59 protein-coding genes and 1 tRNA gene (2 of these 60 cut by a window edge) are annotated in these 57,671 nt (G+C 38.5%); 29 read left to right on the top strand and 31 right to left on the bottom strand.

What is annotated here, in order from left to right; translation table 11 throughout:
• The 22 genes from CDL10_RS07110 to CDL10_RS07005 all read left to right on the top strand — a co-directional run.
• Window positions 1-736, top strand: the final stretch of a protein-coding gene (locus tag CDL10_RS07110) for a T9SS type A sorting domain-containing protein (RefSeq protein ID WP_100677889.1). 770 nt of this gene lie to the left of the window's left edge; 736 of the gene's 1,506 nt are visible here — the last part of the coding sequence; its start codon lies beyond the left edge, outside the window; its stop codon occupies window positions 734-736.
• Window positions 737-743: 7 nt separating this feature from the next.
• Window positions 744-3,419: a hypothetical protein gene (locus CDL10_RS07105; RefSeq protein ID WP_100677888.1), complete on the top strand. Its 2,676-nt coding sequence runs from the start codon at window positions 744-746 to the stop codon at window positions 3,417-3,419.
• Window positions 3,420-7,082, top strand: coding sequence for a DUF6443 domain-containing protein (locus CDL10_RS07100; protein WP_100677887.1), 3,663 nt, complete (start codon window positions 3,420-3,422; stop codon window positions 7,080-7,082). It begins immediately after the preceding gene.
• Between the two features lie 18 nt (window positions 7,083-7,100).
• Window positions 7,101-7,490 carry a hypothetical protein gene (locus tag CDL10_RS07095; RefSeq protein ID WP_100677886.1) on the top strand — a complete coding sequence of 130 codons (390 nt, stop codon included), beginning with the start codon at window positions 7,101-7,103 and terminating at the stop codon, window positions 7,488-7,490.
• A 466-nt stretch (window positions 7,491-7,956) separates the two neighbouring features.
• Window positions 7,957-8,421 (top strand): hypothetical protein, encoded by a 465-nt coding sequence (locus tag CDL10_RS07085; protein ID WP_100677884.1) that lies wholly within the window; start codon window positions 7,957-7,959, stop codon window positions 8,419-8,421.
• 2 nt (window positions 8,422-8,423) lie between these two features.
• Window positions 8,424-9,020 carry a hypothetical protein gene (locus CDL10_RS07080; RefSeq protein WP_100677883.1) on the top strand — a complete coding sequence of 199 codons (597 nt, stop codon included), beginning with the start codon at window positions 8,424-8,426 and terminating at the stop codon, window positions 9,018-9,020.
• 18 nt (window positions 9,021-9,038) lie between these two features.
• Window positions 9,039-9,224 (top strand): hypothetical protein, encoded by a 186-nt coding sequence (locus CDL10_RS11375; protein ID WP_133119471.1) that lies wholly within the window; start codon window positions 9,039-9,041, stop codon window positions 9,222-9,224.
• A gap of 41 nt (window positions 9,225-9,265) precedes the next feature.
• Complete coding sequence (locus CDL10_RS07070) at window positions 9,266-9,529, top strand: hypothetical protein (protein ID WP_100677881.1); 264 nt, start codon at window positions 9,266-9,268, stop codon at window positions 9,527-9,529.
• An 11-nt stretch (window positions 9,530-9,540) separates the two neighbouring features.
• Window positions 9,541-9,921: a hypothetical protein gene (locus CDL10_RS07065; RefSeq protein WP_100677880.1), complete on the top strand. Its 381-nt coding sequence runs from the start codon at window positions 9,541-9,543 to the stop codon at window positions 9,919-9,921.
• A 25-nt stretch (window positions 9,922-9,946) separates the two neighbouring features.
• On the top strand, window positions 9,947-10,303 hold the full coding sequence (locus tag CDL10_RS07060; RefSeq protein WP_133119470.1) for a hypothetical protein: 357 nt from the start codon (window positions 9,947-9,949) through the stop codon (window positions 10,301-10,303).
• Entirely contained in the window at window positions 10,296-10,667 is a 372-nt protein-coding gene (locus tag CDL10_RS11600) for a hypothetical protein (protein ID WP_100677878.1), read from the top strand. The genes CDL10_RS07060 and CDL10_RS11600 overlap by 8 nt, the downstream gene beginning before the upstream one ends.
• A 126-nt stretch (window positions 10,668-10,793) precedes the next feature.
• On the top strand, window positions 10,794-11,249 hold the full coding sequence (locus tag CDL10_RS07050) for a hypothetical protein (RefSeq protein ID WP_133119469.1): 456 nt from the start codon (window positions 10,794-10,796) through the stop codon (window positions 11,247-11,249).
• A gap of 11 nt (window positions 11,250-11,260) precedes the next feature.
• On the top strand, window positions 11,261-11,638 hold the full coding sequence (locus CDL10_RS07045) for a hypothetical protein (RefSeq protein ID WP_133119468.1): 378 nt from the start codon (window positions 11,261-11,263) through the stop codon (window positions 11,636-11,638).
• Between the two features lie 120 nt (window positions 11,639-11,758).
• Window positions 11,759-12,190 (top strand): hypothetical protein, encoded by a 432-nt coding sequence (locus tag CDL10_RS07040; RefSeq protein ID WP_133119467.1) that lies wholly within the window; start codon window positions 11,759-11,761, stop codon window positions 12,188-12,190.
• A 99-nt stretch (window positions 12,191-12,289) separates the two neighbouring features.
• Entirely contained in the window at window positions 12,290-12,604 is a 315-nt protein-coding gene (locus CDL10_RS07035; protein ID WP_133119466.1) for a glycine zipper domain-containing protein, read from the top strand.
• 10 nt (window positions 12,605-12,614) lie between these two features.
• Window positions 12,615-13,154 carry an STM3941 family protein gene (locus CDL10_RS07030; RefSeq protein WP_100677873.1) on the top strand — a complete coding sequence of 180 codons (540 nt, stop codon included), beginning with the start codon at window positions 12,615-12,617 and terminating at the stop codon, window positions 13,152-13,154.
• A gap of 102 nt (window positions 13,155-13,256) precedes the next feature.
• The gene (locus CDL10_RS07025; protein ID WP_100677872.1) at window positions 13,257-13,853 is read left to right on the top strand and encodes a hypothetical protein; all 597 of its coding nucleotides are present in this window, start codon (window positions 13,257-13,259) and stop codon (window positions 13,851-13,853) included.
• 417 nt (window positions 13,854-14,270) lie between these two features.
• Window positions 14,271-14,657, top strand: coding sequence for a hypothetical protein (locus CDL10_RS07015; RefSeq protein ID WP_100677870.1), 387 nt, complete (start codon window positions 14,271-14,273; stop codon window positions 14,655-14,657).
• Window positions 14,658-14,835: 178 nt separating this feature from the next.
• Window positions 14,836-14,922 carry a transposase-like zinc-binding domain-containing protein gene (locus CDL10_RS11635; protein WP_455423240.1) on the top strand — a complete coding sequence of 29 codons (87 nt, stop codon included), beginning with the start codon at window positions 14,836-14,838 and terminating at the stop codon, window positions 14,920-14,922.
• A gap of 88 nt (window positions 14,923-15,010) precedes the next feature.
• Window positions 15,011-16,534 carry a bifunctional GNAT family N-acetyltransferase/carbon-nitrogen hydrolase family protein gene (locus CDL10_RS07010; protein WP_100677869.1) on the top strand — a complete coding sequence of 508 codons (1,524 nt, stop codon included), beginning with the start codon at window positions 15,011-15,013 and terminating at the stop codon, window positions 16,532-16,534.
• A gap of 213 nt (window positions 16,535-16,747) precedes the next feature.
• Window positions 16,748-16,900, top strand: a complete 153-nt coding sequence (locus CDL10_RS11410; RefSeq protein ID WP_165772993.1) for a hypothetical protein — start codon at window positions 16,748-16,750, stop codon at window positions 16,898-16,900.
• 45 nt (window positions 16,901-16,945) lie between these two features.
• Window positions 16,946-17,197, top strand: coding sequence for a DUF5053 domain-containing protein (locus tag CDL10_RS07005; protein ID WP_100677868.1), 252 nt, complete (start codon window positions 16,946-16,948; stop codon window positions 17,195-17,197).
• 302 nt (window positions 17,198-17,499) lie between these two features.
• Here CDL10_RS07005 and CDL10_RS07000 read toward each other — a convergent pair.
• From CDL10_RS07000 to CDL10_RS06915, 18 genes are all read right to left on the bottom strand, one after another.
• Window positions 17,500-17,573: transfer RNA gene (locus CDL10_RS07000), tRNA-Arg, on the bottom strand.
• Between the two features lie 11 nt (window positions 17,574-17,584).
• Entirely contained in the window at window positions 17,585-18,034 is a 450-nt protein-coding gene (locus CDL10_RS06995) for a GatB/YqeY domain-containing protein (RefSeq protein ID WP_100677867.1), read from the bottom strand.
• Window positions 18,035-18,112: 78 nt separating this feature from the next.
• Entirely contained in the window at window positions 18,113-20,005 is a 1,893-nt protein-coding gene (ftsZ, locus tag CDL10_RS06990) for a cell division protein FtsZ (protein ID WP_100678676.1), read from the bottom strand.
• A 15-nt stretch (window positions 20,006-20,020) separates the two neighbouring features.
• On the bottom strand, window positions 20,021-21,418 hold the full coding sequence (ftsA, locus tag CDL10_RS06985) for a cell division protein FtsA (protein WP_100677866.1): 1,398 nt from the start codon (window positions 21,416-21,418) through the stop codon (window positions 20,021-20,023).
• Between the two features lie 3 nt (window positions 21,419-21,421).
• Entirely contained in the window at window positions 21,422-22,147 is a 726-nt protein-coding gene (locus tag CDL10_RS06980; protein WP_100677865.1) for a cell division protein FtsQ/DivIB, read from the bottom strand.
• 47 nt (window positions 22,148-22,194) lie between these two features.
• Entirely contained in the window at window positions 22,195-23,613 is a 1,419-nt protein-coding gene (gene murC, locus CDL10_RS06975) for a UDP-N-acetylmuramate--L-alanine ligase (protein ID WP_100677864.1), read from the bottom strand.
• An 8-nt stretch (window positions 23,614-23,621) separates the two neighbouring features.
• Window positions 23,622-24,104, bottom strand: a complete 483-nt coding sequence (locus tag CDL10_RS06970; RefSeq protein WP_100677863.1) for a hypothetical protein — start codon at window positions 24,102-24,104, stop codon at window positions 23,622-23,624.
• A 106-nt stretch (window positions 24,105-24,210) separates the two neighbouring features.
• Window positions 24,211-25,200: a virulence RhuM family protein gene (locus CDL10_RS06965; RefSeq protein WP_100677862.1), complete on the bottom strand. Its 990-nt coding sequence runs from the start codon at window positions 25,198-25,200 to the stop codon at window positions 24,211-24,213.
• Window positions 25,197-26,357, bottom strand: coding sequence for an undecaprenyldiphospho-muramoylpentapeptide beta-N-acetylglucosaminyltransferase (gene murG / locus CDL10_RS06960; protein ID WP_100677861.1), 1,161 nt, complete (start codon window positions 26,355-26,357; stop codon window positions 25,197-25,199). The genes CDL10_RS06965 and murG overlap by 4 nt, the downstream gene beginning before the upstream one ends.
• 52 nt (window positions 26,358-26,409) lie before the next feature.
• On the bottom strand, window positions 26,410-27,666 hold the full coding sequence (locus tag CDL10_RS06955; RefSeq protein ID WP_100677860.1) for an FtsW/RodA/SpoVE family cell cycle protein: 1,257 nt from the start codon (window positions 27,664-27,666) through the stop codon (window positions 26,410-26,412).
• 67 nt (window positions 27,667-27,733) lie between these two features.
• Window positions 27,734-29,071, bottom strand: coding sequence for a UDP-N-acetylmuramoyl-L-alanine--D-glutamate ligase (gene murD / locus CDL10_RS06950; protein ID WP_100677859.1), 1,338 nt, complete (start codon window positions 29,069-29,071; stop codon window positions 27,734-27,736).
• The gene (gene mraY / locus CDL10_RS06945) at window positions 29,072-30,280 is read right to left on the bottom strand and encodes a phospho-N-acetylmuramoyl-pentapeptide-transferase (protein WP_100677858.1); all 1,209 of its coding nucleotides are present in this window, start codon (window positions 30,278-30,280) and stop codon (window positions 29,072-29,074) included.
• A 59-nt stretch (window positions 30,281-30,339) separates the two neighbouring features.
• A complete protein-coding gene (locus tag CDL10_RS06940) occupies window positions 30,340-31,803 on the bottom strand; it encodes a UDP-N-acetylmuramoyl-L-alanyl-D-glutamate--2,6-diaminopimelate ligase (protein WP_100677857.1) in 1,464 nt (487 codons plus the stop codon).
• Window positions 31,800-33,797: a penicillin-binding protein gene (locus CDL10_RS06935; protein WP_100677856.1), complete on the bottom strand. Its 1,998-nt coding sequence runs from the start codon at window positions 33,795-33,797 to the stop codon at window positions 31,800-31,802. The genes CDL10_RS06940 and CDL10_RS06935 overlap by 4 nt, the downstream gene beginning before the upstream one ends.
• Window positions 33,788-34,129, bottom strand: coding sequence for an FtsL-like putative cell division protein (locus tag CDL10_RS06930; protein WP_243389305.1), 342 nt, complete (start codon window positions 34,127-34,129; stop codon window positions 33,788-33,790). The genes CDL10_RS06935 and CDL10_RS06930 overlap by 10 nt, the downstream gene beginning before the upstream one ends.
• 1 nt (window position 34,130) lies before the next feature.
• The gene (rsmH, locus tag CDL10_RS06925) at window positions 34,131-35,036 is read right to left on the bottom strand and encodes a 16S rRNA (cytosine(1402)-N(4))-methyltransferase RsmH (RefSeq protein WP_100677854.1); all 906 of its coding nucleotides are present in this window, start codon (window positions 35,034-35,036) and stop codon (window positions 34,131-34,133) included.
• Window positions 35,023-35,487 (bottom strand): division/cell wall cluster transcriptional repressor MraZ, encoded by a 465-nt coding sequence (mraZ, locus tag CDL10_RS06920; RefSeq protein WP_100677853.1) that lies wholly within the window; start codon window positions 35,485-35,487, stop codon window positions 35,023-35,025. The genes rsmH and mraZ overlap by 14 nt, the downstream gene beginning before the upstream one ends.
• Window positions 35,488-35,759: 272 nt before the next feature.
• Window positions 35,760-36,470 carry an HAD family hydrolase gene (locus CDL10_RS06915; RefSeq protein ID WP_100677852.1) on the bottom strand — a complete coding sequence of 237 codons (711 nt, stop codon included), beginning with the start codon at window positions 36,468-36,470 and terminating at the stop codon, window positions 35,760-35,762.
• A 206-nt stretch (window positions 36,471-36,676) separates the two neighbouring features.
• Here CDL10_RS06915 and CDL10_RS06910 point away from each other — a divergent pair, with 206 nt between their 5' ends.
• Window positions 36,677-37,054, top strand: a complete 378-nt coding sequence (locus CDL10_RS06910) for a hypothetical protein (RefSeq protein ID WP_100677851.1) — start codon at window positions 36,677-36,679, stop codon at window positions 37,052-37,054.
• Between the two features lie 54 nt (window positions 37,055-37,108).
• Here the strand turns inward: CDL10_RS06910 and CDL10_RS06905 are convergent, their stop codons facing one another.
• The 5 genes from CDL10_RS06905 to CDL10_RS06885 form a co-directional block, all read right to left on the bottom strand.
• Window positions 37,109-37,909: a DUF4292 domain-containing protein gene (locus CDL10_RS06905; RefSeq protein WP_100677850.1), complete on the bottom strand. Its 801-nt coding sequence runs from the start codon at window positions 37,907-37,909 to the stop codon at window positions 37,109-37,111.
• Window positions 37,910-37,919: 10 nt separating this feature from the next.
• Entirely contained in the window at window positions 37,920-38,930 is a 1,011-nt protein-coding gene (locus tag CDL10_RS06900) for a sugar phosphate nucleotidyltransferase (protein WP_100678675.1), read from the bottom strand.
• A 107-nt stretch (window positions 38,931-39,037) separates the two neighbouring features.
• Window positions 39,038-39,472 carry a dUTP diphosphatase gene (gene dut, locus CDL10_RS06895; protein WP_100677849.1) on the bottom strand — a complete coding sequence of 145 codons (435 nt, stop codon included), beginning with the start codon at window positions 39,470-39,472 and terminating at the stop codon, window positions 39,038-39,040.
• A complete protein-coding gene (locus CDL10_RS06890) occupies window positions 39,469-40,938 on the bottom strand; it encodes an oligosaccharide flippase family protein (protein ID WP_100677848.1) in 1,470 nt (489 codons plus the stop codon). Before CDL10_RS06890 ends, dut begins: the two co-directional genes overlap by 4 nt.
• A 6-nt stretch (window positions 40,939-40,944) precedes the next feature.
• Window positions 40,945-41,706 (bottom strand): DUF3298 and DUF4163 domain-containing protein, encoded by a 762-nt coding sequence (locus tag CDL10_RS06885; protein WP_100677847.1) that lies wholly within the window; start codon window positions 41,704-41,706, stop codon window positions 40,945-40,947.
• 147 nt (window positions 41,707-41,853) lie between these two features.
• On the opposite strand from CDL10_RS06885, the gene CDL10_RS06880 reads away from it, so the two are divergent.
• Window positions 41,854-43,479 carry a DUF4139 domain-containing protein gene (locus tag CDL10_RS06880; protein WP_100677846.1) on the top strand — a complete coding sequence of 542 codons (1,626 nt, stop codon included), beginning with the start codon at window positions 41,854-41,856 and terminating at the stop codon, window positions 43,477-43,479.
• A gap of 58 nt (window positions 43,480-43,537) precedes the next feature.
• Window positions 43,538-44,650 (top strand): serine hydrolase domain-containing protein, encoded by a 1,113-nt coding sequence (locus tag CDL10_RS06875; RefSeq protein WP_100677845.1) that lies wholly within the window; start codon window positions 43,538-43,540, stop codon window positions 44,648-44,650.
• A gap of 85 nt (window positions 44,651-44,735) precedes the next feature.
• Here CDL10_RS06875 and radA read toward each other — a convergent pair whose 3' ends face one another.
• From radA to miaB, 8 genes are all read right to left on the bottom strand, one after another.
• Complete coding sequence (gene radA, locus CDL10_RS06870; protein WP_100677844.1) at window positions 44,736-46,100, bottom strand: DNA repair protein RadA; 1,365 nt, start codon at window positions 46,098-46,100, stop codon at window positions 44,736-44,738.
• 114 nt (window positions 46,101-46,214) lie between these two features.
• Window positions 46,215-46,580, bottom strand: a complete 366-nt coding sequence (gene secG / locus CDL10_RS06865) for a preprotein translocase subunit SecG (RefSeq protein ID WP_100677843.1) — start codon at window positions 46,578-46,580, stop codon at window positions 46,215-46,217.
• Window positions 46,581-46,583: 3 nt separating this feature from the next.
• The gene (locus CDL10_RS06860) at window positions 46,584-47,393 is read right to left on the bottom strand and encodes a tetratricopeptide repeat protein (protein WP_100678674.1); all 810 of its coding nucleotides are present in this window, start codon (window positions 47,391-47,393) and stop codon (window positions 46,584-46,586) included.
• Between the two features lie 7 nt (window positions 47,394-47,400).
• Window positions 47,401-47,919, bottom strand: coding sequence for an LPS assembly lipoprotein LptE (gene lptE, locus CDL10_RS06855; protein ID WP_100677842.1), 519 nt, complete (start codon window positions 47,917-47,919; stop codon window positions 47,401-47,403).
• 8 nt (window positions 47,920-47,927) lie between these two features.
• Window positions 47,928-48,308 (bottom strand): GNAT family N-acetyltransferase, encoded by a 381-nt coding sequence (locus CDL10_RS06850; RefSeq protein ID WP_243389304.1) that lies wholly within the window; start codon window positions 48,306-48,308, stop codon window positions 47,928-47,930.
• 113 nt (window positions 48,309-48,421) lie between these two features.
• Window positions 48,422-49,696, bottom strand: coding sequence for a sigma-54 interaction domain-containing protein (locus tag CDL10_RS06845; protein WP_100677840.1), 1,275 nt, complete (start codon window positions 49,694-49,696; stop codon window positions 48,422-48,424).
• A 288-nt stretch (window positions 49,697-49,984) separates the two neighbouring features.
• Complete coding sequence (locus CDL10_RS06840; RefSeq protein ID WP_100677839.1) at window positions 49,985-50,467, bottom strand: hypothetical protein; 483 nt, start codon at window positions 50,465-50,467, stop codon at window positions 49,985-49,987.
• A 43-nt stretch (window positions 50,468-50,510) separates the two neighbouring features.
• Entirely contained in the window at window positions 50,511-51,959 is a 1,449-nt protein-coding gene (gene miaB, locus CDL10_RS06835; RefSeq protein ID WP_100677838.1) for a tRNA (N6-isopentenyl adenosine(37)-C2)-methylthiotransferase MiaB, read from the bottom strand.
• Window positions 51,960-52,126: 167 nt separating this feature from the next.
• Between miaB and topA the strand changes: the two genes are divergently transcribed.
• The 4 genes from topA to porL all read left to right on the top strand — a co-directional run.
• Window positions 52,127-54,607, top strand: a complete 2,481-nt coding sequence (gene topA, locus CDL10_RS06830; RefSeq protein WP_100677837.1) for a type I DNA topoisomerase — start codon at window positions 52,127-52,129, stop codon at window positions 54,605-54,607.
• 2 nt (window positions 54,608-54,609) lie between these two features.
• Window positions 54,610-55,728, top strand: a complete 1,119-nt coding sequence (locus CDL10_RS06825; protein WP_317045739.1) for a formimidoylglutamase — start codon at window positions 54,610-54,612, stop codon at window positions 55,726-55,728.
• 125 nt (window positions 55,729-55,853) lie between these two features.
• Window positions 55,854-57,275, top strand: a complete 1,422-nt coding sequence (porK, locus tag CDL10_RS06820; RefSeq protein ID WP_100677836.1) for a T9SS ring complex lipoprotein PorK/GldK — start codon at window positions 55,854-55,856, stop codon at window positions 57,273-57,275.
• 49 nt (window positions 57,276-57,324) lie between these two features.
• Window positions 57,325-57,671: the 5' portion of a type IX secretion system motor protein PorL/GldL gene (porL, locus tag CDL10_RS06815; RefSeq protein ID WP_100677835.1), read on the top strand. The gene runs 409 nt beyond the window's last position; only the first 347 of its 756 coding nucleotides appear in the window; the start codon lies at window positions 57,325-57,327; the stop codon falls past the right edge of the window.

Genomic DNA, 57,671 nt, shown 5'->3' with positions numbered 1-57,671 from the left:
CGGTAACCTCCGCAGTCAGTATGTCTTTGGCGGGGAGGGTGACGACCGGGCAACGGATATTTTATCCACCGAAAACGGTTATATCATTACAGGCAGCAAGCAGGAAGACGGCAACCGTCAGTTTTGGGTGATGCAGACCGATAAACAACTGATGGAAACCGACAGCTTTACCCATGAGTTTTCGGGTGATGCTTTTATGACCGACACTTTCCTTGATGAAAATGGCAACCTGCTTTTATCGGGATATAATATGGATTTGAAAACCCGAAAAAAAAGCTACCTGTCTGTCAAAACCAATTTGAGTGGCGACAAACTTTGGGATAAGGAATTATCTACCTCGGGCGATGATTTACTGCGTAAAGTGGTCAAAACCCGCGATGGTGGTTATGTGTTTGCCGGAAATTCCAACGGCACCAAAGCCAAAATCAAAAGCAGCAACCAGGGCGGGTATGATTACTGGGTGTTGAAACTGCACAACGAAGAAGAAATCAAAACCCCGGAAATCAAACTGGAAGCCATTCCGAACCCGACCGAAAACTTTACACAGATTGTACTGAACCACGACTACGAATACGGCGAACTGATGATTGTGGATATGACCGGAAAAATCCTGCATCGCGAAGCCCTGCAATATGATATGGCAACCTTGGATTTCTCTACCTACCCAAGAGGAGTCTATGTAGTCACAGTCAAAACCGACGTGATGGAAAGTTCAGTTAAAGTAATCAAAAAATAAACGAATTATGAGAAAGATATTCGGGCTGTTAAGCCTTTTTATAACCTATAGTGCCACGGCACAGGAGATTGTGCTGCCGGGATCTACAACTAATATAGAGCATGCAGAAAGCATAGCAACGGGGAATGTGAACCCGTCCATTGAGCTGTTTAATATAGAAACGTCCAATCCGAACCTGAATTTACAGGCAAGATTAACTTTTAATCCTTTTGCGTTTTTCTATGAAGATATATTGGGATATGAAGTAAAATCCTTTTTTGACAAAGGATGGGATATTAATATCATTCCAAATATTACCAAATACGTCGATCGTGGAAGCATGGATGATGAGCTGTATTACAGTGAAATTGTAAAATGTAGTCCAGACATCAATCATTCAACAACCTACAATTTTAGTGTTTTTGATGTACAGGGTGTGTTTACTTTTGAAGAACAGAACGGACAACTTGCTGTAAAAACTTTATATAGCTCTGACTATATCGACATTGATGTTGATTATGATTTTTCAACAGTTTCGGGTCAGGAGATATTTCAGATAAATACCATTGCCCTAATAGATAAAAACGGTACCCGTTACGAGTTTAATGAAAAGCAAAAATCCGCTTTTTACGTATCTGGCATGAGCTGCGATAACGAATTTCACGAAATAAACCGCTCATTTTTACTATCGGAGGTTAAGGATAAGTTTGGCACAACCTTACTGACTTATGAATATTACAGCTACCCTGATTCAATAAATCAAGGATCTCAAACCTTCCAATACGACCAAAAATACCTGATGTCTATTTATGTGCCTGAGATGTCGAGAGTTGATTTTATACTGAATCAAACCCAAAAAAGATATACATCTGTCCGGGTATCGCGGTCATCAGGACCCGCCTACATGCTGGAAAGGGTAATCGAACTGCCATCAGGTGGTTCGAACAAGAAGATCATTTTCAATAATGGTGACTATCAGAACGGCAATCAGGAAACGGAATATGAGTATAAGATTTCATCCCAGTTCTATCCCAATTATACCAACAGTTACGTAGAGATTACGTCGCCTTTTAAGGGAATAACCAGATATGAATTTGAACCTCACGATTACGGCTATCATCATACGCCGGACAATCCGGCAGAATTTCCGGAATACACCACGGTGGAAGAACAGTTGCCGGTCACTAATTTATCTACCAGTAACTTTAGTAAATATAGTTTTCATGTTCCGGATGAATACCTGAATGATGACAAAATTTATCTCTCCTATGCAACCCGTGTTCCGCCAGGGTCTATTGATCCAGGTGGTGGTCAAAATGCAGGGAATGTACCAATAGACCTTATGAAGTCCAACAACACCATAGTACATACATTTGGTCTTCCCAACCAGCAGATTCAGGTAAATAATATACTGAACAATTACAAGAGTAATTTTACGAATAACACTTTTTATGTTGGAGGAGATGCCTTATTCTACGAATATACCGGCGTAAAAGTAAAACGGGTATATGAGGTACTGGATCCGACTATTGAGAAAAAAGAACACTTGGGTGGTTATCGCATACGCAAGATTATAAACAAAGACTATGACGGGACAATAGTATCGGCAAAAACCTTTACCTATCGGATGAAAGACGATCCTTACAGAAGCTCCGGAGTCGTAGACGTTTTTTACGTGACTGGTCATACCCCTGTACACAGCAAATACGCACAGACTCCGCTTATTATCTATTATACTTCTGTGATCACGGAAGAAGAAGGGAAGGGAAAAGTTGTGTACGATTATAGTGACGCTGTGATTGGCTGGCATAATCTTGTTGTTCCGCTAAGCAACCTGTCTTCCATACCAAGTGCAGTTTATACCTACAACGAAGCCGGAAAATTGCTCAGCCACGATACGAATGAATTTGAATTGGTCGAAATAGACCCCAATGGAAATGGCTATTTCAAACCTATACCGATACTAAAAAAAATGACGACCACTGCCAAATCTTATGCTCCGGGACTGTTTACCTCTGAAAGCCGTACCGCTGTAATAGAAACCAACTTTGATACCATCAGTCGTCAGGTAACCCATCGTAAGATTACTGATATGGTTACTTCGGAAGTATTTGAAGAGCAGCACTACCACCTAAAAATGGGAAATGCCTACTACCAGACTGCGGTTAAAAAATACAAAAACGGTACAATAATCAACCAGAGCAAGGCGGAATATGCCCCGGTAAACAACGGTACGCTGGCTAATGTATATGCTCTGGAAAAAACATTTGCAACCAAAGAGAACCGCCCCTGGCAACTTGAAAAAGAAATTACACTTTATGATAATAAAGGAAAAATTCTTGAATACAAGACCAAAGAGGGCGTTTATGTATCCCTGATATGGGGATACCATGACAGCAAAGTGGTTGCCGAACTGAAAAACCAACGCTATGCACAGATAGCTGCCGGAACCATTACCAATATCAAAACATACTCCAATTCGGAGAACGCTTCTTTGGAGACTGCTTTAAACAGTCTGCGAAACGCCCATCCGGAGGCTTTTATTACCACCTACACGTATTTTCCATTGGTAGGACTGAGGAGTGTTACCGATTTGAACGGACACCGGACAACGTATCAATACGACCAGTTTAATCGCTTGCATAAGGTACTCAACCATGAGGGCGATGTAGTGAAAGAATATGACTATAACTTCAAAAACTAAATGATGAAAAAGCTACTGACCATATTATTATTGGGTATGATTTCGTGGGCTTATTCCCAAAATCAGAACCATAATTACATACAGGAAAAAATATACCTCAGTGACCAGGAAAACGATGAGGAATCACTGACAGGAATTACTTATTACGACGGATTAGGCCGCCCTATTCAGGCGGTTCAAAAAGGTGCCTCGCCGGTGGACGGACAGGACATTATCAAACATATCGAGTACGAACCCAATATCGGGCAGGTCAAGGATTACCTGCCTTATGCCGGGTCGGGAGCCAATTTTGCTACAAATGCCAAGGCAGAAACGTTAGACTTTTACGATACGTCAAAGTACCAGCTCACTACCAACCCCTACAGCGAAAACCGTTTGGAGGCATCGCCAAGGCAGCGGCTATTGGAGACCGCCGAACCGGGTAACGACTGGGCAATGGATGCGTCTGAAAAACACACTGTACGGTATGACTATGCCTTTAATACCTCAAGAGAAAACGTACGGAAGTACACGGTGAGCAGTACATTAAACACCTCCCGCGGGGCTTATGTCAATACCATTGCTGAGAATGGTTACTACTCCAGCAACAGCCTGTCTAAAACCGTAATAAAAAATGAAAACTGGAAAGCCTCGGACGGTAAGAATAACACCACCGAAGAGTTTAAAGGCTTCGACGGGAATATTGTACTGAAACGTACCTACAACGATGGCGTGGCTCACGATACATACTACGTCTATGACATTTATGGTAATTTGTCGTATGTGCTGCCACCATTAGCCAACGGTACTGTAACCAGCACCACACTCGACAAATTGTGTTATCAATACCTCTACGATGAGAAAAACCGCTTGGTAGAGAAAAAGCTACCGGGAAAGAATTGGGAATATATTGTGTATGACAAAGCCGACCGTATCGTGATGACCGGACCGGTAAACAGCCCCTTTGGTGACGGGAATACGGGATGGTTATTTACCAAATACGATGCCATGAACCGTGTGGCATATACCGGTTATTACAACGGACACAGCGTAACGGCTGCTAACCGCCAACTTATTAAAGATGCGGTAGATGCCCAATCGGACAACAACGAGAGTAAAACCACTGCCAACCAAACCGTGGATGGCGTAGCGATACGCTACAGCAACACCAAATTCCCGACCAGTTCGGTAAACTTACTCACGGTAAACTACTATGACAATTACAGCTATCCGGGGGCTCCGACCAGCTTTCCGAGCATTGGCGGAGTGCCAACAGTGCAGACGGTAAAGGGACTACCCACAGGTAGCTGGACACGGGTGGTAACTACAGCAGCCGAACGGAAAGGTACAACTGGTTACGTGCTTTATAATGCGAAATATCAACCTTTGCGTGCGTATAGTAAAAACCATCTGAATGGTTATACACAGACTGATTACCAAGTAACTTTTGCCGGAGTGCCGACCAAAGCAACCACCAAACACAGACGCACCAACAGTGGCACGGTACTGACCATTGTAGATAATTACACCTACGATGACCAGCTGAGACTGACCAAACACACTCAGAAAACAGGCAGCCAGCCCGAACAGCTGATTACCGAAAATGTGTATGACGCTTTAGGTACGCTGGTAACCAAAAACGTAGGCGGACTGGAAACAGCTACCGACCCTTTGCAAAAGGTAGATTACCGCTACAATGTGCGGGGCTGGCTGACAGATATCAATAATGTGCCGGAAGGTTTACAAAAGCTACCTCCTTTCGGTTCAATAGACAGCAAGGATTTATTTAATTTCAAGATCAAATACAACAGTACTTTTGGGGGTGATGACGATACAAAAGCCCAGTACAACGGTAACATATCCAGCCTGGCGTGGCACACCAAAACGGATAACCAAGTGAGAGGTTATGCCTATGATTATGACCACCTGAACCGTATGCAGTATGCCAGTCATCTCAAGTACTTTACAGTGACCAGCGGTGTATTAATCATCGGTTATAATTATAATCGGACAGGACAATACGCCGAAGATTTGTCTTATGACAAAAACGGAAATATCCTAAGCCTTGATCGCTACGGGCAGGAAGTAGCCGGACAGCCTATACAGATTGATGAGTTGACCTATACATACGACGGTAACCGCTTGCTGAAAGTGGCAGACGGTACAAACAACCCGGAAGGTTTTGACGACGGAAATAGCAGTAATGATTACTTATATGACAGCATGGGTAACCTTGTGGCAGATAAGAATAAAAAGATTTCGAGAATCAGATACAATCATCTCAACCTGCCAACGGAAGTAACATTTAATACCGGAAAGATTAATTACACTTATGATGCTGCCGGTACACGACTGGCTAAAAAAGTAGAACCAACAAGTGGTGCAACGATTACGACCGAATACTTAGGCGGTTTCCAGTATGAAAACAGCGAGCTCAAATTTTTCCACCAGCCGGAAGGGTTTGTACAAAATGAAAATAATCAATACATTTACCACTTCATTTACAAAGACCATCTCGGCAACAACCGATTGACCTATGCTGATTTGAACGGAGATGGTGAAGTAACCCCGGGAGAAATTATTGAAGAAAACAACTATTACCCGTTTGGATTAAAACATCAGGGCTACAACGAGCTGGCGGGCGACACACATAAATACAAGTTCTTAAACAGAGAGTACCAACCTGAGCTGGGATTGAATACCATTGCGACCGATTACCGCCATTACGACGCGGCACTGGGCAGGTTTAACAATATGGATGCGTTAAGCGAACTGGCACCAAGTCAAACACCTTACCGCTACGGGTTTAACAACCCGGTGTATTGGACTGACCCGACAGGGTTGTTTGAGACTGAACAACAAGCAAATAGATGGATGGCAAGATATAGTATTTCGGGGTCAGTTTATTCATATGAAGGTGTGTATTGGGTGTATTCTAATGGCGTACATTATTATATGGATGGCGATTTACTCCATTTTTACTATAATGTTAGTGATGGTGGAGATGGTGTCTTAGATTCAATGGTATTTGGAAGTACTAGCGGAAGACCGGTAGGTGGTGCAGGCGGCAGTTCATCATCGGGTAGTAGCGGAAGCCCTGCAGGAAATGGACCGGGAGGACCGAGCAGCGGTGCCGCACCAGGAGCACCAGGAGGATTTTCAGGTGCCGGACCAGGAGGAATTAGCTTTGGTCAAGGTATGTCAATGATACAAGTGGGAGCTGGTACCACAACAGGATTTTTAACAGATGCGAGTGCTAAATATGCAAACAAATCATTTTATTATCAAGGGTCTGTTAATTACAGTAATACCATTGATTTCTCCGGTAAGTATTCGCCAAATGCCAACATAAATGTCTATGACAAAGGATATAAACAAGCGATACATAAAATTACAACATTAAGGACAGTTACAAACTATGTTTCTAAAGGAGCAAATGCCGCTGGATATATAGATGGAATTAATAAAATAGGAGACGGACAATATATTGAAGGAGCACACTCCGTAGGCACTAATTATGTCGGTGTAAAAATTGGCTCATCATTAGGTTGGGGCTATGGCGTTGTATTTACAGCATCCTATACTTTCTGGGAGCAAAACCTGCCTAAGAGTGAGGTGTACAACAGGCTTATTCATGGGAGAGATTCCGACGTTTATAAGATGCGTTCCCGACACTGGCGTTAAACATATATTATATATACAATGAATAAAATATTAAATTCAATTAAAGAATTCTGGCTTGATTTTTTTTCAGCTTACTATCGTAGGCTGAAAAAAAATGCCGATTACGAAACGCCAGATAGTATTCTGCTAACAATGGCTTTTATACAAGGAGTTAATTTTGATACTGTATTACTTTTTATTTTTTTATGGTTTCCATCTATAAATGTTAATACATTTGTCATCTTGTTAGCTCCAATGGTGGCATTCGCATTGTTAAACCTCTACTTGTTTTACTATAAGTTCGATAAACACCAAAGACAAGCTGCAATTGCCCGAAAGCCACGTTATAAACGTATTGTGTATGACTTATATGATGTTTTCTCAACTATCTTACTCATGTTGATGGCATACCTTTACTCTTTAACGTAATATTTTCTGAAAAGAAAGTGCAGAAAACGTCAAAAACATTAAATTCAATTAAAGAATTCTGGCTTGATTTTTTTTCAGCTTACTATCGTAGGCTGAAAAAAAATGCCGATTACGAAACGCCTTATAGTATTTTGCTATATATGGGGTTTGTACAAGGCAACTGTTTTAACTCTATATTTGTCATATTATTACATTTATTTTCTGTAAAATTAAATAAATGGATTTTAGTAGCTCCCATGGTAGGTTTTGTGGTTATTAATTGCTATATTTTCTATTATAAATTTAATGAAAGCCAAAGAAAAGCTGCAATTGACCGAAAACCGCATTATAAGCGTATTGTATATGATTTGTTTGACTTTTTGTCGGTAGTTCTGTTTTTTATCGTCTTGTATATTCTTTCAAAGTATAGATAGGGTAATGTATCAAATGTGGTGCCGCACCAGGAGGAGTGCCTGGAGGGACAGGAATGACAATTGCTAATGGAGTAGTCGGGGCACTTTCTACTGGAAATATAGTTCCAAGTGGATACCTAAAATATAATGAATTATGGCATCAAACCAAAACAAGAGGAACATCTTTTAGCTTTCAGAATAAATGGAAAAATTCAGGGGCTCAGTATTGGCGAGCACAACAAGTTAAAAGTTTACAACCTGCTCGAAGTGTTGGAGCAATGCTGACAAAGGCGAGCGGTGCATTACTAGTCGTTGATGTAGCAGTCTCTGGACAAGTCCAACCATCTCATTGGATAAACGGAACTATGATTGGTATTTCAGGAACGGGGGTCGGCTCAATAGTGGCAGCAGTTTGGTATATTGCAGACTATGGAACAGGAGCATATAACTATTTTTTCACTGATGATGGATTTAGAACATTGTCAGATGTAATCGACGAAAGTGATTTTGGACAGAATATGACTATTAACATATATTAATTATGATAAAAAGTAGATTTAACGGAGACACCTATTTTTGGGGAATTTTCTTATCAATTTGGATTGTCCCTGGTGCAATAATGATTATTAGAGGGTTAAGGAACTACACCTTTAAACTTGGTGAGACTTTGATTTTATTATTATTTGTTACATTGTTCTATTTTTTAATTAATTTTTTGAAGCATATAAAAATAATAACAATCAAAGAGGATGAACTAAAATATTATTCCTTGTTGCGTCCATTTGGCAAAACGCTAAACCTAAAAGATTATAGTGGTAAGATCATCACTTCCGAATCTGGTTCAAGAGGAAGCTATCAAGTTATCTATTTAGTGAATAAACAAAATGAAACGGCATTTAAACTCATGGGACTGCACTACAAAAATTTTGAGGAAATAAATGATGCAATAATACTTAAAAAAATTAACTTTCATCCAACCCTGTCTCAGTATTTTAAACTTCTGTTTTTTGAAAAGGTACAAGTAAAAAGCGGGGGTAAGAAAAGTGAAACTTTAAGCATTATTTTAAATATCATCAAGATTGTAAGTATAGCCGGAGCTCTTCTCCTCATATTAGGGTTGATTGTAAAACAACTATAAACCGTCAATGCACCAAATGTGGTGCTGAACCAGGAGCACCAGGAGGATTTTCAGGTGCCGGACCAGGAGGAGTCTCTGGAGGGACAGGTACCGGAAGTAACTTCGCTGATAATTGGAATAACTTTAACAATAATGTTGTATTTCCGGCAAATGGCGTTGCAACTATATTTGAAACAGGTGCCAAACGTGCAGGAACTACCATAAGTACTGCCAATGCTTTTAATAAAAAAGCTTTAGCAGAAACTTTGTCGGCAGCAAAAATAGCAAAAATCGCTGGTAGAGTTTCTATGGCAGGGAATATTTCTACAATGGGTCAAGCTGTCTATCAACTTGCTGAAAACCCAACTTGGGGTAATGCGGCAAGAGTTGGAGTTCAAGGCTCGATAATTGCCCTTGAAATAGGGTTAAACGCATGGGTACCCGGCTTGGGACTTTTAGTAGGAGTTGGCTTAACTGCCTTGGAGGCTCATTATGGTCAGCAGTTCTATGATTATATTGATGGTAAATAAAATTATAAAAAATGTATAAATTTTTGTTTTACAAGTTATATCGGTTTGCTAAAGCGCAAGAACAAACAGTTCCTCCAAATTTTGGTTTTGTTGCACTTGCAACAATTTTTGAATTGTTGCACTTTGCAATAATAGCAGTGTTTTTTAAAATTGTAGGATTAGAAATCAATCTTATTAGTAAAGAAGTCTTTGTTGCATTAATATTTATCTTTGGTTTTTCGATAAATTATTTTCTTTTTATAAAATCTAAACTGATTTATAGAATTAATGAGGAATATCAGAAGCAAAATCGTACTGTATGGAAAGACAACGTACTCTTTTTTTCTTATATAATATTTATTTATTTAGTTATGTTGCTTGAAGTATGGGTATATCAAAATTATAATGTTTAAATTTTTATTTTATAAGTTATATCGTATGGCTGTAAATCAACAGGATACAGTACCTCCAAATTTTGGTTTTGTTGCACTAGCAACAATGTTTGAAATATTACATTTTGCAATATTATTTGGTTTTATTGATGAATTTTTTGGGTATAAATTCTCCTTTGTTAGTTCACTAGAGAAATATGTTGGAATTATTTATTTAATTTTAGGATTAGTGCTTAATTATCTGATTTTTATCAAAACCAAATGGATTTATAGAATTAATGAATATTATCAAAAACAAAACCGTATACTTTGGAAAGATAATTTGTTGTTTTTCTTATATATAATTCTACTAGCGGGATTCTTTGTGTTTCTGACATGGTATCATCAAAATTATAATGTTTAAATTTTTATTTTATAAGTTATATCGTATGGCTGTAAATCAACAGGATACAGTACCGGTAACTTTTGGTTTTATTGCTTTTGCAACAATTTTTGAATTGTTGCATTTCGCAATAATTTCTGTACTCTTTAAAATTGTTGGGATAGAAATCAATCTTATCAGTAAAGAAGTTTTTGTTGCATTGTTATTTATCATTGGTTTTTCGATAAATTATCTACTTTTTATAAGAACACGGTTGATTTATAGAATTAATGAAGAGTATCATAACCAGAATCGCATTCTATGGAAAGATAATTTTCTATTTGTTTCTTATATACTTTTTATTTTTCTAGTTATGTTCCTTGAAGTATGGATTTATCAAAGGTAATGTACCAAATGCAGTGCTGGACCAGATAGTGGATTTTCAGGTGCCGGACCAGGAGGAGTGTCTAGAGGGACAAGCATATTCCAAGGACAAGGTTCTACACCTGCTGAAAGATTTTGGAACAGCCCAATGATGAGATTAACCATACCTGATAAAATATCATTCGGTATTGCCGGTGAATGGGCATATTTTGTTGGTATTGATGTAAATACGTTCAATTTTACGGTACTTACAAGAGGCGAAGCGGGGATATATTATACACCCAACATAAATGTACGAGCTGGAGTCGGTAGTTACGTTTCGGGCGGACTTAATTTCTCTACAGGATTATTTACAGGAAACCCAAGTAATATTACGGCAAGTATGCTACAAGGACATACGGCGGGAGTGGTTTTGACAGGTGCATATATTGGCGAAGCATCGGTTGGTGTTTCGTATTCTCCTACAAGAGAAGCTTCTCAAGGTTTTATAAATATGAATGTAGGTGTTGGTCTTGGGGCCGGTCCTGCAGGAGGAGCAGGAGGTTTTTTCGGTGCTCAGTATCAATATACCCCAGCTTATGGAACAATTTGGAAATGGTATTAAAGAAGAATATTATGGAAAGAAATAATAAAAAAAAGAGAAGAAAGATATTAAATATTATTCTTGGGGGCGGATCTATTTTAGCAATGTTAGGGGCAATAATTTATGTTCAAATCACAATAAATAAAGATGCGGATAGGTTTTATAAAAATTCAATCTCCTCCATTATTACAGATAAAGGGACAGATTGGTTAACAGGCAGAGCAAATGTATTCTACTTGTCTGATGGGTTAAAAATATTTTTAGCTTTTAATAAAGTAAGCCAGCTATCAGTTGGAGATTCAATATATAAAGAGTCCGATACTTATATATATGATGTCTATAAGAAAAATCATAAAGGGCAATATGAGCATAGTGGAACTTATGACTATAGAAAAGTGCATTCTGATTAAATAACCATAATGGAAATGTAATTAGGCTATCCGAAAAGCCGGACAGTCTAATTACATCAAAATAATTAGAAATGCCATTAAAGAAATAAAAAGAAGAAAAATGATATTAAAAACACATAGATGATGAAAAAAATAATATGCGGATTATCAACGATATTACTAATGGGGTGTATAAATACTGTAAAGACTGATGTTTTATCGGATAAAGAAGATGCCGAAAAAATAGCAGAACAATTGTACTCTAATTTAGAGAAAAATGAGTATCAAGACGCACACAAGTTATTCAGTTCTAAATTTTTTGATGTTACTCCACCTGACAGTTTAAATAATATATTTCAACAAATAAGAACACTAGGAGATTATAAGCACCGTACTTTAGCAGATTGGAGTACATTTAGCGTTACCGGATCAAGATCTAAAACGGAATACATGCTAAACTATGTCGTAGAATATACTTTATACCCCGCACAAGAAATAATTAGAATGGAGAAAGAAGAAGATGAGATATTTATTATTAGTTACGAAGTGTACTCAGATGGGTTTGAACAATAATTGGAGTTTTTCAAACGCCCCAAAAAAGGGGCGTTTTTTCTTATTGCTCCCCTTGCAACAAAAACTGCAGAGCAAATAACGTCAGAATATGCAGCAACGATGAAGTCGGTTTCAAAAATCGCACGAGCTGGTGGACATTTGGTTTCCGTTGGAGAGATAGGATATGGTGTTTATCAAGATGGAGGCTGGGGATATAATGCAAATGTAGCCACTGGAGGAGCAATTGGAGGTACTATCGGAGCATGGGGAGGTGCGAAAGCGGGAGCAGCAGCAGGAGCTGTTATAGGATCTTTTATTCCCATACTAGGAACGGGAGCAGGTGCAGTAATAGGTGGAATAGTAGGAGGAATAGTGGGTTCGCAAGTAGGTTCAGATGCAGGAAAATACTTGGTAAGAGAAACCTATAATTATTAAATTTATAAATATGAAAGAGATAAAAATTAAAACAAACAAAAAGAAGTTAATATTTCTTTTCTTTATGAGCTTTGCTTTGGCTTTTTTTAGTTTTTGGTACATATTATTTCCTTCAGATTTTGTAAATATTATTACTCGAAGAAAAGAGTTAATATTTATTGCAGGAATTATTGGATCAGTAGTATTTGGAGTCAGCTCAATATGGATATTTTTTAGGTTATTTGATAATAAGCCAGGACTAATTATTAATGAACAAGGTATTATTGATAATACAAATACTGGTTCGATAGGGTTGATAAAATGGGACGATATTATTGAAGTTCGGCATAAGAGAATCATGTCAAATTCTCTTATGCTTATTGTAGTTAAAGACCCTCAAAAATATTTACAGAAAGTATCTGTTTTTAAAAGATTGTCATTGAAGCAAAATATAAATAACTATGGTACTCCAATAGCCTTAACTTCTGTTTCATTAGACTGTAATTTTGACGAATTGGAAAGAATCGTAAATGATGCTTTTTCAATAATTCAACAGAATAATAGCGAGTAGTGTACTGATAATATACCAAATGTGGTGTTGAGCATATTTCAACTATAAAAAGTTTTTAAAATCAAGCATTAGTATAGTAATGGTAGTATAAAAGACGGGCAAATGACAAAAAGCAAGTTTACTGGAGACACCTATTTTTGGGGAGTTTTTATGATCATCCCATTATTTAGCTTTATAGTTTTCTCTATAAAGATTTTACAAACATATAATTTTAAACTTGGTGAGACTTTGATTTTATTATTATTTGTTACATTGTTCTATTTTCTAATTAATTTTTTGAAGCATATAAAAATAATAACAATCAAGGAGGATGAACTAAAATATTATTCCTTGTTGCGTCCATTTGGCAAAACGTTAAACCTAAAAGATTATATTGGTAAGATAATAACTTCTGAATCTGGTTCAAGAGGAAGCTATCAAGTTATCTATTTAGTGAATAAACAAAATGAGACGGCATTTAAACTTATGGGACTACACTACAAAAATTTTGAGGAAATAAATGATGCGATAGTGCTTAAAAAAATTAACTTTCATCCAACCCTGTCACAGTATTTTAAACTTCTGTTTTTTGAAAAGGTACAAGTAAAAAGCGGGGGTAACAAAAGTGAAACTTTAAGCACTATTTTAAATATCATCAAGATTGTAAGTATAGCCGGAGCTATTCTCCTCATATTAGGGTTGATTGTAAAACAACTATAAACCTCAATATTCAAAAACGCTCCAAATAGAAATGGAGCGTTTTTCAATTCCTCTTGCACCAAATGCCAACATAAATGTCTATGACAAAGGATATAAACAAGCGATACATAAAATTACAGCGTTAAGAGGAGTAACAAATACTGTATCTAAAGGAGTAAATGTTATGGGATATGCGGACGGTGTTAGCAAGATGGTTAATATATTGCAGGTACACATTCCATAGGCACTAATTATGTCGGTGTAAAAATTGGTTCATCGTTAGGTTGGGGCTATGGCGTTGTATTTACAGCATCCTATACTTTCTGGGAGCAAAACCTGCCTAAGAGTGAGGTGTACAACAGGCTTATTCATGGGAGAGATTCCGACGTTTATAAGATGCGTTCCCGACACTGGCGTTAAACATATATTATATATACAATGAATAAAATATTAAATTCAATTAAAGAATTCTGGCTTGATTTTTTTTCAGCTTACTATCGTAGGCTGAAAAAAAATGCCGATTACGAAACGCCAGATAGTATTCTGCTAACAATGGCTTTTATACAAGGCAATTATTTTAATTCTATATTTGTTATAATATTACACCTCTTTTCCGTAAAATTAAACAAATGGATTTTATTAGCCCCAATGGCAGCATTTGCATTGTTAAACCTATGCTTTTTTTATTATAAGTTCGATAAGCACCAAAGAAAAGCTGCAATTGACCGAAAGCCACGTTATAAACGTATTGTATATGATTTGTTTGACTTTTTGTCGGTAGTCCTACTTTGTATCGTCTTGTATCTTCTTTCAAAGTATAGATAGGGTAATGTATCAAATGTGGTGTTTAGCAAATTTCAGCCATAAAAAGTGTTTAAAATCAAGCATTAGCATAGAAATAAGGGAGTACAAAAGACGGGCATTTGTCCGTCTTTTGTATTTTTACGACTTTAAATCGCCTTAAAATCAATTTAACCAAACCTAATGTTTCAAATGTGGAGTTATGAGATCAATATGCCCGTTTTGTAATTCTGATCAACTAATCAAAAGCGGCTACACCCGGCAAAACAAACAACGACCCACAATCTAGTGAGAATGAAGAATGTTGGAAAAATGTATTGATTTAACTACCGGATAATTTTAAATATTACTATTTTTATCCTAAGAATCGTCGTTTTATGCAAATCAAAAAAGTTGAACTAAGAAATTTAGCGTTAGAAGATTATATCGAGTTAAAAAACTCGATGCTTCAGGCTTACGAAGAAGGCGTAGAAGATCCGTATTGGAAAAAAGAAGAAATCAGAAGACTGCTAAAAATTTTCCCTGAAGGTCAGTTGGTTATTGTGGTAGATGATGTTGTGGTAGGTGCCGCACTTTCGTTGATTGTAGAAGAAAATCTGGCACTTTCAAACCATAAATACAACGATATTATCACCGATAGCAAATTTCGTGCACACAATCCTGATGGAGATATTTTGTACGGAATTGACGTGTTTATCCACCCGAATTACAGAGGTCTACGATTGGGCAGAAGATTATATGATGCCCGAAAGGAATTGTGCGAACAGCTCAACCTGAAATCTATCATTTTTGCCGGACGCATCTCCAATTACCACAATTTTTCAGCAGATTTGACTCCCAAACAATATCTCGAAAAAGTTAAAACCAAAGAAATACACGACCCGGTTATTTCGTTTCAGCTAAACAATGATTTTCATATCAAAAGGCTGTTACGAAACTATTTGGAAGGCGACTACGATTCAAAAGATTATGCGGTTTTGCTGGAATGGAGTAATATTTCTTATGACAAATCTCCTGTTTTAATTAATGTTAAAAAAAGTGTGGTTCGCTTAGGTTTAATCCAGTGGCAGATGCGTTCTCTTAATAACCTGGAGGAGTTTTTCGATCAGGCAGAGTTTTTCATTGACGCGGTTTCAGGTTACGAGAGTGATTTTGCAGCGTTTCCCGAACTGTTTGTCGCACCGCTTATGGCTGATTACAACCATTTGTCCGAATCTGAAGCAATGCGTGAACTGGCAAAATATACCGAACCTATCAGCAAGCGTTTTCAAGAACTCGCCATTCAATACAATATCAATATTATTACCGGCAGCATGCCTTTACTGGAAGATGGTATTTTGTATAATGTCGGTTTTTTGTGCAAACGCGACGGAACTTCGGAAATGTACCGGAAGCTACACATTACTCCAAACGAAAGGCTGTATTGGGGAATGCAGGGCGGAAACACTATACAAACATTTGACACCGACTGCGGAAAAATCGGAATTATTGTTTGTTATGATGTAGAATTCCCGGAGCTTTCACGAATCATGAGCGAAGACGGAATGGAAATTCTGTTTGTTCCTTATCTGACCGATACGCAAAACGGATATACCCGTGTTCGAAGTTGTGCACAGGCACGTGCCATCGAAAACGAATGTTATGTAGCCATTACCGGTTGCGTAGGCAACCTGCCGAAAGTCAATAATATGGATATTCAGTACGGGCAAGCGGCAGTGTTTACGCCCTCAGACTTTACTTTTCCAAACAATGGCATAAAAGCTGAAGCAACTCCTAATACCGAAATGACTTTAATTGTAGATGTGGATTTAACAGCATTGAAAGAATTACACGAACTGGGAAGTGTCCGTATTAAAAAAGACCGCCGTTTGGATTTGTATCGATTAAGAAAACTGAAATAATCAACAAGTATTTCGTTGACCTGATAAATTTAGCAGAAATTTAAAGCCCGTTTAAATTTGACAAATTAAAAGACTAACACCTGCTATTCATGGGCTCATAAAGAACTTTGCACCATTGAAGATACCGGGCGAAATATTAAAAAACATAATAAAACATTTACATAATACGCAAAAGTGTACTATCTTTGAAGTGTAATTAGATATCAGATAATTATGAGCAAAAAAGAAAAGCTAACACCGCTTTCAGACGACGAAAAAGAATTAATAACGCTAATAAGATTATATCACAAAGCTTATCCAAATGGTCAGAGAGATTATGAATGGTTAATAGACAAACAAATTCAAAGAATGTTAGACAGAGACTAACCGAGATACCGTCCGAAATGGCGGCACTCTTAATCAAATAATATTATGGAAACAACAATAGACGTGAGAACAAAAGGCACGGTAAAACAAAAATTATCAGATATATTATTAGATATATCAATGGCAAAAATTTCAACAAAATATTTTGAAAAATCACGTTCATGGCTTTATCATAAGCTGGACGGAATTGACGGAAACGGGAAACCCACCGATTTTACAGCAGAAGAAAAAGAAACTCTTCGAGCTGCTTTAAAGGATTTATCAAGCAGAATTGATAGTTGTGCAGATAGTTTATAGACTCCTTAACTGATTTTTAATTACACCCGCCCCAAAACACGAGCCTCGTTTCGGGGCTTTTTTTACCTGCTTTTCATGTCATATTATTTTTCTGAATTTGGTTTTCAGTGACACAAACATTTTTTTTGTGTCACTCTTGTGTCAAAAATAACTTCTTTTCGTTCCATTGTATAAAAAATTAAAGTGAATAATAAACCCTTTCAGATTTCATTATCCACTTTAATTCCCTATATATGAGATATTTACGCAACAATTAAATCAATTGACCGATTATTGACTTTTTGTGCTTAAAACTTCTTTTGTGACCCAGGGAGGATTCGAACCCCCAACCCTCAGAGCCGAAATCTGATATTCTATCCAGTTGAACTACTGGGCCGACCTTAATATTTATGTTGTTAATAGTTTTTTCACAACAGCTGATATGGTTTTTCCGTCTGCGGCTCCGGCTAATTTAGCATTTGCCAGCCCCATTACTTTTCCCATATCCTGCATTCCCGAAAAACTGCCTTCTTCCACAATTTGAGCAATGATTTTCTCCACTTCTTCCTCACTCATCTGCTCGGGCAAAAACTGCTCTATTACTTTGATTTGTGCCAACTCCGGCTCTGCCAGGTCTAAGCGGTTTTGTGCAGTAAAAACATCTGCACTTTCTTTGCGTTGCTTAACCAGCTTTTGCAATATCTTCACTTCATCTTGTTCTGAAATTGCTGAATCGCTACCAGACGTTTGTACCAGCAATAATTCAGATTTTATTGCTCTCAAAGCTTCCAGAGCTATCTGGTCTTTGCTTTTCATTGCCGTTTTTAAGGCTTCTGTAATTTGAGTTTGTAAGCTCATAAGGCTATTTTTCGAGTGGCAAATATACAAAAAAACCCGAAAATGATTCACTTCCGGGTTATAAAAATTTTATGCTGATTAATCTACATTGTCATGCAAAAAAGAGTTGTTGGAACGTAATTGCAAATCGTCATTCTGGTCAACGCTCAGCGAAGTTCTCGACACCTGACTGCTGTCCTGTACTTCTTTCAGATTCACTCCCATACGCTTGTAGGCAGGTTCTTTTTCCAACTCATTGAGCGACTGTGCGGCATTGTTGAATTTATAATTAAACTCTTTCATTTTCCGTTTACGCTCTTCAGCTCTCTGACGTAGAATATCATTGATTGATGCATCAACAGGTGAAATTTCCTGCTCAACAATCATTTTTTTTTCTTCCGTGATAACCGGTTTTTCTACCGGCTGATTGTCCGTTTCTTCTGTTCTCAGGGTAAAATTCAAGATTTCTTCCTGCTGCTCAGGTTCTTTTTCTTTTGGTGCCGGCTGCGAAAGCTGCTGTTCTACTTCCATATAATCTTCCAGCGAATAAACGATTTTTTCCTGTCCGTCATGCTGTGTTTCCGGTTCCTGAACAAAATTTTGTATCATTTGCGGTTCCGGATTTTCAGGTGTTTGCGGCAACTGATCTTCAGGTGTAAATGTTGGCTTTACGATAATAAACTCTGCATCAACAACTTCTATATCACGAACATCGTTTTTAACGATTTTTTCAATTTTTACCGTAGTTTCATTTTTCACTACCGGATTAGCCGGTTGGACCTCAACTTGGTTTATCGTTTTTTTTTCTGTATCATTGGAATAGCCGGTGTTCGGCATTCCGAACAATCCACCCGTAGTAATTGATTCTGCCGGTTTTTCATTGGTTAACGGCTTTTCCGGGTCTAATAATTTAGGCTGCTCTGCTTTGGTTAAATCTGCCGTTACGGATTGGTTTTCGTCCAAAACATGAATGATTTTATTCGGCCCAGACGAGTTAACGATTTCCTTTTGTTGTTCGATGTTAAATCCGGTCGCAATAATAGTCACAGAAATGGCGTCACCCAACTGCGGGTCTTCGCCTACTCCCATGATGATATTGGCACTGTGCCCGGCCTCTGTCTGGATATAATCATTGATTTCTCCGATTTCATCAATCGTGATTTCATTATCGCCGGAAACAATCAACAACAACACATTTTTCGCTCCGCTGATTTTATTGTCATTCAGCAATGGCGAATCTAAAGCGGAAATAATTGCCTGTTTGGCTCTGTCTTCGCCTTCTGCCGCCGCAGAACCCATGATTGCCGTACCGCTGTCAGACAAAACAGTTTTGGCATCTTTCAAATCGATATTCTGGGTGTAGTGTTTCGTGATCACTTCAGCAATTCCGCGTGAAGCTGTTGCCAACACTTCATCGGCTTTTGAGAATCCTGCCTTTAACCCAAGGTTTCCATAAACTTCTCTCAGCTTATTGTTATTAATAACGATTAAGGAATCAACTACTTTTCTCAGCTTATCCACACCTTTGGCTGCTTGTTGCTGACGTACTTTTCCTTCAAACTGAAAAGGAATTGTGACAATTCCGACTGTCAGAATATCTCTTTCTTTTGCCAGCTGAGCAATTACCGGTGCGGCTCCGGTTCCGGTTCCGCCACCCATTCCTGCAGTGATAAAAACCATTTTGGTGTTGTTATCCAGCAATTTTTCAATTTCGTCGATGCTTTCCAATGCCGACTGCTGTCCGATTTCAGGATTCGCTCCTGCTCCCAAACCTTCGGTCAGGCTCACACCCAACTGGATTTTGGTAGGTACCGGACTGTTTTGCAAAGCCTGAGCATCTGTATTACAAACGATGAAATCCACACCCTGGATTCCTTGATTAAACATGTGGTTGATAGCGTTGCTTCCTCCACCTCCTACTCCGATTACCTTAATCACGTTGGATTGGTTTTTGGGTAAATCGAAAGTGATATTGTCAAATGTATTTTCCATACCTACAAGCATTTTTTATTCTGATTTGTCTATAAATTCTTTAAATCTGGCTAAGAAACCTCCGAAAAATTTTTGTTTGATTCTTTCGGCAGAAGATTGTTGTTCTTCTTGTGTATCAATATCTTCTTCCACAATATGTTGAGCGGTTTCTTCCTGTTTTGTTTCTTGTCTGATTGACTGAACAGACTCTTGATATCTTTCTTTCAGTCTGATTTCGTCCTGATGTTCCTGCACATAAATACGGCTTCTCGAATTGTTCAGTTCGCTCTCCATCGTCAGTCCGACTGCGGTTGCATACAGTGGCCGGGCTACCAGTTCTGCTGATTCGCCGGCAATATGTTCGCTTGGCTTCCCGATACGGGTGTCGATTCCGGTAATGTATTCCACGAGCTGTTTAATGTGTTTCAGCTCCGAGCCACCGCCCGTAAGAACGATTCCGGCAATGAGTTTTTTTTGTGGATTATCATATCCGTAGGCTTTGATTTCTGCAAAAATCATTTCAATGATTTCCACCACCCGAGCGTGAATAATCTTCGACAGGTTTTTCAGAGAAATTTCTTTCGGCTCCTGCCCTCTGAGTCCTGGAATGGAAACAATTTCGTTCTCCCGGTTTTCGCCTGGCCATGCCGAGCCAAACTTCACTTTGAGTAATTCAGCCTGTTTTTCAATGATAGAGCAACCTTCTTTGATATCTTCCGTGATGATATTTCCACCGAACGGCACAACGGCTGTGTGACGAATGATTCCGTCTTTGAAAATTGCCAAATCTGTTGTTCCGCCACCAATATCGACCAATGCTACACCGGCCTCTTTTTCCTCATCGCTTAAAACCGCATCAGCAGACGCTAATGGTTCCAGCGTTAGTCCGGCTAATTCCAATCCGGCTTCTTTCACACATCTTCCGGCATTTCTGATAGATGAAGATTGACCAACCACCACGTGAAAGTCGGCTTCGAGTCTTCTGCCATACATACCGATTGGCTCTCTGATACCCGCTTCATCATCAATCTTAAATTCCTGAGGTAAAACGTGTATAATTTCTTCTCCGGGTAACATCGTTAGTTTTTGCACCTGCTCAATAAGCTTGTCAATATCGTCTTGTGAAATAACTGCATCGGGGTTTTCCCGGCTGATATATTCGTGGTGCTGGATACTGCGAATGTGCTGTCCGGCAATACCGACAACCACTCCTTTGATGTTGTAACCACATTCGTTTTTGGCAAGTGCAACCGCATTCTGAATAGACTGAATAGTTTGCGTGATATTATTTACCACACCTCTTTTCACTCCCAGACTTTTGGCGTTACCCAAACCAACAATTTCCAACTTTCCGTATTCATTGCGTCTGCCTACCATCGCAACAATTTTTGTCGTTCCGATATCGAGTCCTACTGCCAATTTTTCTTCACCCATAGCTTATTGTTTTGTGCAAATAACTTGTTCTGTAAATCTCAAATTAATGTTCTTATAGTTTTGCATTATCGTATCATTTTCGGCATAATGCATAAAAATCTTATAATTGGTCAATTTTCTGTCAATTTCTTTCATGTGCCCGAATTCTATGTCGGCATCATGTGCCCGTGACGTCAGATTCAATGTTTGGTCGGGATTAATGCGGATCCCTGTAATCATTTCTTTCATAAAATCATCTTCGGTTATCTTTTTGAGTACCTTCACAAACTTCTGCTGGTTTTTCTCATTCAAAACTCCGCTTACCAACGGCACTCTCACACTGAACCCGGCAGACAATGGCATGGTATCTCCTTCCGTACTAATGTAATAAGACATTCCGTTGTTGATGACTCTTGCCAGTGCCTTTTTCTGCTCAACTTCCGCATGTAAATTACCTGAGATATCAACATAAACCTCTGAACGGGCTATCCATTTGTTAATATCTAATTTTTGCTCCCAATCCCTCAAATCTAAGGCTTCTCTCGCAATTACGGAAGGGTTTGAAAAATTTTGTTTCAACAAGTTATTAACCATCTCCTGTGTCAGAAAATGATTTTCATTTCCTACGAATTTAACTTTGACATCACGTATTTCCTGCTGGCTGTTGCTTGCATTGGCAAAACGAAACAGCATCACCAGACTGACTAACACCAACAATAATCCTATGTCAAAACCATTTATTTTTTTCATTTTTGTTGAACCGTTTATTTATTCGTTTCGTCAGTTTAATTTAATATTTAAGACTTCGTTTCTTTGGAAGACTGTGAGTTTGTGAATTTGTGAATTTGTAAATCCTCCGCAAGAGGCACAACCATTTCTCCAATATCTCCTGCTCCTACCATTGCAATAATCTGAGCATTAGAAGTTAAAACTTCTTTTTCCAATTCTTGTTTGGATACTATTTTTTTATTCGGATTATTTATTTTTTCCAGCAATAATCCTGATGTAATTCCTTCTATAGGCAACTCTCGGGCGGGGTAAATATCCAATAAAATTACCTCGTCAAATTGCGATAAGCTCTCCGCAAAGCCCTCCAAAAAATCCCTCGTTCTGCTGAATAAATGTGGTTGAAAAATCACTAAATTTTTTCGGGTTGGATACAGCTCTTTGACTGCCTTATACACTGCATTTATCTCGGTCGGGTGGTGTGCGTAATCATCTATCAAAACCAGATTATCTGTTTTTATTTTGTACGAAAAACGCCTTTCAATTCCTTTGAAACTCTCCAATGCCTTACGGATATTTTCATCAGAAATTCCGTAGGTTTTTGCCATAGAAAGTGCCATCAAAGCATTACTCAAATTGTGTTTTCCGAACAGATGAAAACGAATATCCTTTATCGTGTCTTCTGTGGTGTGTACGTCAAAAACATAAGCTCCGTTTTCGATACGTACGTTTTCGGCTTTGAAAATTCTCTCTCCTCCCAAAAAAGGAAGGGTTTTGGAAGTTCCTTGATTATCCGAAACCTCTATCTGAACACCATCAAGTGGCAATCCTTTGGCTACGAACAATTTATTTTTATCTTGAATTTTATTAGCAAAATCAATAAATGCTTCTTCGATATGTGAACTATCCCCGTAAATATCCAAATGGTCTGCGTCCATTGAGGTTACACAAGCCATATCGGGATATAATTTCAAAAAAGAACGGTCAAACTCGTCTGCTTCGACAACCGTAACCGTTTTTCCGTTTCCTATCAGATTGGAATGATAATTCTCAACAATTCCACCCACGAAAGCAGTAACATCAACCCCGCTTTGATGCAGAATATGCCCCAAAATTGCGGTAGTTGTGGTTTTTCCGTGCGTTCCTGCCACTGCAAAACAATAGGTATCTTTGGTAATCAATCCCAAAACTTCTGAACGCTTTTTTATCTCAAACCCGTTATCCAAAAAATAATTCCATTCCGAATGTGATTTAGGAATGGCAGGGGTAATCACAACCAATGTGTTTTCCGGCACCAAGTTGCTTGGAATATTATCCAAATCATCGGTATAATGAACAGACATACCTAAACTTTCCAGCTCGCGAGTGAGTTTTGTACTGGTTTTGTCATATCCATAAACAATTTTCCCAACAGAATGGAAATAACGTGCCAAAGCACTCATTCCGATGCCTCCGATTCCGATGAAAAATATGTTTTTAAATTCGTTCATTTTTTTAATTACTTAATTTTTCTTTTCGATACTTTATATATCTTATTAAAATTTTTATATATCTGCTCTTTGTTTTTGATAATGTCGTTAAGTACGTCATCATTATTAATTACAAAATCATTATTCACTACTTTAATTATATTGGCATTTTTATAATATAATTTATTTCTTGTGTGACCGTAATATTCTTCAGTATAAATTAAATCATCGTCATTAATAAAATATCTCGTTCGTATCAGACTAATCGTCGTGACTTTAAAATCTCCAAAACGTGGAATTTGTGAAGAGTCGGTCAAATATATATGAACTATTTTATCATTTTTTAATTGTACATATACTGTATGATAAGTTTTTTTGTTGAATCTGTTTAGCAATTTAATATCATCAAGGCTTATCATCTTCAATGAACTGTCATTTTTAATTTCATTTACTAAACAATCAATTCTGTTTATTTCTAAAGAATCGGCAATCATATCTTGTCCGAAAACCATTGTTGTCAGAAGAATAAAAAATGATATTATGTGTTTTTTATATTCATATTTTACTTCTCGATACGTTCCATTTCATTACACTACTCGAAGTGACGTTTGTTTGATATTATAATTTTTTCTTTGTTTTACTTATTAGCTTGTCAAAATCACTTTCATAATCTCTGTCTTGAATTACCCGAAATTTATCGTATTCACTTTCGGCTTTGAGTTTGGCTTCAAGCATTGTTATTTTTCCCTTGTCGATTAAAATCGGATAGTTCGAAAGTTCTAAAAAACGATCTAAAAAATTTGCCCATTGCTTCATATTAAAGGCAATGCCGCGTTGTGCATTGTTTTCTGCTAAATCTAAATAAGCCGAAACAATTCTGTTCAACTCCAAAATATGTTCGTGCGACAAATAGTTTTTAGCTACAGAAACATCGGTTTTCATAATTTTCCCATCGGGAGCATCTTTCCACGTTTTTAATCCCATATACAACTTGGTAGCATCGGCTTCGGTATAAATTATTTCAGCAGCCGTTTTTCCTGTAATTGCCCAGTGTAATTTATTTTGAACCATTGCAAAGAAATCACGGGTTTGTAAACTTTTTTTATCGTAATCGGTGCTTAAAGCATATAAATCGGTTATTTTTTGATAAAATCTACGTTCACTTGCACGGATCTCACGAATGCGTTCCAACAATTCATCAAAATAATCCTGACCAAAATTTTTGCCTTGCTTCAACCGTTCGTCGTCTATCACAAAACCCTTGATGATAAACTCGTTCAATGTTTGTGTTGCCCACTTTCTGAATTCGGTTGCTTGTACCGAATTTACTCTATAACCAACTGCTAAAATGGCTTCTAAACGATAAAAACTTGTATCGTATACTTTACCATCTGTAGCAGTTGTTTCCATTTTGGAAATAACTGAATTCTGTTCTAATTCCTCTGTTTCAAAAATATTTTTTAAATGTTTGCTTATCGCAGGAACACCCACACCAAACAATTCTGCCATTGTTTTTTGTGTAAGCCAAAATGTACCGTTTTGGAAATAAACCGATACATTGACTTTTTGGTCAGTAGTATTAAACAGTAAAATATCCTTTGGTTTCATTTTTTATTTCGGTTTATCGATTTCTTACATTCGAATTGTCGTTTGACTTTATGACTTTTGACTAATTTTACAATCTCATCAACAATATCCTTTGTGGCATTTGGCTTGGCCAATTCTTTTATATTCTCGCTTAATTCTTTTTGTAATTCCTCATTATTTACAATTTCCGAAAACACGTTTTCAAACCGAATATCCAATTCTGATTCTTTTATTAAAACAGCTCCGTTTTTGTCGGAAATGGCTCTTGCATTTTTGGTTTGATGGTCTTCTGCTACATTCGGAGAAGGAATAAAAATCGTCGGTTTTCCGACAATCGACAACTCCGAAACGGACGATGCACCGGCTCTCGAAATAATTATATCTGCAGCTGCATATACCAAATCCATTCGGTCAATAAATGACAAAACTTGGATGTTGGGTGTTGGGTGTTGGGTGTCAGAATCGTATTTTTTATATTCTTCGTAATAAAACTTTCCGCATTGCCAAATTAACTGAACATCTTGGTTTACGATAAAATCTAATTCTTTCTCAATCAGTTGGTTTATTCTTCTTGCTCCCAAGCTCCCGCCCAACACTAATAATGTTCTTTTATTCGGGTCTAAATCAAAATGCTTTATTGCATCTGGTCTGTTTTCTTCTACATTCAGCAAATCCTGGCGAACAGGATTTCCCGTAAAAACAATTTTTTCTTTCGGGAAAAACTTATCCAATCCATCATAAGCCACACAAATTGTTTTCGCTTTTTTCGACAAAACCTTATTGGTTATTCCCGGATAGGAATTTTGCTCCTGAATCAAAGTCGGAATTTTCATACTTTGTGCTACCTGCACAACCGAACCACTGGCAAAACCTCCAGTTCCGATAACCACATCGGGATTAAATTTTTTAATGATTTTTCTGGATTTGAGTAAACTCGATAAAAATTTAAATGGAAATTTCAGATTTTCTAAAGTCAGTTTTCGTTGAATCCCGCTAATCCAAAGACCTTCAATCTCATAACCAGCTTGGGGAACTTTCTGCATTTCCATTTTGTCTTTTGCTCCCACAAACAGAATTTCACAATCAGGAAACCTCAACTTTAATTCATTCGCAATCGCAATCGCAGGATAAATATGTCCTCCTGTTCCTCCTCCTGATATGATAAATCTTGGTTTCATATATCTTTATTTGCTGTTATTGCAGCGTTTATTTTTTTGTTTTAAGCGACAACTATAAATTCTTCAATGCCTTAACGGCTATATCTTCGTCTTCTGTTTTTTCATCTTCCTGTTGAGCCAGTAATTCTCTGAAAGCTTCTTGTTTTTTTTCACTTTCTTTCAGTTGTTGTTTGACTTGTTCTTCTTTTCTGGATACACTCAGAATAATCCCGATGGATACGCAGGTCATCCAGATAGAGGTTCCTCCGCTACTGATTAATGGTAACGGCTGCCCTGTGGTCGGAAATATTTCTACGGCGACACCCATATTAATCAGTGCCTGAAAAATAATGGAAAAACCTAATCCAAACACCAGATATTTCCCAAACGAATTGGGAGCTTTCATCGAGACGACCAGAAACCGGAACAGCAACAACACATAAAAAAATAATACGGTCAGTCCGCCAATCAACCCGAATTCTTCGACAATAATTGCATAAATAAAATCTGATGATGATTGTGGCAAAAAGTTTTTCTGTACGCTTTTTCCTGGACCTACGCCAAATATTTCGCCTTTGGCAATAGCTATTTTGGCGTTATCAATCTGGTATCTGTCCACATCTTTATCATCAGAGCCAAAACGTTCGATACGGGCAGTCCATGTGCTGAATCTTGACGGCATCGTGTCCGGAAAAGCCTTTGCGGCAAAGAAAAACAATGTTCCTAACAAGGCACAGATTGCCAGTACTTTTCCCAGATATTTTAGCGGATATTTACCCACAAACAATAGCATGCAACAAGAGGTAAATATCAGTGCTGCCGTGGATAAATTGGACGGAGCAATAGGAACGACAATAGCAAAAACAGGTACCCAAACGTAGAGCAACGATTTTTTGAAACTGTAATATTCGTCTTCAAACCGCCACAAAAACCACGACAAATAAGCAATAATGGCTATCCACCCTATCGACGAAGGCTGAAAACTAAGATTAATCAGCGGTACTTTTATCCATCGGCTGGCATTGGCTCCGGCAATCGTGACACCTTGCATCGCTGTAATAATCAGCAATATACTAGCGATAATCCACAGCAACGGTGCAACGTATTTGAAGCGTTCAAACGGTATGCGATGAATGATGTAAATAATCAAAATTCCGATAAAAATATGAAAAAAGTGTTTGACCAAAATACCCACGATAGTTCCTGTTCCGACTACGTGAACCAAATTGGTACTGGCACTGAACACAGGCATAAAAGAGATGATGGCGAGTAAAATTACAAACGCCCAAATTGCTTTATCTCCCTGAAATCCTGATAAAATCTTTTTCATATTCTTTGTTTATTTGCTGATCGCCTATTCGCGAATTTGCAGATTTGCCTATCCGCCTATTTGTTATTTACAAATTACTAACAGCCCGCTTAAACTGATTTCCTCTGTCCTGATAATTTTCAAACAAATCAAAGCTCGCACATGCCGGCGACAACAATACTTGGTCGCCTTCTTCGGCAATTTTACTTGCTATTTTTACCGCTTCGTCCATTGAAGTGGTTTCGAGTATCACATCAACAATTCTACCGAAAGTATTTTTGAGCTTTTCATTGTCGATTCCGAGGCAAATGATGGCTTTAACCTTTTCGTTTACAAACGGCAGCAGCTCATCGTAATCATTTCCTTTGTCCACGCCTCCGGCAATCCAGATAACCGGTGCATTCACACTTTCCAACGCAAAATAGGTAGCGTTCACATTGGTCGCTTTTGAATCGTTGATATATTGTACTTTCCTGATACGAGCTACTTTTTCCAGACGATGCGGTGCTCCGCTGAAATTCGATAAACTTTCGCGAATGGTTTTGTTTCTCACACGCATCAGCTGTGCCGCCAAGCTGGCCGCCATAGCATTTTTCTGGTTGTGTTTTCCTCCGACAGCTATTTCGTCTGTGGCGATAATCGTTTGCTCCTGGTTATTAATCATAGTTGTGATTGTATTATCTTTAATATATGCTCCTTTAGTTAATATTTTTTTTGTTGAAAAAGGCAGTAAATTCGCCTTGGTTTGATGCTTATTCAGCCAGTCTGTAATCACTGAATCGTCGGCATCGTATATCAAATAATCCTTATCGGACTGATTTTTTGTAATATTGAATTTTGCATTTACATAATTCTCAAACTGATGATTGTATCTGTCTAAATGGTCGGGCGTGATGTTGGTAATCACTGCAATATGCGGGGCATAATCCCTGATATCGTCCAGTTGAAAACTACTCAGCTCCAACACATACAACTTATCCGGAGTTTTTGCCACTTGTCCGGCATAACTGTCGCCGATGTTTCCGGCTGCCGCAGCATTTAATCCCCCGTTTTTCAAAATATGTTCAATCCACATGGTCGTGGTGGTTTTCCCGTTACTTCCGGTAATGCCTATTGTTGGCTGAGTGTTGTATCGAAAGGCAAATTCTATTTCGGAAACAATGTCGATTCCCTGCTCTCTGATTTTCTTTACAACATTGACTTCATTAGGGATTCCCGGCGATTTTACCACCAAATCGGCTTGTAATATCTTAGCTAACGTATGTTGTTTTTCTTCCCATTCGATATGGTTTTGTGTCAATAATCGCTGATAGTCTTCTCCAATTGATCCGTAATCGGAAACAAACACATCGAAACCTTGCTGAGCTGCCAAAATAGCTGTTCCCACACCGCTTTCTCCTCCGCCAAGAATAACCAACTTTTTCATCTATCTCAATTTTAATGATATGACACAAAATACTGCCAAAAATATAGCAACAATCCAAAACCGGGTTACAATCTTACTTTCGTGATAGCCTCCTTTCTGAAAATGATGATGTAAGGGCGACATCAGAAAAATCCGTCTGCCTTCGCCATATTTCCGCTTGGTATATTTGAAATAACTTACCTGCATGACCACCGATAAATTTTCTATCAGGAAAACGCCACACAAAACCGGTAACAACAATTCTTTTCGCACAGAAATCGCCAATACCGCAATGATTCCGCCAATGGTTAAACTACCCGTATCGCCCATAAAAACCTGAGCCGGATAGGCATTATACCAAAGAAATCCGACCAATGCCCCAGCGAAAGCCGCAATGAAAATCGTCATTTCTCCGGAATAGGGTATATACATAATATTCAGGTAATTAGAAAAAATAATATTCCCCGACACAAATGCGAACACACCCAACACCACCACATTTATGGCAGATGTACCCGCTGCCAAACCATCAATTCCGTCTGTAAGATTGGCTCCGTTGGAAATCGCTGTGATGATGAAAATAACCACCGGAATGAATATCAGCCAGACATAGTCCTGATAACCGTCGCCCATCCATGAGATAAGCTGACCATAATCAAACTCGTTGTTTTTGAAAAATGGTATTGTTGTCGCGGTGGATTTCACATCAAATTGTGCCGCCATTTCGGTGTCCATCATATTGCTTGGTGCTTCACGGACGGTCACATCGGGGTGGAAATACAGAATACTACCAACAATGATTCCCAGTCCTATCTGTCCAAACACTTTAAATTTTCCTTTGAGACCTTCCTTGTCTTTTTTGAATACTTTGATATAATCGTCAAGAAAACCAATTGTTCCCATCCATATCGTTGTGAGAATAAGCAGCCAGATATACACATTGTCGATTCTTGCAAATAGCAAAACCGGAATGAGTGTTGCCAGAATAATGATAATTCCACCCATTGTTGGTGTACCTGCTTTTTGATTTTGCCCTTCGAGTCCGAGTTCTCTAACGGTTTCGCCAATTTGCTTTCTGCGGATATAGCTGATAATCCGTTTACCGAATATCGTCGATATCAGCAATGATAATATCAATGCGATTCCCGAACGAAACGTGATATATTGATATAATCCCGTTCCCGGCAAATCGAAGGTTTTATCTAAATATTCTAAAAAGTAATATATCATATTTTTTTGTTTAAAGTTCGGGAGGTTCCTCTTTCATCGGAATGACAACCGTTAAGCAATTATTTCCTCAACAACTCTATTATTTCTTTTGCAATTTGCATATCATCAAAATCGTGTTTTACACCATTTATGTCCTGATAGGTTTCGTGTCCTTTTCCTGCGATGAGAATAATATCATTCCGGTTTGCCATTTTGATAGCGGCTTTAATCGCCTGCCGACGGTCTTCGATGGTAATCGTTTTTCTCGTATGCTGGGCTTCCACACCGGCTTCAATATCATTCAAAATCTGATGAGGGTCTTCAAACCTCGGATTATCTGAAGTGAAAACTACCTGGTCGCTCATTTCTGCGGCGATTTTTCCCATCAACGGACGTTTGGTTTTGTCTCTGTCTCCGCCACAGCCGACCACGGTGATAACTTGTTCGTTTCTGGTTCGGATATCTTCAATGGTTTTCAGTACATTTTCCAATGCATCGGGTGTGTGAGCATAATCGACAATAACCGTTAGCTCATTCGGAGAAACTATATACTCGAATCTTCCGGATACACTTTCTAAAGTGCTCAATTGCAATAAAACTTCGGTTTCGTCCATGCCCAGTTCGATAGCCGTTGCATATATCGCCAGAATATTCGAGGCATTAAATGTACCTATCAGCTTTACCCAAATTTCTTTCTGATTAATAGTCAGCAACATACCGCCTAACTGTCTTTCCAGAATTTTAACCTGATAATCGGCAATATTACTCAACGCATACGTTTTTTTTCTAGCTGGTGTATTCTGCAACATGAACATACCATTTTTGTCATCAGCATTGGTCAGGGCAAAAGCATTTTTGGGCAACTGGTCAAAGAATTTCTTTTTAACGTCGCGATATGCGGCAAATGTTTTGTGATAATCCAAATGGTCGTGTGACAAGTTGGTAAAAATTCCACCGCTGAATGTCAGCCCTTCTGTCCGTTTTTGCTCAATACCGTGTGAACTCACTTCCATGAAACAAAATTCGCAGCCTTCTTCTACCATTTGATGCAGATAACGGTTGATGGTTATCGCGTCGGGCGTGGTGTGTGTAGCAGTAAATTCTTTTTTTCCTATCAATATTTTTACAGTAGAAATCAGCCCCACGTTGTAACCCAGCTGCGTAAACAACTGATGTGATAAAGTAGCTGTGGTGGTTTTGCCGTTTGTTCCGGTTACACCAATCAGCTTAAGCTTTTCAGACGGGTGGTCGTAAAAATTATCAGCCATCAAAGCCAGTGCTTTGTGTGAATCGTTTACTTCAATGTAAGTCACTCCTTCGGTAATTTCTTCTGGTAATTTTTCACAAATTACAACCAAAACTCCTTTCTCGACGGCTTTGTCAATATATTGATGCCCATCAACCTGCGCGCCTTTTAATGCCACGAAAAGACTACCCGATTTTGCGTTTCGGGAATCCAGTATTAAATCGGCAACCTCAACATAAGTTGAGCCTTTGACTGCCTCAATGGATACTTTGTATAATATGTCTTTTAACTGTTTCAACCTAATTCTAATATAATGAGCTGATTCTTTTTAATTTGCTCTCCTGCCTGAACAGACTGACGCTTAACTTTGCCCAATCCGTTGATGTGAACTTTTAATCCGAGGTTTTCCAGAATAGGAACAGCGTCCATTGCAGGTAATCCTCGTACGTCTGGCATCTGGGTTGCATTGTGCTGGACTTTTGTATAATAAGATTCATAATCCCGGTTTACTTTTTCAAGCGGTTGATTTACATCTTCGACCTGATTCAATGACGGATTGTCGGTGTAAATTTTCTGTGCCAGACGCTTGAATACCGGTCCGGCAACATCTGCTCCGTAATAACTTCCTTTTGTGGGTTTATGAACTACCACAATACAAGAATATTTCGGATTATCGGCAGGGAAATATCCGGCAAATGATGAGGCATAATACATTCCGCCCTCTCTGCCGCCATAATTCATCTGAGCCGTTCCTGTTTTTCCGGCTATCGGAAAATCGGGCGAATATAATTTTTTACCTGTACCTCTTTTCACTACGTTTTTGAGAATATCCTGCATCTGCCGGATTACTTCCGGACGGGCAATTTGTGGATTAATTACTTCGGTTTCATACATTTTAATTGAATGGTCAACATCTCTCACTTCTTTCACAAATTGTGGTTTGACCATTACTCCGTCATTCGCCACCGCATTATATAATGTAAGCATTTGCAATGGAGACACCAGTATTCCATAACCATACGCCATCCACGGCAAAGCAATTTTACTCCAGTTTCGGTCGCCCGGACTCGGAATATATGATTTGGGTTCGCCTCTGAGCTGAATCCCTAAAGTATCATTGAACCCAAACGATTCCAGTTTATTAATGAACTGCTCCGGGTTGTTTTTATAAGCCTCATTTACAGCTTGTGTAACCACTGTATTGGACGAAACTTCAAACCCTCGGGCGAGTGATATTTTTCCATATCCCCGGCGATTGGAATCTGTTACCCGGCGATTAGAAAAAGTGACCACCCCATTTTTTGTATCAATAATAGTAGCCGTGTCGCATTTTTTATCATCCAGCAAAGCCAGATAGGATGCTAACTTGAAAGTTGATCCAGGGTCGTGGCGTTCTAATATGGCGTAATTAATCGTTTCGATATAATCTCCGGACAATGTTCTGCCCAGATTGGAAATTGCTTTAATATGCCCGGTTTGGGTTTCCATAACAATTACTGTTCCATGGTCGGCTTCATATTGCTGTAAAACGTCCAGCAAAGCATGATGAGCAATGTCCTGAATGAAAACATCTATGGTTGTGATAACATCATATCCGTCCACAGGATCCACATCATTTTCATCACTGATTGGTTTCCACAATCCTTTCGACATTTTTTGTACTGTCCTTGCCCCTTCTTTTCCGGTCAAATATTTGGTAAATGCCGCTTCGATTCCTTTTCTTGTAATGGTTCCGTCTTCATTTTCCCGTTCATAACCAATAGTTCGGTTGGCAATCATTCCAATCGGATATTCTCTCACATATTGTTGTTCTACAATTAATCCGCCTTTGTTTTTGCCGAGATTAAACAGCGGAAATTGTTTCAGTTTCATATATTCGATATAGCTGAGCTTATTGGCTATCGGCAGATATCTTTTTTTGCTGGCTCTGGATTTCCGGAAATAGGATTCCCACTGCCCTACACTTCTTTTTCCTACAAACCGGCTCAATGAATCAGACAAAGCGTGAATATTTTGCTCGAAATCTTCTGCTTTGGCAGCATAAGGGTCAAAGAAAATGGTATATTTCGGAATAGATGTTGCCAACAAACTACCGTCTGAGGAATAAATATTCCCTCTGTTTGCCGGGATTTTTTCCATTCTCACAGTCAAGCTATCTGCTTTGGCACGCCAGGTTTCCCCTTCCTTAAACTGAATGTAGCTGAGCTTTGCCAAAATCAATACGGCAACCAACATCATACCTCCGTAGATGAGCAATATTCTTGTGCTGTTATCTCCTCTTTTTATTGCCATAGTTTCTTATACCACGGTTTTGTTTCTTCTTTTTTCACTTTAATTTTCACAGGCGGTGCATCGGGAATAAAAATTCCTTCCGGCTCCATTTTTTTTTCTATACTCGATTCGAGTTTCATCAACATCAGTTCCGAACGTCGTTCTACATATTCAGTCCGGTATTCTTTGACCTCTTCTGTCAGGTTTTTGAGGTTAATGATTTTTTGTTCAAACACATGGTTATTGGCAATGAGCATCAGCACCCAAAATACCACGTAAATGATAAAAAACCAGTTTCTTGATGACTGTTCATCAACTAGATATTTTGCTTTTATGACATCGTAAAAACTCATCTTACTTTTTTTCAGCTATTCTCAACTTGGCACTTCTTGCTCTGTTATTTGTCGCTATTTCTTCGGAAGTCGGTTCAATATGTTTGCCTATTTTCTTGAATGGCACTTCAAACCTGCCGAACATATCTCTTTCGGGTTCGCCTTCAAACATTCCGTTTCGCATAAAGCGTTTGACCAGCCTGTCTTCCAGCGAATGATAGGAAATCACACTCAATCGTCCGGACAGTTTCAGCACTTCCGGAGTTTGGGACAGAAATTCTTTTAAGGCTTCTATTTCCTGATTAACTTCAATGCGGATTGCCTGATAAATCTGTGCCAGAATTTTATGGTTTTTGTGAGCCGGCAAAAACTTATCCAATGCTTCTTTGAGCTGTGAGCTGTCGGTTATCGGCGATTGTGTCCGATAGTTTACAATGGCACTCGCCATGCCCTTTGCCTGATGAAGCTCGCCATACATTTTGAACAACCGGGCTAAATCCTGTTCGGCATAATCATTAATAACATTTCGTGCCGACAATCCTGCACTTTGGTTCATTCGCATATCCAGTTCGGCATCAAAACGGGTGGAAAAACCACGCTCAGGCACATCAAATTGGTGAGATGAGACGCCCAAATCCGCCAGAATGCCGTCAACTTGTTTCACGCCATAAAACCGCAGGTATCTTTTAAGGTATCTGAAATTCTGGTCAATTAACGTAAATCGTTTATCATCAATCACATTTTGCTTGGCATCTTCGTCCTGGTCAAAAGCAAAGAGTTTTCCTTTTTCGTTTAACCGGCTTAATATTTCTCTCGAATGACCGCCACCGCCAAAGGTTACGTCCACATAAATGCCGTCGGGACGGATATTCATTCCATCTACGGATTCTTTGAGCAATACCGGTTGGTGGTAATTAGTTGTTGTCATCAGCTGTATCTTTTCCCATTACTTCCTGAGCCAAATCGGCAAAATCAATATCTTCGTCAGACAATAAGTTTTCATACAACTCTTTATCCCAAATCTCGATGATATTTATCTTGGAAGACAAAACAATTTCTTTTTGTATGCCGGCAAAAGCCATCAAATCTTTAGCAACCAGTAAACGCCCGTTGTCGTCAATATCGACCAACTTCACGCCTGCCATAAATTTACGCACGAACAAATCGTTCTTTTTGTTGAACCGGTTGAGCTGATTGATTTTTCCCATCATAATCTGCCATTCTGCCATCGGCCAAAGTTCCAAGCATTTTTCAAACACAGAACGTTTGAGCACAAAGCCATCTTCCGCAGCCGGAAGTTGTTTCTTCATTCCGGACGGAATCATCAGACGCCCTTTAGCATCTACTTTACATTCATATGTTCCTACAATGGCTTTCATTTTCTACTCTTGCTCAGTACATGAACAAAATTAAAAAATAATTACCACTTTTTACCACATCTTACCACTTTGTTGATAAATTTTGAGTTATCAACAATTCGGAAATTTGTTTAGATAAAGAATCGGAAATAAAACCGCTGTTTATAGAGTATTGATATTTGTTTGTGCAAATGAACACAAATTATTTCTTGTTGATAAGCCTGTTGATAATTGTCAATCCGATTTCAACAAACCAGAAAATCAATAGAGAAAAGAGAGTTTTTTGTTTGGTTTTATATCAAATTCAACAATTTTGGCAAATCGGTTATGCTTTGTAAAGTGTAAAAATTGGTGTGTTTGATTTCGTAGTTAATCCGTTCGTGTGCCCAGGTAGTATGGTAAGGAATATGCACTGCCGAGCCGCCCAGCTCGATAACCGGTAACACATCTGATTTCAATGAGTTACCTACCATCAGGAAATCAGAAAAATCAATTTCGAGCCTTTTCAGCATCTTTTGGTAATCGAGCTGATTTTTGTCAATCATTACCTCAATATGATGAAAAAGTTGTCCGATACCAGAATCGTGTAGCTTGCGGTGCTGGTCTTTCAAATCGCCTTTGGTTGCAACAATAACCGGAAAGTATTTTGCTACCACCAATAAGGTTTCTTCCACACCGTCCAGCAAATGTACCGGCTGGTTGAGCATATCTTTGCCTATCAACAAAATACTGTCATACAATTCGTTAGACAAATATCCGTTAGCGATTTCATTCGCAGATTCTATCATCGACAACACATATCCTTTGATGCCATATCCGTATAAAGGTAAATTCTTAATCTGAGTGTCATACAGCTTTTGGGAAATACTTTGTTTGGACAAAAAATCGCCCATTAAAGTAATGAATCGCTGCTCGGCTTCTTCAAAATAAGGTTCGTTGTCCCAAAGTGTATCATCTGCATCAAAGGCAATAATTTTTGGTATAAGTGAGCGGTTGGCGGTCATATTTTTCAATTTGTATGCATAAATACGAAAAAAACTTGAGTTTTACTCAATTTGTGGATAACTTACACATTATCGAAATCACACAAAAGGGTCATTTATACTAAAACTTCCCCAAACAGCCATTCTTATTGTTAATATATTGTAAAATAATAGCAATCGGATTGATTTTTGAATTACATCTTACAAATCAATAAATTTATATCAATATGAAAAATGTATTAAAATTTTTAGGTACTGGTGTTTTGTTATTATTTGTAGTAACTGCATGTAGCAAAGATGACGACCCGGCAGATAATGATTTGTTTGTAGGAACATATAACGGATCGATTTCTTATACGTCAGACTCAGAAAATAAATCTTCTGATGATGGGAAAGTGACTGTTGTTAAAGTGGGAGACAAATATAATTTTGCCTTTTCTGACGGAATTCCAAACATTAACGGAATTGAATTTGAAGAAGAAGATGATAATTACTACATCAATATTGGCGGAAGCGAGTTGAGTTATATTCGCATCAACGAAAGCGATTTAAAAATATTATATGTCGTAGATGGCGAAACGTGGACGGCTGATTGTAGCAGATAAACTACCTGAAAAAAGAAGAAGAAAGAGGCGGGAAACCCGCCTCTTTTATTATGCTTAAAACCGAATTTCTTTAGCATTTTTGGGTATTTCGTAAACGAAATTCAGGTCGATGTTTTTGCTGATTTTGGAATAATTCAGTTTGAGATCTACCGTCTGTTTTGCGTTAGTGGCAAAAATATGAATTTGCTGAGGCAAAACAACTCCCTCCGATTGTTTGTGGTTTTTATAATTGATTTCCAACTCATTAGATGAATTATCCAGCGATAATTTTTCTTTGTGCAGATTCCAGCTACCATCTACCCAGTATTGTAATTCCACCAAATCATTTTGTGTAACTAACTGCGTTAAAACACGATATAGATTTTCTTCAATATCTTTGCTGGTGATTTCTTGTCGTTGATCATATAAGGCTTTACCCAATAAAAGATTTTCAACTTTTTCATAATCCAACTCAACGCCGAGCAAATTGCTTATTAAAGTAAAATCGCCGTCGTAATAAGTGGTAGTCATGCTTTCGTAATAGGAAACTCGCTCTGGCGTGATGTAAACTTTAGCCCATGTAAATCCTAATTTTTTGATGATAATAAGAATTTGCTCACCCCGCTCAATGCGAATATCGGTTTGCACGCCCATTGAGAAACCACTGTACGCTGCATCGCCTATAATATGTAAGGTCTCAAAATCAGACTCAACCGATAGGTGATTGTCCAGAATGTCTGCCGCATTCAGTCTTTTGTTCAAACGAGTGTCGGTAACTTTAGTTGAATCATCTGCATCTTTGGTCGTTTTCAATTGTCCCGATTTGCAGGAAACCAACAAAAGTAACAACAGCAATATTCCTATTAATGCTCTCATATATAATCGATTATTCTAACACACTGTAATCGCCAATGCTGATGTTGGTAAACTTACCATTGAATTTTGCATAATTGCCAATCATTGCGTTATCCAGTTCGGCATTTTTAATTTCTGCATGGGTTTGTATTAGGCTGTTTTTTATCGTTGCATTTTCTACTTTGGTATTGTTTCCTAAAGATACATTCGGACCAACAGTTGCGTTTTTCAGCACTACATTTTCCCCGATATAACAAGGCGGAACAATCGTTGAATTTTCTATAACGACTGTTGATGAAACCATATTTTCTTCATCATTATGCAGGAAATTCAGCATACGGTTGTTGGTATCAACAGTGACGTTTTTATTGCCGCAATCCATCCATTCATCTACTTTTCCGGGAACAAAACGTAAACCTTTCTGTTTCATATTTTCCAACGCATCGGTCAGTTGATATTCGCCGCCTTTTTCAATATTGTTGTCGATTAAATATTCTAATTCACTACGTAGATTTTCAGCTGATTTAAAGAAATAAATCCCGATAATCGCTAAATCTGAAACAAATTCTTTGGGCTTTTCAACAAAATCCACGATTTCGTTTTTATCGTTTAACTGAACCACTCCGAACGCACTCGGGTCATCTACAGCTTTTACCCAAATCACAGAATCGGCAGTAGCATCAAGTGAAAAATCTGCACGGAACAAAGTATCGGCATACGCCACCACGATGGGGCCTTGCATACTTTCTTTGGCACACAAAATGGCGTGAGCTGTTCCCAAAGCTTCGTTTTGGTAATAAATCGTTCCTTTTGAACCTAATTTTTCCGCAATAGCAACTAAATCTTTTTCAACATCTTTGCCAAAGCTTTCATGAATGATAAACGCGATTTCATCGATAGGTTGGTTAATTACTTTGGCAATATCTTCTACCAAACGGTGTACAATTGGTTTGCCAGCAATAGGTATTAAAGGTTTTGGCGTTGTTAATGTATGTGGACGTAAGCGTGAGCCACGACCCGCCATCGGTACGATTATTTTCATTTTTTGTTTGTGTTTTTCATTTTCCTGCAAGGTCTGACAGACCTTGTAGGTATATAATTTATATAATAATCCTGAAAGGTTTTTAAAAACCTTTCAGAATAAGCGTTTTATTTCACTCCGGTACTTCCAAATCCACCTGCACCGCGTTCTGTTGTAGAAAGTTCTTCTACTTCAGTCCATTCGGCACGTTCGTGCTTTGCAATGACCATTTGGGCGATACGTTCGCCATTTTCTACAACAAATGTTTCTTTAGAAAGATTAGCAAGAATCACGCCAATTTCGCCACGATAATCTGCATCAATGGTTCCGGGAGAGTTCAGGCAGGTAATTCCTTTTTTCAATGCCAGTCCGCTTCTTGGACGCACTTGTGCTTCGTATCCCACGGGAATTTCCATAAACAATCCGGTTGGAATCAAAGCACGTTCCATCGGTTCTATTATAACAGGTTCTGATAAATTGGCACGTAAATCCATTCCTGCCGATGCAAAGGTTTCATAGCTTGGCAATGCGTGTTGTGATTTGTTAATAATGTTTATTTTCATCTTTTAACTACTGATTTTATAATTCGGTTGATAAATGTTTTTTCGTTGTAATAAATCAATCCCACGAATATAAGAATGAATGCCGTTCCGATGAAATAATTTTCCCTGAAATTGTAAAAATAGACAAACGAGAACAACACAGACCCTCCCAGATATAAGGAAATCGCTTTTTTGTCGTAAGGTATCGGATAGGATTTTTGTCCTAAAACATAAGAAATCAACATCATTGAAACATAGACAGCCAAAGTGGCGATGGCAGAACCAATCAAACCGATTTTTGGAATAAGGATATAATTCAGCAACAATGTCAGCACCGCTCCGAACACGGAAATATATGCACCGATTTTGGTTTTGTCCTGCAATTTGTACCAAACCGATAAATTGGTGTAAATCCCCAGCATCAAATTGGCAAGAATAATATAAGGAACTATTTCCATCGCATGCCAATATTCTTCTTCGGGTATATAGAATCGTTTAATCAAATCGGCAAAAATGACAATAACCAACATTGCCAGGCTTCCGAAAATAACAAAATATTTGGTAACCGCTGCATATTTTATCGGGGCATCATCGTTTTTGGCATAACTGAAAAAGAACGGCTCAATTCCCAATGAATAAGCCATACGGAACAAAACCATAAAAACGCCGATTTTGTAAATGGCTCCGTAACTTGCCAGTCCCAGTTTTTTATATTCTTCGGGCAATAATATATCTAACAAGACTTTGTCAAAAGTTTCATTGACCACAAATGCCAGTCCGGCAATCATTACCGGAAAACTGTACACCAACATTTCGTTGAGCAACTTTTTGTTAAAAGACCATTTCAGTCGCAGGTAATGCTTTGACAATAATAAAAGCGTGGTCAAACTCGCCACAAGATTGGCAACAAATAAATAGCCGACTTCAAAATTCGGAATAAAAAAACGATTCAGCGAACTCTCAGAATGATTTTGTAGGTAGGCCGGAATCAAATACAGCAAAACCACCGTCAATCCGGCATTAATCAGTACGTTGGCAATCTTAATAGCACTGTATTTTATCGGTCTTTGTTCTGCACGCAATATCGCAAACGGAATGATGACCAAAGCGTCCAGCACCAAAATCCAGATAAGAAAATCTACAATAACGGGCGGAATACCAAAATAGGCATCGATATAATTTTTGAAAACATATACCAAGCCTATAAAAACCGCACAAATCATCATCAAAAATAAAATGGTGTTGTTGATAACCTCTTTTTTGTTTTTATGTTTGTTGTAAAATCGGAAAAAAGCCGTTTCCATTCCAAACGACAGAACCACGTTGAAAAACATCAACCACGAAAAAATGAGTGTATAATCTGCATAGGCATTCGTCGGTAACCACTTCATATGATACGGAGCCATAATGAACCCTATCATACGCGGAACAACCGTGGCTATTCCATAGATTAAAGTGGTTTTAAACAGATTTTTATATATACTCAAAATAGGTTAATTTTTAAAATACACGGGGTTCAGATAAGGTTTTACTTCGTCAAATGTAAACTTTAACTCCGTTGCACCGTTGGCATAAGGGGCAATTTCATACGGATTATAATAGACTTCCACCTCGTCATCTGAAATCATGATGTTGTCTGCCAGGTAAAAACGATTGTCTTCAAACATAAATCCTTTTTCTTCCAGCGAATCGCCTTCATTCAGTTTGTATATAGCGTAAAACTTATCTTTTACCATTTTTTCAAATCCTGAATAATTCACAAAAAGTTGTTTCACCGGTACTGTTTTCCCGGTTTCCATATCGTAAAACTGTGAAATCTTGCCGTAATTGCCGTGTGCACCGCCCGTAAAAGTGTAAAAATCGTAGGTAACATTCACCAGTTGCTTACTCAATCGTTCCGCATCGACATCTATTTTTGCTTCCCACGGAATAGGTTCGTTCGGGAAATCGGTTTTGATTTTTTCATACGACTGAATGAAATTCTGCATCAATTCCTCATAATTTTCAAATTGTTCACCTGTTTCAGCAAAGGAAATCAGCGAAGAAACCTGTTGCAAAATTTCGTCATTAATAACTGTGAACGATTTTTTGTCTCCCGAAAAATACGGAATTTCGATTTCTACTTTGGAGCAATCATCTCCACGGCAAATTTGCGATTTCAGTGCATACTTTTTTTCTTCAACACGTCCATTGTCGGCTTGTTTACAACTCCAGAAACTACTGGTTACAAACAATAAAAATAAAATTTTTCTCATAGCTGTATTAACATTATTTTAAATACAAAAGTATGATAAAAGTACCACATAGTGTGTTAAGAGTTGTTCCAAAAAACGAAAAATGAAAAACAGATAAAGCTTGTTATTGTTTTGTTTTTGAGTAATTTTACCTCAAAAAGCAAAAACATGAAAAATATCTTACTCGCATCGGCAGTTGTTTTTAGCATCAATGCCTTTGCCCAAAAACCTGTTTTTACGCAGGCGAAAATAGAATCGGCAAGAGTGTACAATAATTCGGCAGAATTAAAACACAAAACCACCGCACAGGTTCCTGCAGGAACTTCCGAAATCGTGATAACGAATGTGGCGAATTACCTCAACGAAAGCACCGTTCAGATTCGTGTTCCGAAACACGTTACGGTAATGTCTGTTCAATTTACCAATGCGTATGTCGAAGAATACGACAACAATCAGGATTCGCCTTTGATTAAACCCGTAAAAGAGGAAATCGAAAAAAAAGAAGCCGAGTTAAAAGCTGTATCGAATAAATTATCTGCTGAACAAGGAAGTTTGGAAATCCTGGATGAAAATCAATCTTTGGAAAAAACACAAAACTTTTCAGTGACCGAATTGGCTAAATTGGTAGATTTCTATAAAAGCAAGAAAATAGAATTAAGCACCGCTATTGATGCTTTAGAAAAACAAAGTAAAGAGCTAAAGGAAGAGCTCATGATTTTAAAGGGAAAACTAACCTTTAACGAAACCTCAGCAGAAAAAACAAGTCAGGGAAAACTGATTGTTAATGTAATGAGCAATCAGGCGGGAAGTATTCCGCTAGAAGTTTCCTATCTGACCAATCAGGCGACGTGGCAACCGGGTTACGAAATGCGTATTGACAAAATCAATACTCCTATTCAAATGCTTTACAAAGCCGAAGTGGTGCAAAACACAGGTATTGATTGGAAAAACGTAAAATTGTCTTTAACCAGCGGTCAGGCAAATCAAAATACTATCGCTCCGGAATTAAATACTTGGTTTGTGGATTATATAGAAAAGTCCGCTAATATGCGTAATAAAGCAAATGCAACTATGGCATTGGAAATGGCATCTATGAAGACAGTGCAAGAAGATTTCGATGACGAAACTACTTCTGGTAAATTAGCAGATTATGCCACAATAAGTGACTACACCCAAATCAATGAATCTCAACTCAATGTAACTTTTGATATTGACATTCCATACACCATTTTGAGTAACGGCAAACAGCACAGCGTGTCATTGAAGGAAGTAAGCGTGCCGGCAACCTACACTTATCTGACCATTCCGAAATTAGACAACAACGTATATCTTGTGGCAAAAATCAAAGATTACAGTCAGTATAATATGCTTTCGGGACAAGCCAACGTGGTATTTGACGGAATGTATGTCGGAAAAACCTACATTAATCCGAACTCATACAAAGACGAATTACAGCTGAGTTTAGGCAAAGACCCGAACATTTCGGTGGACAAGAAAGTGGTTTCAGATAAATCGGGAACAAAAATGTTGTCTTCTAAAAAAGAGCAGAATTTTACCTATGAAATTACTGTCCGAAACAACAAAAAGGAAAATATTGAACTGCTTGTGGAAGACCAGGTGCCGGTGAGCAAAAACAAAGACATCGAAATTTCTCTGACCGACAAAAAAGGAGCTGATTTTGACGAAGAAACCGGAAAACTATCGTGGAAAATAAACTTAAAATCCAACAGCTCAGAAAAAATCAGATTTGGTTATCAGGTAAAATCTGATAAAAATCAACAGTTGTATTTGTAGATATATAGCCGCGAATTCCTGAAAATGAACCAAATACTATAAAACGAATGTCTCCAAAATGAAAAAAATTAAAAGATTTAATTTTGTATTTCTATCCCTAATCATTCTAACAACTTTAAATTCTTGTAAAGTCACGAGGTTTGTAGTTTATAATTTTGCTGATATCAACGATCATAAAAAATTCCCCGCAAGAAACATAGCAAACGGAGATGACAAATTCATTTTTCCAACCGCCGAAAATGGAAAAGTTCCGAAAAAAATAGACATAAAAGGAGAAAAACAACTATTTGAAAATTATTTGGAAGACAACAAAACAGTAGCATTTTTGATCATACAAAATGATACTATACAGTATGAAAACTATTGGGGTAAGTACGACGAAACGTCAATCGTTCCTTCTTTTTCTATGGCAAAATCCATTACTTCAATTTTGATTGGTTGTGCCATTGACGACAAACTTATCAAATCTGTAAATGAACCGATAACAAATTACATTCCTGAGCTTAAAGAAAATGGTTTTGACAAAGTAACTATTGAACATGTCCTGCAAATGACCTCAGGGTTAGATTTCAACGAGAATTATTTTAATCCGTTTGGAGATGTTGCTACTTTCTACTACGGCACGAACCTGCGAAAGGAAATCAGAAAAATGAAATTAAAAACTGAACCGGGAAAACAATTTGAATATGTTAGCGGCAACACTCAATTGTTAGGATTAATTTTAGAAAGAGCATTGGAAAACAAATCGGTCACTGAATACCTTGAAGAAAAAATCTGGAAACCTTTAGAAATGGAATTTGAAGCATCGTGGAGTCTGGACAGAAAAAAAGAAGGTTTAGAAAAAACTTTTTGCTGTATAAATGCACGAGCAAGAGATTATGCAAAAATTGGAAGATTATACCTTAACAAAGGAAAATGGAACGGCAAACAGATTGTGTCCGAAGATTGGGTTAAACAATCCACGAAAATCGATACTGCCAACGGAAGTGTTTGGTATTACCAGTATCAATGGTGGCTACCAACTCAAACAGGCGATTTTATGGCTCAGGGAATTTTAGGGCAATATATTTACGTTCACCCAAAGAAAAACCTTGTTATTGTTCGACTCGGAAAAAATCAAGGAGGGACAGATTGGTGGGAGATTCTGTCAAGTTTAGGGCAAGCATACTAAAAATCAACAACTGGGTTTGTAGATATATAGAATCGCACGAATCAATTTGTAAAAATTTGTGTAATTCGTGGCTAAAATTATTCTCTTACCCAAACAATTCACTAACCACATCTTCGATTTTACTTACCAAGCAAACGTCGATAGCTTTAGCCTGATAGCTGATTTTGTTATATTTAGATAAAAATATTTTGGCAAAGCCTAATTTTTCTGCTTCCTGAATCCGTTGGTCAACCCGGTTAATCGGACGGATTTCGCCCGACAATCCTACTTCGCCGGCAAAGCAACAATCTTTCAGAATCGGTAAATCTTCGTTGGAAGACAAAATCGCAGCAACAACCGCCAAATCAATCGCGGTATCATCAACGGTAATTCCGCCGGTTATATTCAGGAAAACATCTTTTGCACCCAACCGGAATCCAGCTCGTTTTTCCAGTACTGCCAGTACCATGTTGAGTCTTTTCGCGTTATAACCCGTGGCACTTCGTTGCGGTGTTCCGTAAACTGCCGTACTAACCAACGCCTGAATCTCGACCATAATCGGACGCATTCCTTCAATCGTACAAGCAATTGCTGTTCCCGAAAGTTCTTCTTCACGATGCGACAACAGTATTTCCGACGGATTGTTTACTTCTCTGAGTCCACTTCCCTGCATTTCGTATATGCCTAATTCGGCAGTAGAACCAAAACGGTTTTTCAATGCACGTAAAATTCTGTAAACGTGGTTGCGGTCGCCTTCAAACTGCAAAACAGTATCTACCATGTGTTCCAGAATCTTTGGTCCGGCAATGTTTCCGTCTTTGGTAATATGCCCGATGAGGATAACGGGCGTGGCAGTTTCTTTAGCAAATTTTATCAGTTCGGCAGTGCATTCTTTAATTTGCGAAACACTTCCGGCAGATGATTCTACATAATCAGTGTGTAAAGTTTGTATGGAATCAATAATGACAATATCCGGCTCGGTTTGTTCGACTTGCCTGAAAATATTTTGCGTGTTAGTTTCGGTCAGGATATAACAGGAATTGTTATTCGGATTGATACGTTCGGCACGCATTTTTATCTGTTTCTGACTCTCTTCGCCCGAAACATACAGCACTTTGTAGGGCAACTGTAAGGATAATTGCAAAAGCAATGTACTTTTTCCGATACCCGGTTCGCCGCCCAGCAAAACCACCGAACCCGGTACGATTCCGCCACCCAGAACACGATTGAGTTCGCTGTCCAAAGTATTCATACGCACTTCCTGATGCGTATCGATTTCATTAATCAACAAAGGCTTGGACACTCTTTTAGAAAGGCTGCTTTCCGGGCTTTTCCAACCCGATTTTTCTGGTTTCTGAAGCACTTCTTCCACCAAAGTATTCCACTGTTTGCAGGCGGGACACTGCCCCAGCCATTTCGTATACTGAGCTCCGCAAGACGAACAGAAAAAAGCGGTTTTTAGTTTTGCCATGAGGTAATTTTGTCAGATAAAGGTAAGAATTTATTTTTAGCATAGAAAAAAACTTCTGTCAACATAAAAAGCCGGCACAATATTGCACCGGCTTGTTGGTCTATGTCAAAAAACTTATTCCTGTGTTTCGTTTTCTGTTTGCGTTTCTGGTGCTTGCTGCTGCTGTCCTGCATTAGGCAAAAGACTGTTTTCTGCAGGTGCTGGCGTTGTTGCGTTTTCGTCGTAAATCTTGGACTCATTACCCAAACCGGCATTGAAACTAACCCCTGATAATAAAATCAGGATAATCAGAATAGCTCCTAATGTCCAGGTACTTTTATCCAGAAATTTGTTGGTGTTCTGAACGCCGCCGATGCTTCCTCCGCCTCCGCCAAGAGAAGAATCCAAGCCTCCTCCTTTCGGATTTTGAATCATGATTACGGCAACCAACAGTATAGAAACGATGGTAATTAATACTAATAGAATTGTAAATGTGCTCATTGTTTATGAATTATGTTGTTGTAATTTTTTAATGTCTTCAATTCGCTCTGCAAAGAAACTACTTTTTTCCGGATATTTCAAAATTAAAATTTCATAAGCTTGTATTGCTTTCTGATATTTTTTTTGTTCGAGGTAAATTCGAGCTAATGTTTCGGTCATTAAAGCAGACGGCGATTCATCTGATTTCTGTTCTACCGACGGCGGATTGCTACTGGTTTTAACCGGTGTGATTTTAGGGTTATTCTCAATAAAACGGTCGATGATGTCCAATTTTTTTGTCAATCCGGTGTCTTCTCCGGAAGTTTCTTTTTGCGTGGACTGAGGAAGTTTCGACAGCGGTTCGGTTTTAGTGAGCTGCAACCATTCGGTAAATGACATTTTTTCGGAAGCATCGAATTTTAATGGTTTTCCGATTTCGAGTTTTTCTTCCAGATGCTCATTTTCCAATTTATTTTCTTCTTCCGGCTGAATATATGCTGGTTGAATATTATTTGACACCGCTGATTCGTGATGACTGATTTCTTCCACATCGAATACATCAATTGTATCAATATCAATCGGTTGATAGGAATTAAACTCTTCCGAAATGATAAAATCAAAAAGTAAATCGCGGTCGGTGGTGTATGCGGCAGTGGTTTTCAGCCCGGCGTTATAACGGGCATCTTCTTGTTGATACAAAGCCTTGAGCAATAAGGCATGCGCAGATTGCAAATAAGGATATGTGGCAACTATTTGCTGCAACCAACCCAAATCATCGCTACCGATACTTTCCGGAAATTGTATTTTTTGTTTATAAACTTGTGTAATATCCATATCTAAATTACCATTTTGCCAAAGACGCATTGAAAACATCTTGCGTGATTCGTTCGTAAATTTCTTCAACAGCGGTGTTGAGCAACGCTCCGGTCAGCTGGTCATTGGCAGGATAATCATAAAAGTGGGAAAACCTGCGTTCAAAATCATCTTCCGGGTTTCGGCGATTGGTAAATCTCACGTTGATTGAAATATACAAGCGGTTTTGGGCGGCGGTTTGCTGAGCCGTTGCTGTCATTGGCGAAATACGAAACTCGGTAATTTCGCCTTCGTAAACCAAATCGGCATTGGAATTGGTCAGGCTCAGGCTGGTTTGATTCTGAATCAAATCCTGCAATTCGTTGGTAAACGTACGTTCGATACCCGGTTCGACCAACTCGGCGTTGTTCAGGAAATAATTTACCTGAAAAGTTTCCGCATCGATTTTTCCTGTTCCTGTGAAATTGTATATCCCGCAGCTTGTTAGCATTAGCACGAGAATCAGTATTATTGTATATTGTATGTTGTATGCTATCTGTTTTTTCATTATTGCTTTTATTTATAAATCATTTTATACATATCAAATCCTTTTGCCCAAAAATCTTTCTGTGTTTCTTCCAGAACAAAACCGTTTTTCTCATAAAACTGAAAGGCGAACTGGGAGGTCCTTACAGTGATTTTTTCAACATCGGGCATAGAATGCAGCAATGCTATTCTGTGCTTGAGCAAATCTGTTCCTAACCCCTTTCCTTGAAAATTCGGATTAATAATATCCCAGCTGAGCTTTCCTGTTTTAGATGTTTTCTCAAAATTAATTCCGCCCGAACCAACGATTTTATCATTTATTTCTATCACAAAATATTGTTCGATTGCACTATCCAGATAATGGTCAAAATCTTTGATTTCGGTTTTGGCAAAATATTGGGGTGTATTCATTTGCAAAATTTCCATTAATTCCGGTTTATCACTAATATGATATTTTCTAATTCTTATCTTATTCACTCAATGGACTATTTAACTTTTGCCTATTTACTAATTAATCAACTACATCACAAATCATATTGCTTAATCTTTCGGTAAAGCGTTCGTTCAGAAATTCCCAATTCATCAGCAGCGGCTTTTCGTTTGCCGTTGTTTCGTGCCAGGGCTTTTTTTATCAACTCAATTTCTTTTTGGTCTAATCTGAGCGTTTCGTCTTCTTCCTCTTCTACGGTTTCTGCGATAACATAATCGCTTTCATCGTCGTCGTGAGAGGGTGTATGCACAAAATCATTGTTGGTATTCGCTGGCGAACTTGCGGAAGGTAACGCCGGAATTTCGTTGTTAAAATCATTTTCAGGCTGACCGTATATTTTTTTAATCAATGATTTATTGTTTTCCTGCACCTGCTGGCTGTCGTTGTTTTTGAGCAATTCCAGAGTAAGTTTTTTCAAATCATTCAAATCGCCTTTCATGTCAAAGAGAAATTTGTACAAAATTTCCCGTTCAGAACTGAAATCACTTTCTGCTTTCCGGTTAACCACCGACGGTAATTGCTCATCTCTGTTGGGCAAATAGCTTTTTAACGTACGCAAATCAATTTCGCGGTTGCTTTCCATAACCGATATTTGCTCGGCAACATTACGAAGCTGCCGGATATTTCCGTCCCAGCGATATTGCGTGAGATAACCCGCAGCATCATCGGACAGCCGTATAGCAGGCATTTTATATTTAGAGGCAAAATCTGCCGAAAACTTACGGAACAATAAATGAATATCATTACCACGCTCTCGCAAAGGCGGTAGGTTGATTTCGACAGTGCTCAAACGATAATACAAATCTTCACGAAACTTCCCTTTTTCAATGGCTTCAAACATTTTGACGTTGGTTGCGGCCACAATCCGCACATCGGTTTTCTGCACTTTTGACGAACCTACTTTGATGAATTCGCCGTTTTCCAACACACGCAACAAACGTACCTGTGTGGTCAATGGCAGCTCTCCCACTTCGTCTAAAAAAATCGTTCCTCCGCCGGCAACTTCAAAATAACCTTCACGGGTGTTTACTGCTCCGGTAAAAGCACCTTTTTCATGTCCGAAAAGCTCCGAATCAATCGTTCCTTCGGGAATAGCACCGCAGTTTACCGCAATATACTTTCCGTGTTTGCGATGCGAGAGTGCGTGAATAATCTTCGGAATACTTTCTTTTCCGACACCGCTTTCGCCGGTTACCAAAACTGAAATATCCGTTGGTGCTACCTGAATAGCTTTTTCAATAGCACGGTTCAGCTTCGGGTCGTTGCCTATTATCTCGAATCGTTGTTTTATCGTCTGTATGTTTTCCATATTACGCTCTATATTTCTCCAAAAGAGGAGCTTTTATACTTTTTTTTTATATAAAGTTTTTCAAATCAAAATCTTCCAATACCCTCTTGTACCACCTTCTCGCACTATAATATTCTTTTCATTTAACGCATTAAAATGCGCCTGTGACGCAGAGTGGTTTATCTGCTACTTCTCTGTAGGATATGTGCGGTTGGTCTCTGTCATTGATTTTTTAGTTTTCTTTGTTTAAAGTTTAAGATTTCAAACTGTAATAAAAACGACTGAATGATTAAACAATTTAGATGACAATTAAATTTTAAGGTTAAAGACTACACTATCTTTTACTTTTGGAAAAACCTTATCCTCAATAATCAATTTAACCTTCATATTTTGCTCGTTCTCATAAGAAAATTGATACACCTCTGAAATACAATCAATATATACGAAAATATCTTTTTCTTCTTTCTTAAACAAGATATTTCTGTTGAACGTATTTTTCAATTCACTCCCTTTTTGGATGTTTATCGCATAGCTTTTGCAATTGGCATTTGTTTTACCTTTTGCAATTTTTAAAGGAACGTCTTTTTCATTGTCAGTTAAATACAGACTGTAATTCAAATATTCAACACCCGAGTCATTTGCTTGATTGTTTCCTTTTTGCATTCTTGTAATTGTAACGTCATTTACCTTATTTAATTCAACATCAGAGTTTGATACAATAATTAAATCTGTTGTTTTTGTAGAACAGGATATCAATAGCAACATTAATATAGGTAAGGCAATTTTTTTCATTTTCTTTTTTCTAATATAATTCTTTGATGTTGTCAATAAAAAATTAACTCTGCATCTCACTATACCCCACCGCTTCGCCAATCAAAGTAGTTGAAGTACAATCGTTGATTTTCACCATCACAAAATCGCCGGCTTGGTAATTTCCTTTCGGGAAAACAACGGTTGTGTTTTGTGAGTTTCTTCCTGCCCAATGTTGGTCAGAACGTTTAGATTCTTTCTCAATCAGCACTTCAACGGTTTTTCCGACATAACTTTTTGTGCGTTCGAGTCCCATTTTCTGTTGCAGGTCGATGATTTCCTGCAAACGTCGTTTTTTCACTGCTTCCGGCACATCATCTTTGAGCTTTCTCGCTGCCAGTGTTCCCGGTCTTTCGGAATAGATAAACATATATCCAAAATCATATTTTACATATTCCAGCAACGATAAAGTATCATGATGATCTTCTTCGGTTTCGGTCGGGAATCCGGCGATGATATCCTGCGACAAGGCAATATCCGGAATAATAGCTTTGATTTTATCTACCAACGCCATGTATTCTTCGCGGGTGTGCTGGCGGTTCATTTCTTTGAGAATTCTTGTGCTACCACTCTGCACAGGTAAGTGGATATATTTACAAACATTGTGATGCTTGGCAATAACGTGCATAACCTCTTCGTGCATATCCTGCGGATTGGACGTTGAAAAACGGAAACGCATTTTCGGAAACGCCGTTGCACACATATCTAATAACTGGGCGAAATCTACCGCAGTGGCTTTTTGCATTTCGGTGGCTTTCTCAAAATCCTTTTTGAGACCGCCTCCATACCATAAATAGGAATCGACATTTTGCCCGAGAAGGGTAATTTCTTTAAACCCTCTTTCGTGAAGTTCCTTAATTTCTTTGATGATACTCTGCGGGTCACGCGAACGTTCACGTCCTCGCGTAAACGGAACTACGCAGAATGTACACATATTGTCACAACCGCGGGTAATGGAAACAAAAGCCGTCACGCCGTTGCTGTTCAGACGTACAGGCGAAATATCACCGTAAGTTTCTTCTTTAGAGAGAATTACGTTAATGGCATCACGCCCTTCATCAATATCTCTGAGCAGGTTAGGCAAATCTTTGTAGGCATCTGGTCCCACGACCATATCCACGATTTTTTCTTCTTCCAGAAACTTGCTTTTCAAACGCTCTGCCATACAGCCCAAAACTCCGACTTTCATTGACGGGTTGATTTTCTTTACGGCATTATATTGTTCTAAACGATTTCTGACAGTTTGCTCTGCTTTATCCCGAATCGAACACGTATTGACCAAAACCAAATCTGCTTCTTCTAGATTTTGAGTGGTGTTATAACCTTCGTTTGCCAGAATAGACGCCACGATTTCACTGTCAGAAAAATTCATCTGACAGCCATAACTTTCTATAAACAGCTTTTTAGTATTGCTTTCTTTTTGTTCTAAAACCAAACTGGTTCCCTGTTTGTTTTCTTCAATTACTTTTTCCATAATCCTTTCAACTAAATGCTTATCTTGCAATATGCAAAGGTATAATATAATTTCTTTTTCAATGCCATTTTGGCAGGTTTTTAGAATACATATAATGAATGGTTTTTTAGCAAAATACTGCTTGACTAATAAAAAAAAACTATTTTTGCCTTTCTAAAACTAATTTCATGTCAAAAAATTTAGTCATCGTTGAGTCACCTGCTAAGGCAAAAACCATAGAAAAATTTTTAGGTGCAGACTATCAGGTTGAATCGAGTTTTGGTCATATTTCCGATTTGCCGTCGAAGGAAATCGGGGTAGATATTTCCAATAACTTCAAACCCAAATATGAGGTTTCGCCCGATAAAAAATCTGTTGTAAAAAAATTAAAAGACCTGGCAAAAAAAGCCAATGTGGTTTGGTTAGCCTCTGATGAAGACCGCGAGGGGGAAGCCATTGCGTGGCATTTGTATGAAGAATTAGGGTTGAAACCGGAAAACACCAAACGAATTGTTTTTCATGAAATTACCAAATCAGCCATAAAAAAAGCCATCGAAAACCCACGGGATATTGATTACAACCTGGTCAATGCACAACAAGCTCGTCGTGTATTGGACAGATTGGTTGGTTACGAACTTTCTCCTATACTTTGGAAGAAGGTAAAAGGAGGTCTGTCAGCGGGTCGTGTTCAATCGGTTGCTGTGAGATTGATTGTTGAAAGAGAAAAAGAAATCATCAATTTTGATGCAGAAACATTTTACAGCGTAACCGCCGTTTTCACAACATTAGACGGAAAAACAGTTAAGGCAAAACTGGATAAAAAATTCGGTTCAGAAAAAACAGCGGAACAATTTTTGCAAGCCAATATAGGTGCTGAATTCAAAGTTTCGGGACTCGAAACCAAACCCGGAAAAAAATCGCCGGCAGCACCATTTACGACTTCCACATTGCAACAGGAAGCAGCAAGAAAACTCTATTTTCCGGTAGGAAAAACCATGCGTGTCGCACAGCGTTTGTACGAAAACGGATTGATTACTTACATGAGAACCGACAGCGTAAACCTCTCTCAGGAGGCAACACAGGCGGCTCAGGCAGAAATCCTGTCACAATATGGCGAAAAATACAGCAAACCTCGCAGCTATGTGACCAAAGCCAAAGGAGCACAAGAGGCTCACGAAGCCATCAGACCCACCGATATGTCTCTTCATTCTGTGAGTTTAGACCGGGACGAAAGCCGATTGTACGAACTGATTTGGAAAAGAACAATCGCTTCCCAGATGAGTGACGCCCAACTGGAAAGAACGCAAGTATCTATCCTGGCGAATAAACATTCAGAGAAATTTACTGCTTCGGGTGAAGTGCTTTTATTTGATGGTTTTCTGAAAGTATATCTCGAAGGAAATGACGAAGAAGATGAAGAACAGGAAGGAATGCTTCCGGCAATGAAAGTAAACGAAAAACTGGAAGCCAAAGACATTACCGCAACACAAAAATTCAGTCGTCCGCCGGCAAGATACACCGAAGCCTCTTTGGTAAAAAAACTTGAAGAATTGGGTATCGGTCGCCCATCGACTTATGCACCGACTATTTCAACAGTTATCGCTCGTAATTATGTAGAAAAAGGAACAAATGAGGGGGAAGAACGTGCTTATAAAATCATCAGCCTGAAAAATGATGCAATAAAAACGCAATCACAGACCGAAAAGGTCGGGGCGAGCAAAGGAAAAATGGTACCAACCGATATCGGGATTATCGTAACAGATTTCTTAGTGAAAAACTTTGCCTCTATTATGGACTACAATTTTACCGCCAAAGTAGAAGAAGATTTTGACGAAATCGCTGCAGGTAACCAGGACTGGACAGATATGATGAATAGTTTTTATTCTCATTTCAGTCCGGTAGTACAAGATGTAGAGAAAAATGCAGACCGGGAATCCGGCGAACGTATCTTAGGTACCGACCCAAAATCAGGCAAACCGGTATCGGTACGTTTGGGAAGATTCGGACCGATGGCTCAGATTGGAGCTCCCGACGACGAGGAAAAACAGTTTGCCAGCCTGAATCCGAATCAGAATATCGGTACAATTACACTGGAAGAGGCTTTAGATTTATTTTTACTACCTAAACAATTAGGAGAATATAAAGGAGAACAAATCGAAACCAATGTAGGAAGATTTGGTCCTTACGTTAAATATGGTAAAAAATTCATTTCTTTACCGAAAGGACAAGACCCTCTCGACACCACTTTGAACCAGGCTATCGAACTGATTGAAGAAAGAGAGCGTGCCGACGCACCAATTGCAACCTACGACAGCAAACCGGTACAAAAGGGTGTAGGAAGATTTGGTCCTTATATTAAATGGAACAACATTTTTATCAATGTCAATAAAAAATATGATTTTGATAATCTTTCTCAGGCAGACATCAACACCTTAATAGAGGAGAAATTGCAGAAAGAGCGTGAAAAAGTTATTCACAACTGGGAAGAAGAAGGCATCAGAGTGGAAAAAGCCCGTTGGGGACGCTCCAATATTATATATGACAGCAAGAAAAAAATTGAGCTGAGCAAAGATGTTGATGCTCAATCACTGACATTGGAACAAGTCAAAGCGATTATAAAGGAGAAAGGCGGTGCGAAAAAAACAAAAGCTAAAGCCAAGAAAAAATAACCATGATGGATTTTGAGTTTCTACAACCGTTAAGCCAGATATTGATTGACGAAATCCGGCAGAAATCATCATTTTCTATCGGAGGACAAACGGCTTTTCACACAGCCGGACATTTTCCGGATATAGACAATAAAGACATTGCTATTATATCGGTTGATAATCCGGATAAAAATTATCCCAACCCGGATTTTGATACAATCCGCAGGGAATTTTACGCTTTATATCCCGGCAACTGGTCAAAATCTATAGTGGATTTGGGACATATTCTCGCCGGAGATACTGCCGACGACACCTATTATCTGATAAAGAAAATTTCCGCCTCGTTAATAAAAAACAATATTCTGCCTATAATTGTAGGAGCATCACAAGACACGACTTATGGAATATACAGAGCATTCGACGAACTGGAACAACAGGTTTCGCTGGTAACTATCGACAGCAAAATCGACGTTGTTTCCGATTACGACAATCTATCTGAGTCGTTTGTGGCACGTATTATACTGGAAGAACCCAACAATCTGATTAATTATGCTAATCTTGGTTATCAAACCTATTTTAATTCTCAGGAAGAAATTGACCTGATTAACCGCATGCAGTTTGACGCTTATCGCCTGGGAGAAGTCGTACAAAACATCAAAGTTGCCGAACCTGTAATGCGAAATGCCGACATCGTCAGTTTGGATATGCAGGCAGTACAAGGTGCTTTGACAGGAAATGTAACCCGGCAACCCAACGGATTCGACGGCAGAGAAATCTGTGCTTTAGCCCGTTACGCCGGATACAGCGACCAGTTAAAATCCTTCGGGATTTTTAACATGCACAAAAAAGACGAAAATCATTTGTTATTGTCACAAATAATTTGGTACTTTATCGAAGGATTTAATTACCGATTGTATGAATATCCTTTTTCAAGCAAGGAAGATTATTATAAATATGTAGTTCCGCTGGAAGAACAGGAATTAATTTTCTATAAAAGTAATTTGTCGGAAAGATGGTGGATAGCCGGTCAGGATTACCAAAATAAAGAGAAGCTATATCCATGCCATCATGCTGATTATCAGAGAGCTTTATCTCGAGAAATACCCGAGATATGGTGGAGAATTAATCAAAAAGAAACCTAAGCCAAACCTGTTACAAAAAGGTAATGTTAAATAAAAACTAAAAAATTTTTCATTTTTTTTTGTATAATTCAAAATAAATAAATAGGTTTACGCTTTATAAAAATTAAATAAACCTCAAATAATATATGAAGAAGTTCATTACACTTGCAGCAGTTGCGTCATTGTTGTTCAGTTGCGGTTCTGGAGATAGAGGTGAGCTACTAGACGGAGTTCAAGGAAAACGTTGGGTCACAGAGAAACCTCAGGGAATGTCTTACATTCCGGGTGGAACCTTTACTATGGGTAAAACGCATGAAGATTTTTTAGGTGCCGAAGATGCTCCACCGAAACAAGTTACGGTAGGTTCATTCTATATGGATGAAACGGAGGTTACGAATAACCAGTACCGTAAGTTCGTTGAACACGTTAAGGACTCTATTATCAGAACTCGCCTAGCCATTATGGCTGACGAAATGGGTATGGAGCCTGCAGCCGGAGGAATCGGTGAGTTTGCCTTCTTACCTGAAGAAGATCCTACATTGAATCAGAACCAATCTGCCTATGATCGTTACATGTACGACAACTATTACAGTATGGCAATGGACGAAGACGAATATGCTGGACGAAGATTAAACAAAAAAATCAGATTGATTACCGACACGCGTCGTTATCCAGACGAATACTATGTAGAGGCTATGGACAGTTTATACATTCCGGCAGACCAGAACATGCTTGGATTAACTGTGTTCGATGTGGCAAAGCTACAGTTTAAGTATTCTTACTTCGACAGAGAAGCCAACCTTAAGGATAACACGACAAGTGCAAGAGACAGAAGGTCAAAATACCTGAAAACAAAAATAGTAAGTATCTATCCGGACACGACTGTTTGGGCAAAAGAAATGGCTGGTAGTTATACCAACCCGATGGTTGACCAGTATTTCTGGCACGAGGCTTACGGAGAGTATCCTGTAGTCGGAGTTACTCAGGTTCAGGCAGAAGCTTTCACAGCGTGGAGAACGTTGTACAAAAATGCTTATCTGAAATCAAGAAGAGGAAACTATAATTTTGAAGAATACCGTTTGCCTACAGAGCAAGAATGGGAATATGCAGCTCGAGGCGGTATCGAAAGAGGAATGTATCCATGGGGAGGCCCTAATGTGGTTGACGAAAAAGCATGTTTCCTTGCTAACTTCAAAACAGACCGAGGAGATTATGCTGCTGACGGAGCAATGTTTACCGCAGAGGCAAGATCATACGCGCCTAACGGGTATAACTTGTATAATATGTCAGGTAACGTAGCTGAATGGACTGCTGACGCCTATGTACAAGGAGCTTATGTAACCAACTCAAGTTTTTCCGCAAAAGCAGTTGCCGCAGACGCCAACCCATTGAGAGTGGTTCGCGGAGGCTCATGGAGAGACCCTTCATACTTCCTGCAAGTTGCAACACGTGACAAAGAAGACAAAGACTCTGCAAGATCATACATCGGTTTCAGAACAGCATTCAAAGCAGCGGGACCAGCAGTTGACGAAAGAAATATTCCGACAAGCGGAAGAAGTGGCAGATAATAATAAAACAGTAAAATTAAATTCCAAACATTAAATACACATTTGAATTATGGCAATACCAAAAAAAGTAATGAACTTTTGCTACGGAATGGGAGCTTCTGTGGTAATTATAGGAGCATTGTTTAAGATTACTCACATGGAGTGGGGTCCGTTTAATGGAAACAACATGCTTACAGTAGGGTTAGTAGTAGAAGCAATCATCTTCGCTATCTCTGCCTTTGAACCTGTAGATGATGAATTTGACTGGTCGAGAGTATATCCTGAGCTAAAAGGAGGCGAACCAAGACAAATGCAAGTTGCTGCCGGTGGATATTCCGGAGGAGGTGCCGTAACAACAGTTAGCGGAGGTGCCGAAGGTGGTAAATATGCAGGCGGAAATTATAATGCTTCTGGTTT

This window comes from Avrilella dinanensis (assembly GCF_002807015.1).
Lineage (GTDB): Bacteria > Bacteroidota > Bacteroidia > Flavobacteriales > Flavobacteriaceae > Flavobacterium > Flavobacterium dinanensis.
This window is presented reverse-complemented; position numbering and strand designations above follow the sequence as displayed.

Excerpts from the sequence above, each read along its gene's own strand:
- CDL10_RS07105 (WP_100677888.1), top strand. The coding sequence starts at position 744 with ATGAGAAAGATATTCGGGCTGTTAAGCCTTTTTATAACCTATAGTGCC.
- CDL10_RS07100 (WP_100677887.1), top strand. The coding sequence starts at position 3,420 with ATGATGAAAAAGCTACTGACCATATTATTATTGGGTATGATTTCGTGG.
- CDL10_RS07095 (WP_100677886.1), top strand. The coding sequence starts at position 7,101 with ATGAATAAAATATTAAATTCAATTAAAGAATTCTGGCTTGATTTTTTT.
- CDL10_RS07085 (WP_100677884.1), top strand. The coding sequence starts at position 7,957 with ATGACAATTGCTAATGGAGTAGTCGGGGCACTTTCTACTGGAAATATA.
- CDL10_RS07080 (WP_100677883.1), top strand. The coding sequence starts at position 8,424 with ATGATAAAAAGTAGATTTAACGGAGACACCTATTTTTGGGGAATTTTC.
- CDL10_RS07065 (WP_100677880.1), top strand. The coding sequence starts at position 9,541 with ATGTATAAATTTTTGTTTTACAAGTTATATCGGTTTGCTAAAGCGCAA.
- CDL10_RS07060 (WP_133119470.1), top strand. The coding sequence starts at position 9,947 with ATGGCTGTAAATCAACAGGATACAGTACCTCCAAATTTTGGTTTTGTT.
- CDL10_RS11600 (WP_100677878.1), top strand. The coding sequence starts at position 10,296 with ATGTTTAAATTTTTATTTTATAAGTTATATCGTATGGCTGTAAATCAA.
- CDL10_RS07050 (WP_133119469.1), top strand. The coding sequence starts at position 10,794 with ATGATGAGATTAACCATACCTGATAAAATATCATTCGGTATTGCCGGT.
- CDL10_RS07045 (WP_133119468.1), top strand. The coding sequence starts at position 11,261 with ATGGAAAGAAATAATAAAAAAAAGAGAAGAAAGATATTAAATATTATT.
- CDL10_RS07040 (WP_133119467.1), top strand. The coding sequence starts at position 11,759 with ATGATGAAAAAAATAATATGCGGATTATCAACGATATTACTAATGGGG.
- CDL10_RS07035 (WP_133119466.1), top strand. The coding sequence starts at position 12,290 with ATGAAGTCGGTTTCAAAAATCGCACGAGCTGGTGGACATTTGGTTTCC.
- CDL10_RS07030 (WP_100677873.1), top strand. The coding sequence starts at position 12,615 with ATGAAAGAGATAAAAATTAAAACAAACAAAAAGAAGTTAATATTTCTT.
- CDL10_RS07025 (WP_100677872.1), top strand. The coding sequence starts at position 13,257 with ATGACAAAAAGCAAGTTTACTGGAGACACCTATTTTTGGGGAGTTTTT.
- CDL10_RS07015 (WP_100677870.1), top strand. The coding sequence starts at position 14,271 with ATGAATAAAATATTAAATTCAATTAAAGAATTCTGGCTTGATTTTTTT.
- CDL10_RS11635 (WP_455423240.1), top strand. The coding sequence starts at position 14,836 with ATGAGATCAATATGCCCGTTTTGTAATTCTGATCAACTAATCAAAAGC.
- CDL10_RS07010 (WP_100677869.1), top strand. The coding sequence starts at position 15,011 with ATGCAAATCAAAAAAGTTGAACTAAGAAATTTAGCGTTAGAAGATTAT.
- CDL10_RS11410 (WP_165772993.1), top strand. The coding sequence starts at position 16,748 with ATGAGCAAAAAAGAAAAGCTAACACCGCTTTCAGACGACGAAAAAGAA.
- CDL10_RS07005 (WP_100677868.1), top strand. The coding sequence starts at position 16,946 with ATGGAAACAACAATAGACGTGAGAACAAAAGGCACGGTAAAACAAAAA.
- CDL10_RS06995 (WP_100677867.1), bottom strand. The coding sequence starts at position 18,034 with ATGAGCTTACAAACTCAAATTACAGAAGCCTTAAAAACGGCAATGAAA.
- ftsZ (WP_100678676.1), bottom strand. The coding sequence starts at position 20,005 with ATGGAAAATACATTTGACAATATCACTTTCGATTTACCCAAAAACCAA.
- ftsA (WP_100677866.1), bottom strand. The coding sequence starts at position 21,418 with ATGGGTGAAGAAAAATTGGCAGTAGGACTCGATATCGGAACGACAAAA.
- CDL10_RS06980 (WP_100677865.1), bottom strand. The coding sequence starts at position 22,147 with ATGAAAAAAATAAATGGTTTTGACATAGGATTATTGTTGGTGTTAGTC.
- murC (WP_100677864.1), bottom strand. The coding sequence starts at position 23,613 with ATGAACGAATTTAAAAACATATTTTTCATCGGAATCGGAGGCATCGGA.
- CDL10_RS06970 (WP_100677863.1), bottom strand. The coding sequence starts at position 24,104 with ATGGTTTTCGGACAAGATATGATTGCCGATTCTTTAGAAATAAACAGA.
- CDL10_RS06965 (WP_100677862.1), bottom strand. The coding sequence starts at position 25,200 with ATGAAACCAAAGGATATTTTACTGTTTAATACTACTGACCAAAAAGTC.
- murG (WP_100677861.1), bottom strand. The coding sequence starts at position 26,357 with ATGAAACCAAGATTTATCATATCAGGAGGAGGAACAGGAGGACATATT.
- CDL10_RS06955 (WP_100677860.1), bottom strand. The coding sequence starts at position 27,666 with ATGAAAAAGATTTTATCAGGATTTCAGGGAGATAAAGCAATTTGGGCG.
- murD (WP_100677859.1), bottom strand. The coding sequence starts at position 29,071 with ATGAAAAAGTTGGTTATTCTTGGCGGAGGAGAAAGCGGTGTGGGAACA.
- mraY (WP_100677858.1), bottom strand. The coding sequence starts at position 30,280 with ATGATATATTACTTTTTAGAATATTTAGATAAAACCTTCGATTTGCCG.
- CDL10_RS06935 (WP_100677856.1), bottom strand. The coding sequence starts at position 33,797 with ATGGCAATAAAAAGAGGAGATAACAGCACAAGAATATTGCTCATCTAC.
- CDL10_RS06930 (WP_243389305.1), bottom strand. The coding sequence starts at position 34,129 with ATGAGTTTTTACGATGTCATAAAAGCAAAATATCTAGTTGATGAACAG.
- rsmH (WP_100677854.1), bottom strand. The coding sequence starts at position 35,036 with ATGACAACAACTAATTACCACCAACCGGTATTGCTCAAAGAATCCGTA.
- mraZ (WP_100677853.1), bottom strand. The coding sequence starts at position 35,487 with ATGAAAGCCATTGTAGGAACATATGAATGTAAAGTAGATGCTAAAGGG.
- CDL10_RS06915 (WP_100677852.1), bottom strand. The coding sequence starts at position 36,470 with ATGACCGCCAACCGCTCACTTATACCAAAAATTATTGCCTTTGATGCA.
- CDL10_RS06910 (WP_100677851.1), top strand. The coding sequence starts at position 36,677 with ATGAAAAATGTATTAAAATTTTTAGGTACTGGTGTTTTGTTATTATTT.
- CDL10_RS06905 (WP_100677850.1), bottom strand. The coding sequence starts at position 37,909 with ATGAGAGCATTAATAGGAATATTGCTGTTGTTACTTTTGTTGGTTTCC.
- CDL10_RS06900 (WP_100678675.1), bottom strand. The coding sequence starts at position 38,930 with ATGAAAATAATCGTACCGATGGCGGGTCGTGGCTCACGCTTACGTCCA.
- dut (WP_100677849.1), bottom strand. The coding sequence starts at position 39,472 with ATGAAAATAAACATTATTAACAAATCACAACACGCATTGCCAAGCTAT.
- CDL10_RS06885 (WP_100677847.1), bottom strand. The coding sequence starts at position 41,706 with ATGAGAAAAATTTTATTTTTATTGTTTGTAACCAGTAGTTTCTGGAGT.
- CDL10_RS06880 (WP_100677846.1), top strand. The coding sequence starts at position 41,854 with ATGAAAAATATCTTACTCGCATCGGCAGTTGTTTTTAGCATCAATGCC.
- CDL10_RS06875 (WP_100677845.1), top strand. The coding sequence starts at position 43,538 with ATGAAAAAAATTAAAAGATTTAATTTTGTATTTCTATCCCTAATCATT.
- radA (WP_100677844.1), bottom strand. The coding sequence starts at position 46,100 with ATGGCAAAACTAAAAACCGCTTTTTTCTGTTCGTCTTGCGGAGCTCAG.
- secG (WP_100677843.1), bottom strand. The coding sequence starts at position 46,580 with ATGAGCACATTTACAATTCTATTAGTATTAATTACCATCGTTTCTATA.
- CDL10_RS06860 (WP_100678674.1), bottom strand. The coding sequence starts at position 47,393 with ATGGATATTACACAAGTTTATAAACAAAAAATACAATTTCCGGAAAGT.
- lptE (WP_100677842.1), bottom strand. The coding sequence starts at position 47,919 with ATGAAAAAACAGATAGCATACAACATACAATATACAATAATACTGATT.
- CDL10_RS06850 (WP_243389304.1), bottom strand. The coding sequence starts at position 48,308 with ATGAATACACCCCAATATTTTGCCAAAACCGAAATCAAAGATTTTGAC.
- CDL10_RS06845 (WP_100677840.1), bottom strand. The coding sequence starts at position 49,696 with ATGGAAAACATACAGACGATAAAACAACGATTCGAGATAATAGGCAAC.
- CDL10_RS06840 (WP_100677839.1), bottom strand. The coding sequence starts at position 50,467 with ATGAAAAAAATTGCCTTACCTATATTAATGTTGCTATTGATATCCTGT.
- miaB (WP_100677838.1), bottom strand. The coding sequence starts at position 51,959 with ATGGAAAAAGTAATTGAAGAAAACAAACAGGGAACCAGTTTGGTTTTA.
- topA (WP_100677837.1), top strand. The coding sequence starts at position 52,127 with ATGTCAAAAAATTTAGTCATCGTTGAGTCACCTGCTAAGGCAAAAACC.
- CDL10_RS06825 (WP_317045739.1), top strand. The coding sequence starts at position 54,610 with ATGATGGATTTTGAGTTTCTACAACCGTTAAGCCAGATATTGATTGAC.
- porK (WP_100677836.1), top strand. The coding sequence starts at position 55,854 with ATGAAGAAGTTCATTACACTTGCAGCAGTTGCGTCATTGTTGTTCAGT.